The following is a 57,671-nucleotide window of genomic DNA, read 5'->3' as shown; positions in this document are numbered from 1 at the left end:
ATCAAGGACAAAGAAATCCCTAAAGCGATACAAGAAGCAATAGAAAGAGAATTTCCTGATAGAACTATACAAGAAGTAGAACATGTAATGAGCGCAACAAAAGGAGAGTTCTACGATATAGAGTTTAAACAAAAAGGAAAAAATATGGATGTAGAATATAGAAAAGACGGTACTAAAGTGTAATTCTATTTCTACTCAAATTAAAAAGACGGTATAGCTTCGAATAAAGCAATACCGTCTTTTTTATGAATCTAAGATAGTTTTAAAAGGTCTCTAGGGTTCCTTTTTTAGGTAAAATTAATTTGAATTCGGTCCATTCACCTAATTGTGAATCTACAGTAATTTTACCTTGCATATGGTCTATTAATCGGGCCACTGTTGCCAGTCCTATTCCTGTACCTTGTTTCCCGTTGCGATCTTCTTGTGTAGCGATATAGAACAGTTTAAAAATAGATTTTAAATTCTCAGGAGCAATTCCAGTACCGTTATCTCTAATGGTAATCTCGTATTCTTCATCATTCTCCTTGAGGTAGATACCTATAAGAGTTTCTTCTTTATCGTTATACTTTATCGCATTAGTTATTAAGTTCATTAAGATTTGCTTCAAAGCAACCTCATGAGTTAATAATGTGGTGTCTTGTTCTGGTATGTAATTTACCTTGATATGCTCATCTTTTACCGTCATGGCGATCACATCTTCTATAAGGTCTACATAGCTCACACTATCATATTCTTCGGTAACCAGCTCGTTACTGCTATAAAACTGTAAAATACCATCTATGTAACGGCTCATATTATTAGAACTATCCTTAAGATAGCCTAGATAATCTAACGACTGTTGTGATAGGTTTTTCTCGCTTTCTTTTAAAAGTTTGGTAATCATTATGATGTTAGATAACGGCGCTTTTAAATCATGAGATACTATTCCCGCAAAGTCTTTTAACTCTTCATTGCGCTCTTTTAGTTCTTCTTGCATAGCAAGAAGTTTAAAAGTCTTATAGCGCTCTTCAAAAAGGTGCATTACCTGCTTACCCATAGCTTTTAAAGCCTTAATCTGGTGTGCAACTAGTGTTCTAGGTTTGTTATCATAAACACATAATGTTCCTAGTTTATACCCATTAGTGTCTACCAGCGGTACACCAGCATAAAATATAGCTTTAAAATCGGTAAGTAGTGGGTTGTCTTTAAAACGCACATCTTCACGAGCATCATTAACGATCATAATTTCTTCGTCACCAGCGATAGCATGACCACAAAAAGAGATGTCTCGTGCAGACTCTGAAATATCAACACCATGACCAGATTTAATAAAGTTTCTAGCTTTATCTACCAGAGTTATTAAAGATATAGGAGCATCACAGACACTAGCGATTATAGATGTGATGTTATCATAACTATCCTCAGGCATGGTGTCCAGCAGGCGGTATTTTTCTACGGCTGCTTGTCTCTTTAATTCATTATCGAGAATAGGGGCGCTTATCATTATTTTAAAAAATATATAGCTACAAATAAAGAGTATTTATAAGGTATTACTGTTCATTTTGTTACTCTTTTAACGTTTATATCACAAGTAATTATAAACAAACGATCATTATTTAATGATACCGTTACAAATAGCAAGGTATCCTATCGAGACCATAGACATTTAAGATAAAAGAATGAATGGAACTGTAACATCGATTAAAACCACAAGTCCTTAAAAAGCTAACCTAATGAGATAATGAAAAATTACATTTCTACCATTTTACTGTTGCTTTTTACAACACTTTCTTTTGCCCAAATAAAGAAAAGTCTGCAAATAGAGAAAACAACAGCTTCCATAAAAATAGACGGAAAATTAACCGAAGACATATGGCAAAACGCACAAGAAGCCAAAGACTTCATTCAGTTTAGACCTACCATGGGTGTTCCAGATTCGGTACATAATAAAACCATTGTAAAAATGGCCTATGACGACACTGCCATTTATGTATCAGCTTATTTGTATGACGACCCTTCAAAAATCGCAAAACAATTCTCTAGCAGAGATAATTTTGCACAGTCAGACTTCTTCGGTTTTATTGTAAACCCTAATAACGATGCGCAAAATGACACCGAGTTCTTTGTATTTGCATCCGGCACACAGGCAGACGCGATTGCAAATCCCAGTATAGGAGAAGACTTCGGCTGGAATGCGGTGTGGAGTAGTGCCGTTCAAATTAATGAAGACGGTTGGTCTCTAGAAATGAAAATCCCATATCGCTGCCTGCGATTTGACAATAAAAACGTAGAAACTTGGGGCATACAGTTCCACCGCAGGTTTAGAAGAGATAACTCACAGTACACCTGGAACGAGCTGGACCCAACTAAAGGAAACATAGGACTCTACCACGGCGAGTTAAAAGGACTCAAAGACCTTAAACCACCGGTAAGATTAGCCTTTTACCCATTTGTCTCTGGAGTAAGCCGCAGTTTTGACGGCAACACACAGACCGATTTTAACGCAGGACTAGATGTTAAATACGGTATTACCGAAAACTTTACCCTAGATGCCACCCTTATTCCAGACTTCAGTCAGGCAGGATTTGATGACGTCTCTCTTAACTTAGGACCCTTTGAGCAAACCTTTTCAGAGCAACGTCAGTTCTTCACAGAAGGTGTAGACCTCTTCAGTAAAGCAAATCTCTTTTTCTCTAGACGTGTCGGTAGCGCACCATCTACATTTCCTAGCACCAGTAGTACAGAAGACGTCATAGACTATCCAGAATCTGTAAAAGTACTCAACGCATTAAAAGTATCTGGTAGGACTAAAAACGGTTTGGGCATCGGACTCTTTAATAGCATTACAGATAAGACCTATGCCACCATAGAAAACACCATCACTGGCACGCGTAGAAAAGAACTCGTAGAACCGCTTACTAATTATAACATCATAGTCGTAGACCAACAATTCAATAAAAACTCCAGCGCCGGTATCATAAATACCAACACCACACGCAACGGCGGTTTTAGAGATGCAAACGTTACCGCACTCTTTGCAGATATTGTAAATAAAACCAATACCTATAACATACAAGGTCAGGTAAAAATGAGCCATTTAAACCTAGAGACCGGCACACAGTCAGGTTACAGCACCTTTTTCAGAGCACAAACCATAAGCGGCAACTGGCGTTATAACTTCGACCACAGCTATGCAGATTCTCAGTATGACATCAACGATCTCGGACTACAGTTCAGAAACAACTTTAACGACTTTGGCATCAACGCTACCTACCGCACTTTTAAACCAAAAGGAAAATGGAACAATATCTATGTAAATACCTATGTAGATTATACCAGACTGGCTAATCCTGGCACCTTTACAGGACTAGAACTAGGCGGTCACATAGACGCTACCACAACCACACTTAATAACTACGGCTTCAGTTTAGGCTTTTCTCCAGGGAAACAATACGATTATTTTGAACCTAGAAAAGAAGGCAGTTTCTTTATCACTAAAAATGTAGCCAACTCAAATATATGGTTTAATTCTAATGATAATAAGAAACTAGCCATAAGTGCAAACGGTGGGATAGAAACCTTTATAGAAAAAGATAGAAATTACCTGAACTACTGGTTTGGTTTTGGACCACGCATGCGATTTAATGATAAATTTGTACTCAGTTATTTCTTTGATAGAGAATATTATAAAGCAAATAGAGGCTACGTCACCCAGGTAGGAGAAGACGTCATCTTTGGCGATCGCGACCGTATAGAAATAGAGCAAATTCTTAACGCCAGCTATAATTTTAATCCCTACCACACACTATCACTTACCTTGCGACACTATTGGGGTATTGTAGAATACGACGACAGCCTGTTTTCTCTTAAAGAAAACGGTCGCCTAGACCGCACCACAGGATATACCGCCAGCACATTACCTAGCGATCCTAATATCAACTTCAGTACCTGGAATTTTGACCTCGGTTATTCCTGGCAGTTTGCCCCAGGCAGCTTCATGACCGCACTGTATAGAAACCAGTTATTTAATAGAGACACACAGGCTATGGAAAATTTTAATAGCAGTTTTAATACCCTATTTGACCAGCCCATTAACCACACCATATCCTTAAAAGTGCAGTACTTCCTTGATTATAATCAGTTGCCAAGCTTGTTTAAAAGTAAAAAGAAAAAGAACAGTTTCATGTAAAATAAAAAGTAGGATAACGGTTCCGCTTTCGCGAAAGCTAAATAAAAACCAACACCACCACACCATATAAACTTCATAAAAAACCAGCCCATACGCTGGTTTTTTTTATGCCCTATAACAAACAAATAAAAACCCAATAACAACCAAAAATTACACTAGAAGTGCCACACCACAAGACAGCAGTGACCTGTGCATGGTTACCTAAGCAAAGAACAGAAAAGTATACCAAAAAAATAAACCACCATTACGGGATACCGTAAAGATCATAATCCAAGTAGTCATAGATTTACGGTTGTTATAGAAATAGAGCAGTTTTGTAATTAAGAATAACGTGCAAAATTAATGCATCGCATTGTTAATAAGAGCTTTTATATACACTCTTTGCAAAAGGTTTAGTATAAGGGGTTTTAGGATGTTGCTTTAATATTAAACTTAAGTTCAAGTGAGTATAAAATGATTGACTTACAAAATTTAGACATAAAAGAAAATGATATTCTATTCTTTGACATGGATGGAACATTGGTGTATACAGATTTCGCAAATTTTTTATCATATAGAAAAGCTATACAATTGTACACTGAAGTAGATATTAAAATGGATTTCAACACAAATAAAAGATTTAATCGTGCTTTACTAAAAATAGCATTACCTGACTTGAAAGAAGATGAATATGAAAAAATTATACTAAAGAAAAATGAAAACTATAAAGAACATTTATCGGAAACAAAATTAAACAATTCAGTATTGGACATTCTACTTAAATATTCTAGAACAAATAGAACAGTATTGGTAACAAATTGTCGTGAAGACAGAGCGATGATGACATTAAATTATCATAATCTAACCGAAAAATTTAGTGATATTTTTTTTAGAAATATTTTAAATAATGGAGTACGTATAAACAAATACAAAAATGCAATAACAAGTTTGAGACTACCAGTTCAATCTGTTATTGCTTTTGAAAATGAAATTTGTGAAATTGAAGATGCAATTCTAGCAGGAATTTTGAATAAAAACATATTAAGAATTTAAATTATGACAGAATTTACAATCGATCAAAATCAATACTTAACACAAAGTATACGAGGTTTTTATCATACAGATTTTGGTGGTGTTAATCTTCCAAACAATCCTAATTATTTATATAAATTAAAGAATGACCCTCATCATAATTGGTCTGAAGAGAGGATACGCCAATGTCAACAGCAATTATTAAAAGTATTACTTATTGAACTTCCAGAAATATATAATTTACTTAATAAAAATCCATTGACAATTTGTGTTGTGCCACGAGCGAAAGCTGAGAATTCTTATAATCCAAATCAATTACTATTTAAAGATACAGTTAAAGGTGCAGTAATTACTTTAGATAATAATTTCATTGATGGAACAAACTATATCCAGCGACATACAAATACAAAAACAACTCACCTTCGACAACCTATTAATGGATATAATAATGATGGTTTAAATCCATATGTTGGAATTACAAATGCTACCTGCAATTTATCAAATAGTGTTGTTGGTAAGGATATTTTATTAATTGACGATATTTACACAAGGACTGTAAATATTGATGAAGATGCAATTCAATCTTTAATTAGTAAAGGTGCAAATTCGGTTTCGTTCTATGCAATTGGAAAAACTGTTTACAATAATCAAAAATAAAATGAAATATACAGACAACGCAATCAATATAATAACAACAAAAACCTACAAAGGAGTTGGTAGAGCTTGGATAATTAAAAATTTGAGAGGTAATGAAAGTGTCGATAAAATTGTTTCATTATTAAATAGTAACTCAAAACAGAAAGAACTAATAACTGTTAATGATTTCGAATTTAACAAAAGTCAAACCATAAATCAAATTGAAATATTTGAAGAAAGTTGTGATGGAATTGTTGCAATCGGAGATGAAAATTTTCCAAAACATAGAGGAGTTGTAAAGGAAAGCGAAAGGCCTATATTTCTCTTTTACAAAGGAGACATAAGTTTAATTGATTTTGTAAATAACAACATTTCTGTTATCGGACTTTTGAATCCAGATGAAACAATTGAAAGTAGAGAAAAAAAAATAGTTGCTGAAATTGTTAAAAAAGGAATGACCATTGTTAGTGGTTTAGCATTTGGCTGTGACAGTATTGCTCATAAACAAGCACTTATAGGAGGGAAAACTGTAGCCTTTTTACCAAGTCCCCTGTATAAAATAATGCCTGCTAAAAACAAAAAATTAGCATTTGAAATTTTTGAAGAAGGCGGACTTTTGATATCCGAATATTTCGACGAGCATAAATCTGGAATGGATTTAAGTAGTCGATATAAAGAACGTGACAGATTACAAGCTTTATATTGTGATACTATCATTTTAGCTGCGAGTTACGCGCAAGACACAGCTGAAAAATGGAATTTATATGGTCAAAAACTCGATAGTGGTGCAAGATTAGCTATGGGATTTGCAAAAGATTATAATATTCCACGAGCTGTTATGTATGACCGAATACTTGATAAAAATAATCCAATGTTTGATTTAAATCGAAAGTTAATTAATGATGACGATTCTGTAACAATTTTAACTCAAAAAAGTTTAGAAGAAATTATAGAATATATTGATTTAAATAAAGAAAAGGCGGTTAAACAACAAAATTTTCAGACTGGTTTATTCGGATAAACATTGAATAGAAATATTCCCCAGCTGGAGCTAATATGCAGTGCCGTTAATGACAATTTGTACTCTGTAGGCTCTAGTATATAAAGCTGCTAGTGTCAGTTTGTAATTGGAACCAATAGGAGTAAACATACATAGTTAAAATTTAAAAACCTGGCTTGTGCTTAATATGAAATTCATTTTCTAATTTGCATCCTACGAGTCATACACATAAACGTTAGCAATAATATTAAAAAAACATTGAGAAAACTATTACTAATTTCTTTTGACTTTATTAGAGAAGGTGAACCTAACACTTCATTAGCGATTGGTTCAATTATGTCATATTTGTATACCAAGGAAGAATATGGTTCTGAATTTGAGGTAAAGCATCATACCATAAATATGTTCTCGCTTAATTCAAACACAACAAGTTTGGATATAGCTCAAGAAATTGCATATGTCGATTTCAACTCATTTAATTTTATTGCAATTTCTGCTTACGTTTGGAATGAAAAATACTTAAACGATTTAATGCATATTTTGCGAATCAAGTATTCGTTTTCTGGGAAATTTATTTTAGGTGGTTATCAAATTTCATACTCTAACAATCCTTCTGTCGAATATCCCAACTGTGACTTGTTTGTTGATGGATATGGAGAAGATACAGTTTATCAAATATTAATGGGGAAATACAAAGCTGGCTTAGTCAAATCATCTTTGGAGTTTAGTGATATACCATCGCCTTATACGACAGGTATTATTCCAATAAGTGAAAATCAATCAAAAGTCAGAATTGAAACTAAAAGAGGTTGTCCTTACAAATGTACATTTTGCGCTCATAGAGATTTGACTAATAACAAAGTGCTAATAAAAGCCAATGACCGTGTTTTTGAGGAGTTGATATTCTTCAAAAATATGAATGTAAATAAGATAAATATTTTAGACCCAATTTTCAATGCAGGTAAAGACTATTTAGTTATTCTTAATAAAATGGTCTCTATAGGTTTAACATCTCTGGTTAGTATTCAAACGAGATTTGAGACGATTTCAGGAGAAAAGGGTCAAGAGTTTTTAAATCTTTGTGAAAAACTAAATATTCATTTAGAGTTCGGTTTACAAACAGCTATTAGAAATGAAAGTATTTTGATTAAAAGAAAAAACCAACCTGAAAAAATAGCGTCTGTAATGGAAGAATTGAATAATCGAGGTATTAGTTATGAAGTAAGTTTGATTTACGGATTACCTTCTCAAACTTTGAATTCTTTCAATGAAAGCATAAAATTTTTGAAAAAGAATGGTTGTCATAATATAAAAGCGTTTCCTTTGATGTTACTAAAAGGAACAGAGCTATATTTAGAAAAGGAGAAATATAAAATGGAAGAAAAAACCATTAATGAATTTGACATTCCTGTTGTTGTAAAAAGTGATAGCTTTACAGAAAAAGAATGGTTACAGATGAAAGAAAGAGCTGAAGACTTAGAATATGTCAATGATAGAGTGTAAAAATACTATTGCTAACTTAAGAAGAACTGTGGTAAAAAACAAGTGAATTTCATTTAATTTCTAACAAGTACTCTTCTATATTTATCATCGTATATAGTTTACAAGTAGCTAGTTGTTTAATATAAGTTAAAGCATATTTGGGAAGTCACTAAATTTTTAGATTTGACGATTATCCAAAAACAAAATAAATAGTAAAATTTAAAAATTCGGCTTGTGTTTCATCTGAATATTATCGCTTATTTTCAGCGCTAATTTTCATATACACGACCGTTGTGGTGCATTTAGAGAAACATTCGGCTTAACAATATTATGGAGTTATTAGATTTTATATTCTGAGTAGAAAAGGAAAAAAGAAAAAGGATTTTCATAAGTTTCTCCTGCTGGCTCTAGTATACAAAGCTGCTAGTGCCAGTTTGTAACTGGTACCCACAAGAGCAAATCACAACATAAATTACTGCTCTAGACTATGATTATTTAATAAAATACACCAACTTTATTCAATTTTTCAAATTTATTCCAAGATCCAAGAATCAAGAACCTAGAACCACCAAAAAAACATGAAAAACCTTTTGTACCTTGTTATTCCATTCCTTTTGTTTTCCTGTGCTTCAAAAGAATCTATCAATAATAACTCAGAATCTTATCACCCAATTCCAAACAAAGAGGTTAGGTTCAATTATGTAAATTCAAATTCATTTATCTCACATAAATATTTGAATAAAACAGAATCAAAAATCGGTAATAATTATTTAGTTCTTCAAGTTAGTTATTCTTGGGGTAAAACTGTTGAGAATCTTTATAGATCAGATAATGGAAATATTATGTACTACGATAAGAAATCCAATAGTGATAATTTGATCATGCCAAAAGACCCTAAAGTTGGTTTTACATGGTATAATAATGATAAGTCTTGGGAATATGAGATAGTAGATTTAAATGCAAATCTAGAAACACCAACCAATAAATACAGTAAGCTGTTAGTCATGAGAGCAACTCAAATTGCAAACCGTGATAGCGTTAAACTAAAAGAATATTTAAATTATTACCAAATAGGAATTGGTCAGATAGCTAGTTTTGGTAATGGGAAATTAATGACTTACAGATTATAACGGTCAGACAATATTTGCTCTACTAGTGCCAGTTTGTAACTGGTACCGACAAGAGTAAACCACAACATTAATTACTGCTCTAGAAATATAGTGTATTTTCACAACCACCCAACCTCAAAAACCAACTAACATAAATGAAAACCTTTACTTTTTTACTATTTGTGCTATTCTTAAATTTAGGATTTGCACAATCTGAGAAGATCACTATTAAAACAGACCATCTAGAAGAGGCAAATTACCTCAGAATGGATGATTTCTATCTGACACATTACCTTTATATCGATCTGTTTTTAAGAGAAAATCTTTTTCCTGACGCAACTCCAGAAGAAGTGTCATCTATTCTTACAGCTCTTAAAACATACGTTTCTGTAGATAATAAACTAGATATAGAAATTGAAAAACCTGGTGAAAACAACTACTTAATTCGTTTTGTCATTTTAAAGAAAGAAGATGGTACAGAACTTTTAATTGCTTTTACAAATTGGACAGCTAGGGATAAGAGATTTGAAAAAGAAATCAAAACATCAAATGATTCTTATACCAGATGGTATTTTCTAAATGGTGATAAAATGACCTATAGAAAAGATATGTCGAGTGAGAATGATTATTTAAGTATGAATAAATCAGACGTAGCAAATGCATTCTTATTTGACGAGTTAGCAGATAATGATTCTGAGGTACGTAGCTCGATAGAAGAATATTTAAAGCAAGATGGTCTCAGTGCTTCTGATCAAATAATGGCCAACTTGATTCTTTTAAAATATCAATTTTTTCAAAAAGAAGATTTAGACACCCAAATAACATATTTAGAAGATTTGTTTGAAAAGAACATGGGTAATCCTAACCTTAGAGGTTTACAAGCTGCTTTTACAGCCACAAAATTCCAAATAAAGTTGAGTATATAGTTTTAAACTATAATGGTATTCTAAGCTCAAAGAGTCACAACACGATTCTTTGAGCTTTTTTTATGTTTAAATAGGAAGGTATGTCAGCAATTCAGTCCTTTTTAGGCTTGCTGTTTCGAGTATTGTTAAGATTAGAGTTCTTAAAATCAAGCTCTTTTAACTCTTTATTTAGATTTAATATAAATAATTTGGTCAGTCCGATATTGGTAGATACTTTTGCCGAAAATTAACTATCCATATTAAGTCTAAATAAAAATAATGAAAAACTTACTGACTATTTTCACCTTATTAGTTTTTACTAATATCATTTTTGCGCAAAATGCGAGTATCACAGGAACCGTAACAGATCAGACTCAAGAAGTACTTTTAGGAGTGAATGTTGCACTTAAAAATACTTCAATAGGAGTACAAACAGATGTAAATGGAGCTTTTGAAATAAACCATCTTGAAAATGGAGATTATGTACTTTCTATATCCTACATAGGTTTTAAAACTAAAGAAGTTCTTGTTTCTATTGTAAACAATCAAAACGTACAACTTAATGCTATTACCTTATATGAAGGTAACGAGATTTTAAATGCCGTTGTCATAGAAGGAGAACGACGTAATAAGTTTTCTAGAAAGAAAACAGCTTATGTTTCAAAGCTACCGTTAAAAGATATTGAAAATACACAAGTATATAGCACGATAACAAATGAGCTATTACAATCACAAGTGGTAACTAATTTTGATGATGCTTTAAAAAATGCAACAGGAGTAGAGCGTTTATGGGCATCTACAGGTCGCGGTGGTGATGGTGCAGGTTATTATGCTTTGCGTGGTTTTTCTGTACAACCACAATTAGTAAATGGATTACCAGGTTTAACTAATGGAACTATAAATCCTGCAAACATAGAGCGCATCGAGGTTTTAAAAGGACCGTCTGCAACCTTGTTCGGTAATGCAGTAAGTTCTTATGGAGGTCTTATCAATGTAGTAACTAAAAAGCCATATGTAGGTACAGGTGGAGAGCTTTCTTTTACATCCGGTAGTTATGGACTTAATCAAATAGTAGGTGATTATAACACAGCGTTAAGTAAAGAAGATGATCTATACTTTAGAATAAATACCGCTTACACGACAGAGCAAAGTTTCCAAGATGCTGGTTTTAGAAAATCATTCTTTGTAGCGCCATCTTTATCTTACAAAGTAAATAATAGATTATCATTCTCTTTCTATGGAGAAATTACTCAGGCAGAACAAACCAATCCTACCTTTTTATTCTTGAATAGAAGTGCACCATCTGCATCTTCTAATTTAGATGAGTTAGGATACAATAATAAGTTGTCCTTTACAAGCAACGATCTAACCCTAGAAAACCCTACTCAAAATTATAGAGTAGAGATGGATTACAAATTGTCTGATACATGGCAGTCACAAACTTTATTATCTAAAAGTTCTACATCGACTACTGGTTATTATTCTTATTTGTTTGATTTCGGTATTTTAGAAGGAGATACCTTTTCAAGATTTATCAGTAAACAAAATGCAAATACTCATACTACTGATATCCAACAAAACTTCATTGGAGATTTTGAAATAGCTTCTTTAAGAAATAGAATGGTAATAGGTCTGGATTACTTAAACGCTACAGAGACTAATAATAATACTGGTTTTGCTTTTTATGGAAATATAACACCAGACGGTGGTTCAAATGGTGATAATCCATTTACAGCAGCAGTAGAAGATACGGCATTCCCACTTTCTACATCGGCTGTAGATGCAGCACTAGCAACTCAAGGAGTAGGTAATCTTAAATCTAGATTTAGTATTTACAGCATTTATGTATCTGATGTTCTAGATATTACTGATAATCTTTCTGCTATGGTAGGATTACGTTTAGACAGATTTGACAACGAAGGGGACATTGCTAATGCAGATGATGATTATGATCAAACTACGTTATCTCCAAAGTTCGGTTTAGTTTTTCAGCCAATAAAAGATAAATTATCTGTTTTTGGAAATTACCAAAATGGATTTACAAATGTTGCACCTCAATTAGTAGGAGATCCAGGAACTGGCCCACAAACGTTGCAAACTTTTGATCCTGAAGAAGCAAATCAATTTGAATTCGGAATCAAGACCAATTTTTTCAATAACCGTTTAAACGCAACTGTTAGTTATTACGATATCAAAGTTAAAGACCGTGTCATTACAGATCCTTCTTCTCCATTTAATAAAATTCAAGGTGGTGAAGTGGTAAGTAAAGGTTTTGAAATAGAGATTAATGCAAACCCAATCAAAGGGTTAAACATTAGAGCAGGTTATAGTAATAATGATAGTGAAACCACAGAAACTGATAATCTTGAAATATTAAACCGTAGACCATTAGAAGCTGGACCAGAGACATTATATAACTTTTGGGCAAACTATGAATTTCAACAAGGTAGTTTAGATGGTTTTGGAATAGGTTTAGGTTTTAATGGAGCTAGTGAGCGCTTTGCAATCAACTATCTATCTACAGGAGAATTTATCTTACCTAGTTATACTATTTTTAATACATCAGTGTTTTATCAAGCAGATAAGTATCGAGTTGGTTTGAAACTTAATAATGCTCTTAATAAAGAATATTATACAGGATGGACTACCATCAACCCTCAAATGCCTAGAGCATTACTAGCAAATATTTCTTACCAATTTTAATTAATCATTTCATAAGAGCAACTCCTATAACATGGGGTTGCTCTTTATAAATTTTAGTGCATGTCATTTAAAAAATTCATTTTTCAACTGCATAAAATTTTAGGCCTTGCGACAGGTCTTGTCGTATTTTTAGTTGCTATTACTGGTTGTTGTTGGACTTTTAGAGAAGAGATAGAAAGTCTATATGATGATTATAAAAAAGTAACACCTCAAAGCAATGCGATACTAACACCTACTGAGGCAAAAACCTATGCAGAAGAAGTTTTTCCTGATAATACAGTTCATGGTACCGTTTTTAAAAAAGCAGATGATGCGATAGAAGTAATTTTTTATGATGCAGAACCAGAGTTTTATCAAAGTGTATTTTTAGATCCTTACACCGGTAAAGTGATACAAGTAGATAATCATATGACTGGTTTTTTTGCATTTATACTAGAAGGTCACATGCGTTTGTGGTTGCCTAAAGAGATAGGAGAACAAGTAGTAGGAGTATCCATCCTAATTTTTATTCTAATTATTATTTCAGGATTCTTTTTGTGGGTTCCTAAAAAGCGTAAAAACCTTAAGCAACGCGTTAAGTTTGATTGGAAAAAAACAACTCGTTGGAAAAGGAAAAACTTTGATCTTCATACGGTGGTTGGATTTTATATAAGTTCGTTTGCTTTAATTATTGCTTTTACAGGATCCATGATGTCCTATGATTGGTTAAAGTACGTGGTCTATATTTCTACTGGAGGAGAAAAAGAAGCTCGTTTTATTATTCCAGAAAATGAAGGCAATCAGTTAGTAGATAACGATGTTATTCCTATGGATAATTTAATAGTAAAATTATTAAAAGAAAATCCAGAAGCTGAAGGTTTTGAGTTGCATTATCCTAATTCTGCTCAAGAGAGTATTTATGTAGAAGTATCTAATAGTGAAGGCTTATTCTATGATTCTGATTTTCGTTTTTTTGATCAAAATACCTTAGAAGAATTAGAGACACCTAGTGTTTTTGGAAAATATGAAAATGCTGATGTAGCAGATAAAATTCAGAGAATGAATTATGATATTCACATAGGTGCCATAGGTGGTATAGTAGGTAAAATCATTGCTTTTTTAGTTAGTTTAATAGTAGCAAGTTTACCAGTTACTGGAGTATTATTATGGTATGGAAGAAATTATAAAAAGAAAAAATTAAATGTGAATTAAGCCATTCGAACAGAAATTAAAGATTCTGTTAATGGTAATTGTTCTAAAGTAGAATTTTATAATTTGCACTTCAATATTCAAAATTAATCTGAGCGATAAAATAGAATAAGAAGTTGCTTAGATTTAAAAACAAACACAATGAGCACATTAAGAGAATTAACAGACGCCAAAATAGCCATGGGTAGAAAAAACAACCCAGAATTTATGAAAGGCGTAGATGCGATTATTGAAAATGCCAAAGAGTTTGAACTGGGTAAACATGCCATAAAAATAGGGGAGAAAGCTCCTGTATTTAAATTGCCTAACGCTCAAGGAGAATATGTAGAGTTAGCTAGCTTGTTGAAAAATGGCCCAGTAGTCATCACATTCTACCGTGGTAGCTGGTGTCCATACTGTAATTTACAGTTAAGAGCATTACAAGATAAGTTAAACGATATTAACGCGTTAGGTGCACAATTAATAGCCATAAGTCCAGAAGTACCAGATGGATCATTGACAGAGAGCGAGATCAGTAAAATGGACTTTACCGTTTTATCAGATCAAGATGCGCAAGTTGCCTCACAATATGGTGTCGCTTGGGAAGTGCCAGAATTTTTAATGGAACACATGAGAGTAGATCGCGATCTGGACTTAAAAAAGATCAATAATGGTAACGCGAGTGTTTTACCCATTCCAGCGACTTTCATACTAGGAACTGACGGTACCGTAAAATGGAATTATGTAAACGCAGATTATAGAACACGCTCAGAACCAGAAGAGATCGTAGAGGCGCTTAAAAAACTTGCTTAAAACCATATTCGGTAATTATTACCCTATACCATTCCACATAACTTTGAGGATAAGAAATGCTTTTATATATGTACTTTCTTATCCTTAAAAAGTTATTGCCTATTAGAATTATTTGAAAAATAATTAAATATCTAGATTTTACAATCATCAATTCCATAAGGAAACTTAAATTTTAAGAACAATTATCTAATCTAGATTTATAAAAAATGATAATCCGTACGCCTATTTTTTCATTTATTGAGAAAGCGTACGATTCAGTTATTCATGCTGTTTTCATGCCTATTGTATAAGCTATTACTTGTAATTTTGCAGCTTTAAAAGGGAGCAGCACAGATGGATAATTTGCATAAATTAGAATTGAGTAAAGAAGAGATGAGAGCCTACGGTTATAAGGTAATCGATACTCTAGTAGATCATTTTACAACACAAAATGATAAAAGTCCAGTAGCGATAGCTAGCCGTAAGGAGATGGACGATATCTTTCAGGAAGACGTACCTAATTTACCTAGTGATCCAGACCAGGTGCTTGACTTTGTAACGCAACATGTGTTACCTAATAGTAATATAGTTTCCCACCCTAAATCCTATTCTTTTGTGCCAGGACCTAGCAATTATGTAAGCGTCATGGCAGACACACTTGCAACAGGTTTTAATATATTTTCTGGTGGTTGGGCAGCATCTCCTGCTGCGGCAGAGTTAGAGATCGTTACCATGAACTGGTTGCTTAAATTATTCAAATTCCCTGCAAAAAAAGGTGGTGGTATTTTTACCAGTGGTGGTTCTATGGCAAACCTTACCGCACTAGTTACCGCAAGAAGACAAAAGTGTGGCGACGACTTTTCTAAAGCCGTTATCTACATGTCTGACCAGGCACATTCTTCTAATGTGAAAGCGATACGAGTGATAGGTTTTAAGAAAGAGCAAATACGCATTATCCCAACAGATGGAGAGTTTAAAATGGCTCTCAATAAACTTAAAAACGCGATTTCTAAAGACCGTTTAAGTGGTTTACAACCCTTTTGCATCATCGCATCTGCTGGTACGACTAACACCGGTACGGTAGATCCGCTAGAAGAAATAGGAGCGATCTGTAAAAAAGAAAAACTGTGGTTTCATATCGATGGAGCTTATGGTGGCGCAGCGATGTTATCTCAAAAAGGCAGCAAGGCATTAAAAGGAATTGAAAAAGCAGATTCTCTTACTATAGATCCGCATAAATGGTTGTATCAACCTTATGAAATGGGTTGTTTACTAGTGCGTAAAAGCAAGTGGCTGCACGATACATTTGTAGAAAAACCAGAATATTTAAGAGATATAGAAGGTAACACGTCAGAGATTAATTTCTATGACCATGGTATACAACTTACCAGACGTTTTAGAGCGCTCAAGTTTTATATGTCTCTGAAAACATTCGGATTAGAAGCTTTTAGAAAAGCCGTAAGTTATAACATCAACATAGCCGAAGATGTAGAAACCATGCTTAGAAAAAGCAGTAAATGGGAAGTAGTTTCTCCTGCTACACTGGCCATTATCAACTTTAGATACAATCCCATAGACCTAGATTTAAACGACGCACAGATAGATGCTCTTAACCAGGAGATTTCTAAACGTATCATAGAATCTAAGGAATCTTTACTAGTGACTACGGTGCTCAATAATCAGGTCGTGTTACGAATGTGTTTGATAAACCCACGTACGACTATGGACCACATCATGGAGACCTTTACTGCATGTGAGAAATTTGCAAGCCTTATTCTAGAAGAGCAGTCTGTTAAATGATTAAAAGATAGTTAGTGTTCCGCTTTCGCGAAAGCGGAATAATTACACAATTACTTGTTAAATAAATACTTATTAAGATTATATTTTAATTTATTGTGAATTTGGTAATTATTTTTGATTAAAATAACAACCATGGAATTTATTGAAATCACAGAAATACTGATCAAATTAGTAGTCGGTTTAAGCATATTAAAGGTATGGCTCATTAATCGCGATAAAGCAACGCCATGGCGAGGTGGAAACGCTAGCAGCATGCAAGAAGAATTTGCAACATATGGTCTATCAAAAAATGCCATGATGATAGTAGGTACGCTTAAATGTCTATTTGCCGTATTGATATTAGTTTCTATCTATTACAAAGCTGTAAAATATACAGGCGCTGTAGGAATCGCACTTCTTATGTTAGGAGCGATAGTGATGCATTTTAAGATCAATGATCCTATTAAAAAATCTGTACCAGCAGCGATATTTTTACTATTATCTCTAGCGATACTATTTATCTAGAGCATGTCTATAAATTTATAGCAAATTATACCACAAAGTACCATAAAGATTAAAGCCGGCGACGATTTATAAACGCCGTCTTTGATCTTTACTCGTACTATAAAACCAGCTAGCATCAATAAACTCAACCCTGCAGATGCTGCGATACCTATGTACGTATTAAAAATTCCTACTATTAAACCTGCTGCACCTATAAGTTGAAGGACGCCAGTTATTAAGCGTTGCAACATACTTAAACCAAATCTGGTAAATTCTAATCTCATGTGCGATGAGAACAAGCAAGTAATGCCAAAAAATACAAATGACACGATGGTAAAATAGAGTAGGAGATCAAATGTTTTCATGCGTTTAAATTACAGCAATACCGCACACCATACCGTTAATTATTTGTTGAAATTAAGAATAAGAGTTTTACGCTATTTATTTTAAAAAGCTCTTCGCCTAAGATTAGACGAGGTGAGGTTTTGTAAAAACCTCGGAGTGGTTGATGCGGTGCTGGAAACTAGCACTAGATTAGGAATTTATTCTAGAAACCATTTACTTATCAAAAAAGCAGGAAAGCTCCTCGCCTAAGATTAGGCGAGGTGGGGTTTTGCAAAAACCTCGGAGTGGTTGATGCGGTGTTGGAAAGTTGCACTGGACTTAGAACTTTTTGAAGAATCTAGATAATTAAAAACACCGCGCAACCTTTCCGACCAAATCTGCGCTGCGCTGCGATTTGCCCACCTTTCCTTAACTAAGGAAAGGAGTTTTTAGTTTTGTTATTTATTTAAAAGCTTATAGTTAAACTAAAAAGCAGGAAAGCCCCTCGCCTAAGATTAGGCTAGGTGAGGTTTTGCAAAAACCTCGGAGTGGTTGATGCGGTGCTGGAAAGGTACAGTGGATTTAGAATTTATTTCAGAACCTAGATAATTAAAAACACCGCACAACCTTTCCGACCAAATCTGCGCTGCGCTGCGATTTGCCCACCTTTCCTTAACTAAGGAAAGGAGTTTTTAGTTTTGTGTGGTGATAAATAGAATTATTTAATAAACGACATCGCTTTTCATGGCAGCAATACGCTGTTGCAAACTTGGGTGAGAATAATGAAACCATACATAAGCAGGATGTGGTGTGAGATTACTCAAGCTCGTTTTAGAAAGCGTTTTTAAACCGCTTATTAATGGCTCTTTTTTGTACGTACTTTTTGCATAATAATCTGCTTGATATTCAAATCTTCTAGAAAGCAAACTCATAATAATACTTGTTACTGTCGAGATAGGAGAATACAATAATCCAAAAGCGATTAAACCTATATGAAAAGATGGTATAGCAACTCCTAGCGCTTCAGAAAGTAAGCTGCTGTCTACAAATAGGGAAAATAACCACAATGTAAAACCAGTAGTTAAAGTACCAGCGATAAGATTATAAATAATATGTTTTCTTTTATAATGACCTACTTCATGAGCTAGTACAGCTACTATTTCTTCTTCGGTTAATTGTTCTATTAGGGTATCGTACAACGTCACACGTTTCTCACTACCGAAACCGCTGAAATATGCATTGGCCTTAGTAGATCTTTTACTTCCATCTATAACAAAAATCTTGTCCAGTTGAAAACCTACCGTAGCAGCATAATCACTTATCTTATTTTTTAAATCGCCATCTTCTAATGGTGATTGCTTATTGAAAAGCGGTACAAATAATTTGGCATAAAACATATTCATAAATAGCGATATTACAAATATCAGTATCCATACATACCACCAGAAATTATCGCCAGCCCAATTATAACAAAGGATGATTAACGATAGAATAGCGCCACCCAAAATGGCGGTAAGTGCATATCCTTTTATTTTATCTAGAATAAAGGTCTTTACCGTCGTTTTATTAAAGCCAAATTTTTCTTCTATCACAAAGGTAGAGTAGATAGAAAAAGGCAGCGAAATGATCTCACTCGCTAGCATGATAATACCAAAAAATAATAAAGCTACTAAGATTTCATTTTGCGCATAAGATCGTGCGATCTCATCTACTAGAGCAAAACCTTTGAAGAATAAAAACAACAGCATACTGATAAAGGAAAAGGTGCTGGATAACAAGCCAAATTTAAAATTAGTCTTTTTGTATTCTTGAGATTTATCATACTCTGCAGCATCATAAACATCGGTAAGTTCTTGTGGTACAGGCTTTGAATACCAGGTATAGTTGAGAAAACCTAAAATGCGTTCTAATAAGAAATCAAAAACAAGAATTCCTATAATGATGTAAAATACAGTAGATGGTGTCATAAAAGTAAAGGTCGTAACTTATTTAAAATCTCTTTGTCTTTTTGCCTCAAAAATCATGATCGCAGCACTTACAGACACATTCATAGAGTCTATCTCGCCAGACATAGGTATAATGATGTTTGCCTTTGCAGCGGCTCTCATTTCTTCAGAAAGTCCTGTGGCTTCAGTACCTACAGCTATGGCGCTGGCATTTCTATAATCTATACGGTCATAACGCTCACTACTTTGTAAAGTTGCGGCATATAAATCGATGTTTTTATCGCTTAAGAAACCTATTAATTCTTCTGTGCTGCACACGGCGGTAGGAATGGTAAATAGACAGCCCACACTAGATCGTATCACATTAGGATTGTAAAGATCTGCCGTTGGGTTTGCTATGATTACAGCATCTACTTTGGCAGCATCGGCTGTTCTTAATAGAGCGCCTAGATTACCTGGTTTCTCCGTAGATTCTGCAATGAGGATTAATGGTGTGTCAGTTAGTTCTAGATCATTTAATTGTTGGGATCTCGCTTTCGCGAAAGCGATACAACCTTCTGTACCACTGCGATAAGCCATCTTTTCATAGACTTCTTGCGTTACAGATATAATTTCTGGTGACTGATGAATCTCTAATTTTGAGTACACATCTTGTGCCGTAAATGTGTTGGTGTCGAGTAGGATAGGGCCGCAAACTAAGATCTGTTCCATGATAAATTTACCTCTAGTAGCTAGCAAAATCTCGCGCTGTCCTTCTATGATAAAAAGGCCTTCTTTTTTACGAGCTTTGCTTTTACGTTGCAGTTGTTCTACGTGACGTATAACGGCATTATTAGGGCTAGAGATGTGTTTCATAGTACAAAAATAGGTTTTTAAAGCAGATGAAATGTATCTTTGAATATAAACCTATACAATATGAATTTTCATACTAGAAAATGGATAAAGCCAGAGGATTTAAATCCTAATGGGACGCTTTTCGGCGGTAGATTATTAGAATGGATTGATGAAGAAGCGGCACTTTATGCGATTATACAAATCGAGAATCAAAAAGTAGTTACTAAATACATGAGTGAAATCAACTTTGTAGCCAGTGCAAAAACTGGTGACATCGTAGAGATAGGACTAGAGGTAAATAAATTTGGTAAAAGTTCTATCGATTTAAAATGTGTGGTGCGTAATAAAATGACCTATGACACGATTATTACTATTGAGAACATAATTTTAGTAAATCTAGGTGAGGACGGTAAACCACTTGCACACGGTAAAACTGAGGTAGAATACCAGAGTGAGCGTATGAAAAAGAAAGGCTTTGAATAAATTAAGCCTTTTTAAGGTCTTCTTCTAAGTACTTTCTTTCCATCCAGAAAGTTCCAAATGGAACTACAGACATAGCAAGAACTATAAAGAGTTTTTTGAGATCCCATTTAAGGATCTGGCTTACAACTATAGCCATGACCACATAACTAAGGAAAAGGAAACCATGTGCCATTCCCATAATTTTATTAGGTAGTAAAATACCACCTAAATATTTAAGAGGCATGGTTAGAAAAAGGATGAATAAAAAGGAGTAACCTTCTACTATAGCTAGATATTTGAATGTTTTAAGCATCTTTTTTTGCACGTTTATCTTGAAGTGACAAAGGTAGTTTACAAAGCTGATTCTCTTACATTATTTAAGTTTATATTTTTTTTGTTAAGCATTAATTAAATCCTTTAGATTATCAATCTCTATACTATTTTTACATCATGAATGATAATCAACCACATATTACTATTATAGGCGCTGGAGTAAGCGGTCTTACTGCAGCTGTTACATTGCAAAACGCTGGATATAAATCAACTGTTTATGACGCAAATTCATTTGTAGGCGGTCGTGTAAGCAGTGATGTAGCTTCTGGATTGATATTAGATCACGGCTTTCAAGTAATGCTAGATGCTTATCCTGCGGTTAATGAATTTCTAGATGTTGAGGCTCTAAAATTGCGCAAATTTATACCTGGTTCCTTAATATTTAAAGATGGTAAGACTCATAAACTGGGCGACCCTACTAGAGATAGTAGTTTTTTATGGAGTACGATTACGGCTGGTGTGGGATCTTTAAAAGATAAGTGGTTGGTGTTCTCGCTTTCGCGAAAGCTGAAACAAAAATCACTACAAGATATATTTTCTACTCCAGAGACTACCACTAAGATCTATCTAGAGAATTATGGATTTTCTAACAAGATGATTGCTAGTTTCTTTACTCCTTTTTATACAGGAATATTCTTAGAGACAGAGCTAGCAACGAGTAGTCGCATGTTTGAATTTGTCTTTAAAATGTTTACAGAAGGAAATGCAACGATACCTGCAGGTGGTATCAAAGCGATACCAGAACAACTGGCTGCTCAATTACCTGAAGATTCTATACATCTTAATAACAAGATAACTGCTGTGGTAGGTAATGAGATTTCTCTAGAAAATGGTGAGAAAATAAAGTCTGATTATACTATAGTAGCTACACCAGCAGGAGATTTAGTCCCTAATCTACCTAATGAAAACATGCCGTGGCATCAAGTTACTGTGCTGTATTTTGAAACCGATCATACTGGGTTAGATCAAGCTATTATAGGACTGGTAGCAAACGATGATATATTGATTAACAACTTTCATTTTTTAAATGATGTTTTTGATAATCATAGAAATATCATCAGTGTTTCTGTTATCAAAAAGCATAATTTATCTGATCAACAACTAACAGAACGTGTGGTAAAAGAATTGAGAGAAGAGACTCAAATTAAGGCAAACGAGTTAGTGAAACTATACCATATTAAAAAGGCATTGCCACAACTAGACTCCTTAAATTATTGTATGAACGCGTCAGAAACACAGCTTACCGATAATGTTTTTCTTGCTGGAGATCAATTGAGTAATGGTTCTCTTAACGCAGCGATGTTAAATGGTAAAGCAGCGGCAAATGCTGTTATAAGTAAGATAGAAGGAAGTGTGATTTTATAATTAAAAAACGGTAAACAGATGGACGCATCTATTTACCGTTTTTTCTATTTTCATTTTATCTCTAGTTCGGTTTCAAACTTTCTTTTTAATTCTCTTTTTAATTGAAGTTTAATTCCAATTAAAGGCTTCTTTAATTTCTTGGTACACGATAGTTCCAGATATGATATTCAATCCTTTTTTAAGGCTTGGGTTAGCGTCACATGCTGTTTCCCAACCTAGACTTGCTATTTTTAAAACATAAGGTAAAGTAACATTAGTTAGTGCCATGGTAGAGGTAAAAGGTACTGCACCAGGCATGTTTGCGACAGAGTAATGAACCACGTCATCTATAATATATACAGGATCTTCATGTGTGGTAGGTCTAGTGGTTTCTACACAACCACCTTGGTCAACTGCTACATCTACGATTACGGTACCTGGTCGCATTTCTTTAAGCATATCACGTGTGATTAGGTTAGGAGCTTTTGCTCCTTTAAGTAATACACCGCCTATGATCAAATCATGCGTTTTTATATGTTTTCTAATGTTGAACTCGTTAGAGAACTCGGTTACCACATGTGGAGGCATTACGTCATTTACATAACGCAAGCGTTTCATGTTGATATCTAATATAGTGACATGTGCTCCAAGTCCTGCAGCCATTTTTGCTGATTGTATACCAACTATTCCAGCACCTAAAACCAATACTTTACCTGGTGCTACTCCAGGAACACCACCTAAAAGAACGCCGCGACCTTTGACCGGTTTTTCTAAATACTTTGCACCTTGTTGAATCGCTAGTCTACCAGCTACCTCAGACATAGGAGTTAATAGTGGTAATGTGCCGTCTGAATCTTCTACGGTTTCATAAGCAATACAAATAGCTTTTGCTTTAATCATGGCCTTAGTTAAAGGTTCGCTAGAGGCAAAATGGAAATAGGTGAAAAGTATCTGACCTTCTTGGATTAAGTCATATTCTTCAGCGATGGGTTCTTTTACTTTTACAATCATCTCACTAATTGCATACACTTCACCGATAGAATCTAGAATAACGGCACCTGCTTTTAAGTAATCAGAATTTAAAAAACCGCTGCCTTCTCCAGCATTTGATTGCACATAAACGGTATGTTTCTTTTTAACCAATTCATAAACTCCGCCAGGGGTCATACCAACCCTGCTTTCATTGTTTTTAATCTCTTTGGGAATACCGACAATCATTTTATACTGCTTTAAGTTACGAGCGTAATTTGTAACTTTTTTACATATAATAAAAGTATTACCCCTATAATTTTAGGGGTGTTTTTAATTAAAGTAGTTTTATCTTAGGACAACCCCTTTTCTTTATAGGGTAGTTATGTTTTTTTTATTTACTACTTGTTATTTTAATGAAGATTTTCTCTTTTGGTATAAGGTTAATATCTCGTTAGAATCCCAGTCGTCTCTTTCTGTCTTTCCATGTCCTAGAGACATGATAGTTTTTATACTTCCATTTTCTAAGAAGTATTCACAATTCCATTCTATAGTGTCTGGTGTGTTTATAAAACTAATTTCTTTTTCTTGAGCATAGCGCAATAGGCCATCTACTTCGTAGTAAGTTTCAATAAAAGTGGTGTTGTTCTTTTTAGATTCTATTTTAAATATTCTTTTATTATCAAACTCGTAAACACTCCATTTTTCGTTCTTTTTGACCATATCATAGTCCATAGAGTTTTCAAAAGAGGTGAGCGCTTTATTATAACTGTTTTGGAATTCAGTACTTACCTTTTCCCTGAATTGGTCTTCAGTAAGTTGTGAGCTTTGTGCGTTAGTAGTTTGCACAGCTATGATAGCTAGTAGGGTAAAGATTATTTTTTTATGGTGGTTGGGTTTGGATTATTTTCTTGGTGATTTTATTCGTTTTTTTTCTCTCTTTTCTTCTGCTTGTATTTCTCTAGCTTTTGATAGGGCAGTTGCCACTAATCCTGCAGGTATAGTTACAATACCGACACCTATCATTAATATTAAAAAAGTAAACATTTTACCACCTGTTGTAGTTGGATAGACATCGCCATAACCAACGGTTGTTAATGTTACTACTGCCCACCAAGCGCTATGGAATATTGATGTGAATACTTCTGGTTGAGCTTTATTTTCAAAATAATATATTCCTGCGGAAGCTAAAAATATGAAAATAGCCGTTACAATTAAAAATAATATAACCTCTTCTTTTACAATTTTAGCTGCTAAATGAAATCGGTGAAGTGCTTTATTATATCTTATTAATTTAAGTGCTCTAAAAATTCTAAATACTCTAAATACTCTCAGCGCTCTTAGATCAATAGAATGACTTATGAAAAACGGTAATATTGATAGTAAGTCAATAATTCCGTAAAAGCTAAAAATATATTTCCAAGGATTTTTAGAGACGTAAATTCTTAAAATGTACTCTAAAGAAAATAAAATGACACATATTAACTCGAAAAATTCTAATACTGTTATAGTCTTGTCTTTGAGATTTGGTAAAGTTTGAATCGAGAATGCAGCAAGAGAAAGTAGAATTAAAAACTGAATAAAATAATCAAAGATCTTTCCTTTTTTCGTGGTGTTATCCTCAACAATTAATCTTAATTTTTCTTTCATTTTTCACTTTTTTTAACAAAAAAAATTACCCCAGCAATTTAAATAAATTTCCTATCTCTTATTTACGGTATTCCTTAATGAGGTGAATAAATTAGGAAGCTAGGGTAGTGGTGGTGTGTGTCTATCTTTCGCGAAAGCGAAACCGACCAACATAAAAAAAGCCACTTCATGAATTGAAGCGGCTTTTAACTGTTTTGAGTAAGACCGATACTATCTGTGACCTACCATGTCTTCTGGTTTTACCCATTCGTCAAATTCGTCAGACGTTACATATTCTAGAGCTAGAGCAGCAGCCTTAAGGGTAGTTCCCTCTTCGTGTGCTTTGTTAGCTATTTCGGCAGCTTTATAGTATCCTATTTTAGTATTTAATGCAGTTACCAGCATTAATGAGTTGTCCAGTAAAGACTTGATTGTTTCTTTATTAGGCTCGATACCTACGGCACAATTCTCGTCAAAACTTCTACACGCGTCACCTATTAATTGTGCGCTTTCTAGAACCGCAGCAGCCATAACTGGTTTAAATACGTTTAATTCAAAGTGACCTTGCATACCACCTACAGTAACTGTTGTGTCGTTACCCATAACGCGAGCACATACCATAGTAATAGCCTCTGCCTGAGTAGGATTTACTTTACCTGGCATGATAGAACTACCTGGCTCGTTAGCAGGGATGATTAACTCACCGATACCACTACGTGGTCCACTAGCAAGCATTCTTATATCGTGGGCAATTTTATTAAGTGATACGGCTACTTGTTTTAAAGCACCATGAGTCTCTACTAGAGCGTCGTGTGCTGCAAGAGCTTCAAACTTATTATGTGCTGTGATAAAAGGTAATTCTGTAAACTGTGCGATGTACTCAGCTACTTTTACATCATAACCTAGTGGTGTGTTTAATCCTGTACCTACGGCAGTACCACCTAGTGCTAGCTGACTTAAATGTGCTAGTGTGTTTTCTAGTGCGATGATTCCATGGTCCAGTTGAGAAACGTAACCAGAAAATTCCTGTCCTAGTGTTAATGGTGTCGCATCCATAAGGTGTGTACGACCTATTTTTACCACATCGGTAAACTCTATAGACTTATTGTGTAACGTGTTGCGCAGTTGCTTAATACCAGGAATGGTATTTTCTACCACTTTCTTATAACAGGCGATGTGCATTCCTGTAGGGAACGTATCGTTAGAAGACTGTGATTTATTCACGTCATCATTAGGCTGTATGGTTTTTTCACCTTCACCTACTGTTTTACCAGCTAATTGATGAGCGCGGTTTGCGATCACCTCGTTCACATTCATGTTAGACTGTGTACCAGAACCTGTTTGCCAGATGACAAGTGGAAACTGGTCGTCGTGTTTACCATCTAGAATCTCGTCACAAACTTGTGCGATAAGATCACGTTTTTCTTCTGTAAGAACACCTAGGTCATAGTTAGTGTAAGCAGCGGCTTTTTTAAGGTAGGCAAAACCGTATACTATCTCTAGAGGCATGCTACCTGCAGCACCTATTTTAAAATTCATGCGAGAACGCTGTGTTTGCGCACCCCAAAGTTTATCTGCAGGGACTTCTACTTGTCCCATCGTATCTTTTTCTATTCTATATTCCATTGTGGTTGAATTTTTCACAAATATAAAACTTGAGCGTTGTTTTACCATCTGATTATAGATAATAATAACAGGTAGGATGGAGGTGCCGCTTGCGCGAAAGCGGAATTATATTCCCTGTAACCTGACTAATTCTAATAATTAATAGAATAAGAGCTGTTATAAACAGTTTTTTGTTAATAAATGCTGTGTAGTTTTTTCATAATTAAGTTCTAGTCTCTATCTTTGCAGCAAACAAGAGATACCATGTTCGATTTTGATCAATACTTAGGCTTTTTAGCATTTTTAGGAATTCTAACTTTAGGATTTTGGTTAATGATATTTTTAACAACATTTGTAATTCCGTTTTGGATTACAGGAGCATTGTTAGAAAAGAGAAAATTAAAGAAAGAAGCAAAGCTTAAAGAAGAGAAGTAATATTCTTTTATATAGCATTTGTACTATATAATATAACCGTCTAGAAAAATTCTAGACGGTTTTTTTGTGCGTTGTTTTGAGCGTTTTCGTTCCCCAACCCTAAAGTGTGCGGAAAATGACTGGTGTTTTTTTTAATGAATTAATAGAAACCTACCCTTTAGGGTTAGGGAAGGGTTTCGTAGAAGTTTCTCCCTTAGGGTTAGGGAAAGGCTTCGATAATATTTATTAAGCATAAAAAAAGCCCATTTCATGTAATTGAAATGGGCTTTTGGAATTTGATAATTAGTTCTTATTTATCCTCTGGTTTTAGGATAGCTAAGAAGTAATCTTTAGTAAGATATTTGTTTGCAGCATCTTGAATATCTTTTGCAGTAAGTGCGTTTACAGCTTTTTCATATTCTAATACTTTATTGATATCCTTTTTATCTTCGTCTGCATCTACAAGAACGCTTAACCAGTAACGGTTAGTTTTGACTGTTTCCTTATAATCTAGTAAATACCCTTCTTTTACTTTATTCAGATCTTTTTCTGAAGGTCCGTTCTTTTTAATAAGCTCGATTTCATTCATGGTTGCATCTACTAGTTTATCTACGTTATCTGGTCCACAAGGGAACGAGATACCAAAGCTAAATGCTGGATAAGGTGTCTTTCTTAAGGAACCACGTGCACCACCAGAATAGATACCACCTTCTTTTTCACGTAGCGTTTCTATAATCTTAATAGTAAGAGCTTCTCCTAGAGCATCTACAGCAAGGTTTTCTTGTGCGCTGTAAGCTGGCACTTCATAACTCCAGTTTATTCTTACACTACTCTTGTCATCAGTACCTTTTTTAACCACTTTCATGCGTGTGCCTTTTGCTTCTCTCCAATCGTTTACTTTGTAACTCTCGTTAGAATTTAAACCAGGTAAACTTGCGATGTATTTCTTAGAGAATTCTTCTACTTGTGCTTTATCTACATTTCCTACTAGGTAAAAGTGGAAATCACCAGCATCTGCAAAGCGTTCTTGATATAGTTTATAAGCTAGATCATAATCTGCTTCATCAAATCTTTCTTCTGTAGGGAAACCTGTATAACGTGGGTTAGAACCGTAACGTATTTTATTAATCTCGTTACTGAAATAAGTATTAGGGTCTGACATCATACGACCTATAAAAGATTTTTGCTTAGAGATAAAACTAGCAAACGCTTCGTCATCTTTATTTAAATCGGTAAAGTATAAATGAATCAACTGAAACATTATTTCTAGGTCTTTAGGAGTAGCACTACCTCTAAAACTTTCTGTAAGAGAACCTATACGTGGTGATACATTTACTAGTTTACCTGTCATAAACTTAGACATGTCTGTTTGAGACATACCGGCAACACCAGCTTGTGTTAAACCACCATTTGCTAGTCCAGTTTTCTTTGCGTCTTCATCGCTGTATAAACTTGTACCACCATAACTGAAGGCGCTCATAAGGATCTCGTCATTTTTAAAGTCAGTAGGTTTTACAGTAACTGTAGCGCCATTGCTTAATGTATAGGTAGTTGTACCTACTTTATCGTTAGATGTAGTCTTAGAAATACTTCCTGCAGCTGGTAGTTTTTCAATTAAACTCTCTCTTACTTCTGTATCTTCATAAGGAGCAACCTTAGTAGCTGCAACTTCACTTACTACTTTAAGCACTTGCGCCTCGGTAGGAGGAGTGTCTGTGGTAGGGCCTGTGAATACTATCGTACGGTTATCATCATGGATGTAATCGTTAATTTTTGCATTTACTTCTTCTACATTAATACCAGGTAGTAATTCCATAGTTTTATTATAATTCCACTCGATACTAGGTACCGCTTCTTTAGAAAAATAACTCTGTACATACTGTCCCACTATACGACTGCTTTCTAGTTTATCTCTGTCTTTATAATAAGACTCAAAGAAAGAACCATAGGCTTGTTTTGCACGATCAAGTTCTGCCTGGCCAAAACCGTATAACTTCACTCGTTGATTTTCTTCTAGCAATGCTTTTAATGCTGCCAGCTGCCCATCTGGCGCGCTACCTGCAAATGAAGAATAGGCATTCTTATTTCTTGCTACCGTACCTCCATAACTACTAGAACCAAAAATAAATGGCGGATTAGGCTTTTGAGTCAGTTCTTGTAACCTGTTGTTGATCATAAAAGAGAACAGTCCATTTACTAGGTCATCTCTATAATCACCTACCGTTAGCGTAGGAGTAGAGGCTACTTTATCTTTATAAGAGATATTTACACTGGCAAATGTTGCTTCTTTATCCTGTGCGATAGCCACCTTTGTATCTGGGTGATTAGGTAATTCTATCACAGGACGTTTTCTAGGATTTACAGGTTTAGGAATTTTAGCAAAATGATCTTTGATTTTTTGCTCCATAACCGCAACATCTAGATCTCCCACAGCAACTACTGCCATAAGGTCTGGACGGTACCAGTCTTTATGAAACCTTTTTAAAACCTCAGGTTTAAAGTTTTTAAGAATCTCATCTTTTCCTATAGGTAATCTATCGGCATATTTTGAATTATAGAACTGTACCGGTATAGTTACCTTATTCATTCTGTCTGACGCACCTTTACCAGTACGCGACTCTTCTAACACCACACCACGCTCGTCATTAATAGCGTCCGTTTCTAGTTTTGCGCCACCAGCCCAGTCTTCTATAATAGTAAAACCTTGTTCTAGTTTTTCTGGGTCGTCACTAGGTATAGGAAGAATGTAAACGGTCTCGTCAAAACTGGTGTAGGCATTTAAATCTGCACCAAATTTGACACCTATTCCTTGTAGGTAATCAACTAGTTCATTTTTCTCAAAATGATTCGTTCCATTAAAATTCATGTGTTCCATAAAATGCGCAAGACCTTGCTGGTCGTCATCTTCTAGAACAGATCCTGCATTAATAGCAAGTCTTAATTCTACTTTATCTTCTGGTTTACCGTTGTTTTTCACATAATAAGTAAGACCGTTAGGTAATGTCCCCATGCGCACACTAGGATCCATAGGTATGGATTCTGTCATGCCTGCAACAGCAGGAACTTGTAAGGCCGGCGGTGCAGGCGGTGGTGGTGGGGTGTTTGTTTTGTTGTCGGTTACTTTAGGTCCACATGCGGCGATAGTAAGCGCAAGTGCTCCTAAGTAAGGAATCCATACTTTTTTCATTTAAATTGGTTTTTTGGGTTAGTTTTGATTATTGGTTTTTGGTGTTCTCGCTTTCGCGAAAGCGAAACTATTATCTAACAGAGCAACGTCGGTATAGAAATTGCTAGATTAAAATCAGATCGCATCTTTAAAGAACGGAATTATATTTCTAAAATTATAATTTATACTATTAATTACTGTTAATACAATTCATGAAATTACCTACAAAATCTATTTTTAAATTAAGCTACCTTTTTGTATTGCTGTGTTTTATGACAAATGAGGCAAGAGCTCAAAATTACAACGATGCAAAATCTTACCTTACCTTTATAGATGGTCAAAATGAAAAAGTAGTCACTAATGTATGGGAGTATATGCGACTGTATACGTTTTCTAAGGATGATACCGCTATTAAAGGAAAACGTAAAAAATTAGAAAACACCATACGTAACAGTATTATAAAAGTGAACAAGGTAAAGGCTTTTGATTCAGATTTAAAACTAGCGATGATCAATTACTTAGAAGGTAATCAGGCTATAGTAAAAGAAGATTTACTGACACTTTTAAAGAATAAAGATGCTAATAAGGTTACAACAAATCAATTACAAATTATCCAAAATATAAGAAAGGCGGTTTATAATCTAAGAGCAGACTATAATAATGCGATTGCTGTTTATGGAAGTAAACACGATTTAATTATTAAAGAAAACACCAGTGAGCTAGCTCTTAATATGAAACAGACTATTAAGGTCTATGATTATTATAATGAACTGCAACTGGCCTTTTCTAGTTTGCAACAAGTGGAGAGAAACTTCTGGCAGGGATTAAATGAAAAAGATATTGCTAGCTATCGAAATGATGTAGATACTTTAAAATCAAAATTATACGACACTATGCAACTAGAAAAATTTAATTCTTTTAGTGCAGATGGTAGTTTATATAATGCACTAGCTAAGTATAATGAAAAATTGAGAACACAAGTAAAAGTAGATCTAAAGCCTATAGAGGTGATTAAAGAAGATGCTCAGGCTGGTTCTAGAGAGAATATAATGGCAAAAACTGATGCCTATAACACCGCTATACATGAGGCTAATGTATGGAGAAAATCTTTTTACAAAGAGTGGAGGGAACTAAGTACTGCTTTTTTACAGACTCATGTGCCTCATAACGCAGAATAATAATTAGAGTTATTATTAAAATGACTGTCCTTATTATATATAAGAATTAATTACAGGACTATTAGATGACGAAAATATTAAAAAGCAGCAGTTTTATTGCTGCTTTTTGATATTTATGGTTGTAAACATAGCTGCAAGATTTTATATTTACAACTTATTAAAAATTAAAGAGAAATGGGTAGAGCATTTGAATTTCGCAAGGCGCGTAAAATGAAAAGATGGAGTGCAATGTCTAAAGCATTTACTAGAATAGGTAAAGACATAGTTATTGCTGTAAAAGAAGGTGGACCAGATCCAGATTCTAACTCTCGCCTGCGTGCTGTTATACAAAATGCCAAGGCGGTAAACATGCCTAAAGTAAATGTAGAGCGTGCGATAAAAAAAGCAACTGATAAGGATACCGCAAATTTTGAAACGGTACTTTTTGAAGGTTATGCACCACATGGTATTGCTGTACTGGTAGAAACGTCTACAGATAATAACAATAGAACAGTCGCAAATGTGCGCAGCCATTTTACTAAAAGTGATGGTAATTTAGGTACATCTGGATCTGTAGAATTTATGTTTGATCATAAATGCCATTTTAGAATCCCTGCCGAAGGTCAAGATCTAGAAGAGTTAGAACTGGAGTTAATAGACTTCGGTGCTGAGGAATTATTTTTTGACGAGAAAGACGAGGAAGATAACAACTCTGTAGACGGTATTATGATTTATGGAGAATTTCAAAACTACGGTACGTTACAAAAAGGATTGGAAGAACTGAATATAGAAATCTTAAGTTCAGATTTTGAATACATTTCTACCATAGAAAAAGAAGTGACGGAAGAGCAACGTGCAGACATTGATAAACTTCTAGATAAACTAGATGAGGATGATGACGTGAATAACGTTTATACTACCATGAAGGAGTAAGAGTAGGAGAGGTGTTCGTTTAGTTTCGCTTTCGCGAAAGCGTAATAATTACATTTAGTAGGTTATTTAAGTATTTTACCGATATAAATCTATTTATTGAAGCAAATTTAGAAATAACGATTAATATCCTTAACTTTAACATTATTAACTAAAACAAAAATATACAATGGTAAAAGCAAAATATCAAAGCGTGCTAGACTTAGGAGAAAAACTAAGTATTCAAGATGGTGATGTACAAGTGAATGGTGATAAAATTGAGATAAGAGGTACAGCAGCAACTCCATATGATAAGAACTTATTATGGGACGAGATCAAAAAGGTAGGTGGAGATAACCCAACAGACCTTATGGCTGATATTAAAGTTGCCGATGATTCTATTTATACCAAGCATACTGTAAAGAGTGGTGAGTCATTAAGTCTTATTGCAAAGCATTACTTTAAAGACCCAATGAAGTACAAGCAAATCTTTGAAGCAAACACTGGTTTACTAGATAACCCAGATGTAATTCATCCAGGTCAGGAACTAGTTATTCCTAACTTATAATACAGCATAAAGTCTTAAAAAAGTCTTTATAAAAAGTTAAGCCTCGCATGTTGCGAGGCTTTTTTTGTTAAAACATTACATAATTGTAGGAAAATTTATATATAAAAGTGAAAAAAATCGATCAATTACATTGTTACAGTCTTAATAACCGATGAAGTGTAACCCTGTTAGACCTATAAACTTGTTTTTAAACTGTTAATCAGGTCGTTAGTCGATATTGTGTAGGGATAGTTAAAATTTAAAAAAATAACAAAGTATAGGTGTTAAATTTGCTTTATTATAAATCGTTAACAAAACGTATTATGAAAACCCTCTATCCTCAAAGTATCGTTAATAGTAATAGAAGTATAAACTTAAAGAGTATTTTTCTCTTTTTTAGTTTATTGCTTTCAGGTTATTTGTCTGTTGGGCAATCTTATTGTGTGCCCACGAGCACAAATCCTCAAGATTATTTTATTAATGATTTTAGTTTGGGGTCTGTAACTAATAACGGAAGCTCATTTAATAACATTATTACTCCTGGGTATTCTGATTTCAGTTCTGTCTCTATAGATTTGGCTTTGGGGAGTACAAATAATTTATACATAGGAATAGGTGTAGGAGCCGGTCAAAACCACAGAATAAATAATTCACAATACAATATCTTTATTGATTTTAATGATGATGGAGATTTTGATGATGCTGGAGAACTAATTTATCATTCTAACGCAAATGAAACTTCAACTTTTACTTATTCTCTTTATATTGATCCAAGTACGGTTGTAGGGCCTCACCGTTTACGTATTGAGTCACGCAGTTATTATGTCAATACAAATCCTTGTTCATCTGATGATCAATCAGAGGTAGAAGATTATACCATTAATATTTTAGGACCTGCGTTACCACAAGCTAACGATGATTACCTAGACGTTGCATACAACAGCGTGTCCTCTCCAGCAAATACAGTGGATGTGAGTCCTAATGATTTTATAGGTACTACAAATGGAGGTGATTTAGATAATTATTCACTGGCTGCTGTACCTTTAACTACTGCAAGCGGTGGTACAGTTGTAGAAAGTACAGATGGTAATTTTGTTTATGTACCAGTAACCGGTTTTATTGGGACAGATAGTTTTGATTATCAAATTTGTGATATATTAAATAATTGCGATACAGGTACGGTCAATGTGACTGTAAGTCCTAATGTTTGTATACCTACGTCAGATTCAGATGCTCGTGAATCTTGGGAAATGCATCATATAACAAGAGTACAAGTTTCAGGAGAATCTCAAAACATTGATAACGCAACAGGTGATGATGGTGGTTATGGTAATTACATAAATTTACCACCTGCTGATATGATCCCTGGTAATAATTACACAATTGACTTAGATGTTTTTAATGGAAACGGACAGTCTGGTTGGGCAGCTTTTATAGATTTTAATGGTAATGGTGATTTTAATGATGCAGGGGACAATGTTTATGCCACAAATGGTACCGGTGGTACAGAGGCAAGTCCTTATGCGGTAAGAACTATTACTATACCGACGTCAGCTACTACAGGTAGAAAGTTGCTAAGGATAGGAAGTAGGAGGTATTGGGCAAGTGTTGAATCATGTGGTACAACTTCTGGTAATTCTGAAGAATTTGAAGATTATATAATCGATATATTACCTGTCGCGGGAGCAAATATATCATTGTCAGGTAATGCTGTCGCTATTACACATAATAGTACCACAACAACTCTAGCAGATGGTACTAACTATGGAGTTGTAGATAGTAACATAGGTGATGATGTGCATACATTTGTAATTACTAATAATGGTTCTGGTGATTTGACTTTAGGATTAGTGGGGCCCATTACTTTTGGTACAGGATCTCATAGTTCTTTTACTTTAGAAAATACTCCGGTACCAGGTACGGTTTTAACACCAGGGGCTACAGAAACGTTTCAAGTTAGATATACACCTAGAACTATAGGACAACATAACGGTACTATAGAAATAAGTAGTGATGATTCTAATGAAAACCCATTCATCTTTGCGATTCAAGGTGAAGGAGCACAAATCTATCCAGATACGGATGGAGATGGTGTGCCGGATAATGTAGATGTAGATGATGATAATGACGGTATAAGAGATGTAGATGAGCAAGATGCATGTTTATTGAGTCCATTAAGTACAACAGCAGATGTTATTTTCTTAAACGAAACTTTTGGAGCAGCGACCAATAGAGTTACTATAGATGGTTCTACACCTGGTGTTACTACGACATACTGTTATGAAGATGGTACTATAGTTCAAGGACCTAATGAATGTGATACCGAGGTAAATTTAGGAGATGGGAACTATACCGTTCACTATTCTATAAGTGATAATAATGGATCAACAAATATTGGTCCTTCTGATCCAGATGTTTCTTCGTGGTCAGAAGACGTTTGGTATTATGGAGAAGATCATACGGTAGGTGATGTAAATGGTAGAATGGCAATATTTAATGCAGATGTAGATCCAGGTGTTTTCTATGAAACAGAGATAGTAGGTACAGTACCAGGAGCTCCTATATTCTATGAGTTTTGGGCGTTGAACATAGATAGACAAGATTCTGACTTTCCTGGAACTGAACTACCTAGAATCCTACCTAACGTAACAGTTAATTTCTTCAATTCTGATAAAACAGTATTATTAGATTCTTACAATGCAGGGGATGTTGAGCGTTGTACAGATGGTTCTCACAACGGTTGTGGTTCTTTGTCACAATGGATACAGTTTAACACAACGGTTACCCTAACAGATAGCGATTTTATCATACAAATGGTGAATAACTCGCCAGGTGGGTTAGGGAATGATTTAGCCTTAGATGATATTAAAATAACACAAACTCTTTGCGATCTAGATGGTGATGGTGTTGCTGATGTTGTAGATCTAGATAATGATAATGATGGTATACCTAATGTTTATGAGATAGGTCAGCCTGCAGGATTAGCCATATTGGATAACGATGAAGATGGAACAACTCTAGAGGCTGTTTGGGTAGATACTAACGGTGACGGTTTACATGACGCTTATGAGACTTATACGCCTAGAGACAGCGATGGAGATGGTGTGCCGGATTATCTAGATTTAGATAGTGATAATGATGGAATATTTGATGTTCTAGAATATGATGGTTTAGGAGATTTAGATGTTAACGGTGATGGAATAGGTGAAGGTACAGATGCAATTTCAGGTATTGATACTGATGAATTTGATGGTGATGGATTACTAGGTAGTATAGATAATAATGATGATGATGCAGACGATGAGGATCATGGTACTATAGGTTTTGTTCTTCCATTAGATACAGATGGTGATGGTTTACCAGATTATATAGATGTAGATAGTAATGATAATTTGAATGACTTATCTAATGGTAGTGATATTGATAATTCTTACTATGTGGGTCAGGATGGCGATGGTGATGGTAGAGTAGATGGTACTACAGATGCTGATAGAGACGGTGTTTATGATGGTAATAATGACTTTGATACAGGTATTTACGGTGCTCCTATAGATTTAGATGATGATTTATCAATATTCTTTGATGGTAGAAATGATTATTTACAAACTCCTGCACCGGTAACAGCTGGTCTAAGCAGTTCTACTATTATGGCATGGGTTCTTGCAGAAAATACAGGAACAAATGTTACGGTAATGGGAGAAGAGAATTTTAATATTTCTCTAGATAGCGCGAGTAGGGCGTTGGTGACAGCAATCGATGCAGGTGGTAACACCTACACAGTGTCCTCTGCTGGTACTATTTCAAATTCAAAATGGGTAAATATTTCGGCAACATATACAGCAACTGATCTTAAACTATTTATTAATGGTGTAGAAGAAGCTACTATCGCAACAGGTGGCGCTGCCTTATCAAGCACATCTGGTAGTCCTTTTACAGTAGGTAATTCAGCTACTGCTGGATCTTCCAACTATTATAGAGGTTTCTTAGATGAAATTAGAGTATTCAACAAAGGTATAGACATTGCTGATGTAAGAAGAATTATGTACCAAGAAATAGAAGCCAATGGGACACTGGTAACAGGTAAGATTTTACCTAAGAATATAAGTGTTTTATGGAATGATATTGCTGTTTATTATGACTTTGCCAGTATAGAAGGTGATATCGTATTTGATGCTGCTAACAATACAGATATAAGAATGTATAATGTGAAGAAGATAGTGCCACAAACAGCACCTATTCCTTATGTTACCGCTCAAGATGGATTGTTATCTGATAACGCAACTTTTGTACAGACAGTAGTGTGGGATCCAGCAGATATAGAAAACTACAATTACACAATAATTAAAGTAGGACATGAAACGACACTAGATGCTAGCATATCTACAGTAGGTGTTGTAGTAGATGCTGCAGCTTCTGTTATGGTAGAAGATGGTAATTATCTAGAGAATGAATGGTATGTTGTTCTTAACGGTTTAATAGATCTAGAAGCAGATGCGCAATTAGTACAAACCATTGATAGTGATTTAGATGTGTCAAGTGCTGGTCGTTTAAAAAGATGGCAAGAAGGTAAAAGTGATGTCTACAGTTATAATTACTGGAGCTCTCCTGTAGGAGTTCAGAATGCCACTAGTAATAACAATACGTTTAACTTAGGTATGTTACAAGATGCGGCTGGCTTTATTAACATAACTGGAATAGGAGTAAGAACACCACCTATTACATCACCTACAACAATAAGTGGTAGATGGTTACATACCTTTAATAATGGAGTTACCTATGCAGACTGGTTAAGAATAGATGGTACTAGTCCTATAGATGCAGGTCATGGATGGAGTCAGAAAGGTGCTGGTGCAGTAGGTGACCAAGAATATTTATTTGAAGGTAAACCTAATAATGGTTCCATAAATATTACAGCAATCGATACCGATGGTGACCCTACGGCAGATTTAACAACTTCATTATTAGGTAATCCTTATCCTAGTGCTATAGATGCACGTACATTTATAGATGATAATGCTAGTGTTATAGATGGTGCGGTTTACTTATGGGATCAGTTTGGAAGTACTGACCATATTCTTGCAAATTATGAAGGTGGATATGCTACTATTACTAAGCTAGCAACAGTAAATGCGACACAAATTGCAGGTAGTGGTGCTTTGGGTGGTCCAACAACTGGTACTGTGGTGCCTACATTCTTCTTACCAGTGTCCCAAGGATTCTTTGTAACTCTAACGGATAATGGTACATTGAACTTTAACAATGGCCAACGTGTATTTAAACAAGAAAGTTTAGGAGAAAGTATTTTTGTAAGTGCACCAGGTTCACCACAACCTACTGCAGATAGATCTGATTATCAAGATGAGACTATTGAAATACTAAGATTAGAGTTAGAAGCTGATAATGGAGCATCTAAAGAGATCGTTTTAGGTTTTGCAGATTTTCTTACCGATGGAGTAGATTATGGATATGATGGTGCAATGTTTGAAGCTTTAAGAGATACAGATATGTACACCTCTTATAATGGTAAAAACTTTGTAATAAGATCTTTTGATCAAATTACTCCTTCAAAAGTAGTACCGTTAACGGTTCATGGAATCTCTACAGTTAATTACAAGATAAGTGCAAAGGAGATTGCTAATATTTCTACATCTCAAGAATTATATTTAAGAGATAATGAGACTAATACATATCACGACTTAAGAAATGGAGAATATTATTTTACACTTTCTGCAGATGGTAAAAATAGTTCTAGATTTGAAATCGTTTTTGAACAAAGAACTTTAGGGCTAGATGAAGAGACTTTAGAACAAATAGATATTTATTATTTAAATAATGATGGTAAGATTTATGTAGATCATTTACAAGAATCTGTAAGTTCAATGAATGTATATGACCTTTCAGGTAAATTATTATTCAGCTTCCGCGAAAGCGAACTTACCAACATACAAAACGGTATTTACATCCCTCAAGTTTCTTCAGGCATTTACCTTGTTGAGATAGATGTAAAAGGAACTAAAAAATCTGTAAAGATTATAGTAAACTAAACAGTATTAATTTAACAACTGCTTTTGTAACAGATTACGAAAGCAGTTTTTTTCAATTGCCCTAATCAATTAAAATAAAATCATGAATAAAACTTTACTCGTATTGGTATTTTGTTGGAGTATTTTTTCTCTAGCACAAAATCCTGAAACTAACAGTAGAAACTGGACAGTTACAAAGTTGGCTAACATGAATCAGTTAGTTTCTTATCCTAATGAAATTACTTATGGACCTGATGGCTTTTTGTGGATTACAGAAAGAGCAGCGATAGATAATACATCAGATGCTACTAATGGAGAACGCGTGGTGCGTATAGATCCTAACACTGGTGCAAAAACCGTGATGTTAGATCTTCATAATGAGGTGTACAGCGCAGCTGGTCAAGATGGTCTTATGGGAATGGCTATACATCCAGATCTTTATACAGACATAACGACAACGATTAATAATTATGTTTACCTAGCTTATACGTATTCTAATACTTCATCTCCATACGGTAAAGATCGCAGTTTAAGAATAGAGCGATTTGAATATGATAATTCAACGAATACATTAGTACCTAACACATCTACTGCTGGAACTATTAGTGATGGTACTTCTAATGTACTCATTCAAGGAATGGATGCCAGTAATGATCATAATTCTGGTAGAATGAAAATAGGGCCAGACCTTAAAATTTATTACACTTCTGGTGATTTAGGAGCAAATCAATTTCAAAATGTATGTCAGTTAGTACAGTCACAAGCATTACCTACACAAGCTGCGGTTAATGCAACTGATTGGTCCACTTATAAAGGGAAATCATTACGTATCAACTTAGATGGAACGATTCCAGTAGATAATCCTAAATTTTATCCATTTGCTGTTCCTGATGGTAGTGCTGGTAATCCATTTTCTAATTCGCCAGTACCAGATAATGCTGATACTAATAGACCAGATTCGGATAAGGTACAATCTCATATTTTCACCTATGGACATCGAAATGCGCAGGGAATTGTATTTGATAGTAATGGAACACTTTTCCAGTCAGAACATGGTGATAGAGTAGATGACGAGGTTCATATTTTAGAAGGAGGTAAAAATTATGGGTGGCCACTTATCGTAGGTGAACGAGATGACCTAGGTTATGAGCAATGTATTAAAGGATCTGGAGCATGTGCAAGTAATGATAACAACTGTCCACCTAACGCCGTAACTCATAAAGAAACAGATTTTCCTTTACCAGTAGATTTTCAAGGACCTATAGCAACTTATGGTAGTACAGTTACTGCTGTGCCACAAGGAGATTTTTTAACATGGCCTACTGTAGCACCTTCAAGTATTGATGTGTATGAAGGAAATGGTAACTTACCTTTTTCCAAAAACATAATCATTCCTACACTTAAAAAAGGAGCTCTTTACCGTTATGGTGTCGATGCATCTAATAATATAACAACAGATCTTATTGAGTTTCACTCATCCATAGATAGATATAGAGATATTGCTATTTCTGCAGATGGTAATACTATTTATGCGGTAACTGATAGTGGAGGTTCTACTTCAGGGCCTTCAGGGACATCTTCTTTAGGTGTTGCAAATCCTGGTGCTGTATTTAAATTTGAATATCAAGTTTTTCCAGAACCATCTTCACAAGTTACTAATTTTACAGCAGTTAATAGCGGTAATGATATTAATCTGGCATGGAATGATGTTGCTGGTCCTAACCTAGCAGACGGTTATGCTATAGCGATAAGTACTACTGCTGGTAATTTCCCAACTTTTACTGATGGTATATTGCCAGTTATAGACATGGATGTTACAGATGGTAATGGTTTAGTAATTGTAAATAATGGTGAAGAAGCTTATACATGGAATGACCTAGATGAGACAGTAACTTATTATTTTCAAATTACAGCTTATTCTAATGTTGCTGATGATATAGATTATCTAACTACACCTAATGGACCTCTAGCAGATGCAACTACTACCATTTCTTTAGATCCTACTATTATAATTACAGAAGTAGTAAGTACAGATATTAACGAGGCATATGTAGAAATTTTTAATTATGGAACAGCAGCAGTTGATCTAGGAGCTGAAGGTTTCTACTTAGCAATTGCTTTTGACGGAAGTAGTAATGCAGTGAATCCTTCTAATCTTACAGCTACTTTACAGCCAGGAGATTATTATACAGTAGGTAGACCAGGAGGTTCTTTTACCCCAGACATTACAGATTATAACTTCCTTAATGGTGATGGAGACGATATTTATGTTTTATATAATGGCGATGATGTGATAGTTGATATTTATGGAGTATTAGGTCAGAGTGGTTTCGGTGAGCCTTGGGATTATTCCAATTCTCGTGCCTTTAGAAAAATCACAGTTTCAGAGGCAAACGATACTTGGACAGCTTCAGAATGGATTATAGAAACGATATCAAGTTTTAATGATGTAACTGCTAATGCTGGCGAAGACATTAACTTTATATACAATAACTCTTGGTCACCTTATGACCCAAGCGGTTCTGAGTACCAAGCAGAAGATGTTACAGTAATGAATGGAACTGCAAGTTTAACTGCAATGTCTTTATTTAATAATGTCACTGTTCAAACTGGTGCAACATTAGATTTAGGTACTACAGAAATCGATTTGAGAGAAGACTTACAGGTAGATGGAACTTTAATTGGTTCTCAAGGGACTTTATCTGTTTCAGGAACTTCTAGTCAGTCAATTAGTGGTAATAGCTTTGGTCTTAATAATTTAATAGTAGATAATGTGCTTGCGATTAATACAGATGTATCCATAAATAATTTACTTACTGTTAATAATGATTTAACTGTAAACCCTGCAAATATGATGTTGCTTACTAGTAATGCTACAGGCACAGCTTATGTAGGACCAGTAAATGGATCTATAACTGGTAATTTTGCTGTAGAGCATTATGTGCCTGCGAAAAGATCTTTTAGATTCCTAAGCCCATCCTTAACTACAGCAAACAGTATAGCAGATAACTGGCAAAACGATTCTGGTCTTACAAGTGGTGCAGGAACACATATTACTGGTTCTACAACCGGAGCAAATGGTTTTGATATGACTAGTTCTGGTGCGCCATCATTATTTACGTACAACAATACGGGCCAGCAATGGGAGGCTATTGCAAATACATCTACGTTAGGACTAGTTGCTGGTAAGGCATACCGCATGCTAGTAAGAGGTGATAGAACTGTTGATTTAACAGATAATGCGGCAACACCTTCTAATACCACGCTTACTGCAACAGGTAGTCTAGTTACAGGAAATGTAACTGACGCTAGTTTAAGTGCTGTAGCAGGAGAGTTTAACTTTGTAGGTAATCCATACCAGGCACCAGTAGATTTAAGTACTGTACTAGCTGGATCTAATAATGTAAGTAGCTCATTTGTATATTTATGGGATCCTGCTATTAATGTGAGAGGAGCATATGTAACCATAGATGTGAGTGCAAATAGCTCAAATAATGTTAGTTCTCTTATGAATAAGTACTTACAGCCTAATACGTCATTCTTTATTTCTACACTAGCAAATGGTGCAGCAAGTGTTTCTTTTACAGAATCAGATAAAGATGTAACGGCTGGTTTTTCTAATAGTGCAAGAAACAGTGCCACTACAAGTTCTATTTCTGTACAGCTATATGAGCAAACAGAGTTACAAAACGGTATGTCTGCTCGTGATGGAGTAGTGGTAAGATTTGATCCAGCTAGCTCTAATGGAGTAGATGGTAATGATGCCATAAAATTCAGCAATCTAGATGAAACTCTTAGTTTTATGAATGGAACTGATAAATTAAGTATTGAAAATCGTTTTACACCTCAAGATAATGAAACACTTTTTCTAGATATAGTAACTTATAGAGCAGTAGACTATGCATTATCTTTAGATGTAACTACAGTAGGTTTACCAGTGTACTTAAAAGATAATTTCTTAGGGTCGTACACGTTACTTAACGATGGTAATAATATCTATAATTATTCTATACAGTCTACCGATGCTGCTTCTAGTGCTGCAAATAGATTTGAAATTAAATTCTCAAATGCAATCCTTTCTTTAGAAGAGCTAGATATGGTAGAATTTACTATATATCCTAACCCTACTTCTGCTAATAAGACCATTCACATATCAGGTACTGGTGTAGAGACTATAAAATCTGCTTCATTATATAATATGTTAGGGCAGCAAATCATTAACTGGAATGATATCGATAAGTCTAACAATGAGGCTCAATTAGATTTAGGTAATAATTTAAAAGTAGGTAATTACATCTTGCAAATTAAAAATGCATCAGGTATTACCACAAGTAAACAATTGATCATTAATTAATCAATTCATACTTCACATAAAAAGGGCTGTTCTTATTAAGAGAACAGCCCTTTTTTTATGCTATAAAATTCAGAAAATTATTTAAACATGTCCATTCCAGGTATGTTAGGCATTCCATCTTTGGCAACTGCAGCTACTTCAGTTTCATAAATTTCTTCAGCTTTGGCAAGCGCTTTATTAGTTACCATAACTAGATAATCTTCTAGCTGCTCTTTATCTTCCAGAAGTTCTGGATCGACAGTTACATTTTTAATTTGACGACTAGCAGTTACCGTTACTTTTAATAAGCCATCACTTGATTGCTCGTCTATAAGAACAGTCTCCATTCTCTTTTTTGTTTCTTCCACTTTTGCTTGGGTCTCCTTCAGTTTTCCCATCATTCCCATCATATCTCCGAACATAATTTTTCTTTTTTAATTAAATGTGTAAAATGTTTGTTGTAATTCCGCTTTCGCGAAAGCGAGAACAAAAATAACTCTCTACTAACTATAGTAGCAAATGGAAAGCTATTTTATATCTTGCAATGCTTTTTAATTTTAAGATTTATATGGCTCCTAAAGCTCCGATTGCAAAGAAAATATCTCACGTTCATGACATGCATGGACATCAAAGAATAGATAACTACCACTGGATGACAGAGCGTGACGCTCCAGAAGTGATCGATTATTTAAAAAGAGAAAATGATTATTATGATGCCAGTACTGCACATACAAATCAATTAAAGGACGATCTTTTTAATGAAATCAAAGGACGCATAAAAGAAGACGACGAGTCTGTTCCTTATTTATTAAACGGATACTGGTATATCAGTAAGATGGAAACAGGAGAAAGTTACCCATATTATTACAGGCGTAAGGATGGCAGTGAAGAGCAAGAATTGCTTTTTAATGTAAATGAAATGGCAGTAGGGAATGAGTATTATAAACTTACCTCTATGAATATTTCTCCCGATAATAAATTAGTAGCCTATGGAGTAGATACTAAAGGACGTCGTGAGTATACCATCTATATTAAAAACCTGGAGACTGGTGAGGTTTTTGAAAATTTTCTGGAATTAACAACAGGTGGTTCTGTATGGGCAAATGATAATAAAACCTTATTCTTTACTCGTAAAGACCAGCAAACACTGCGTGCCGATAAGATTTATAAATATGAATTAGGTGAGCCAGCTGCGTCTAACCAATTGATATTTGAAGAAAAGGACGAGATTTTTAATTGTTTTGTCTACAAAACGATGTCAGAGCGCTTTATCATGATCAAATCTTCTGCAACATTATCTGACGAGGTTCGATTTATCGATGCAGACCAGCCAGATAGTGAGTTTAAGTTAGTCCAAGAACGCCTGCCAGACATGGAATATAGTGTGTCGCATTATAAAGATAGTTTCTATATCATGACTAATAAAGATGAGGCGACTAACTTTAAAATCATGAAAACCGCTATCGAGACCCCACAAATGGAGAATTGGGAGGATTTTATTGCTCATGATCCAGAGGTGCTTCTAGAAGATTTTGACCTTTTTGAGAATTACTTTGTCATATCAGACCGTTTTAACGGTTTAAATCGCATAAGAATTAAAGCATGGGATAATACAGTAGATTATTTCTTGCCTTTTAGTAATGAGACCTATACAGCTTTTACTAGTGCAAACTTTCAGTTTAAGACTAATAAATTGCGTTACAATTATAATTCTATGACCACACCACCGTCGGTTATAGAGTTTGATATGGAAACTAGAGAAGAAATAGTACTTAAAACACAACCTATAGAAGACCCTAGCTTTAACCCAGATAACTATGTGTCTGAGCGTGTATGGGCTACTGCGGTAGATGGTGTAAAAGTGCCTATCAGTTTAGTGTACAGAAAAGATAAGAAAAAACCAGACGGTAATCCTTTATTACAGTATGGGTACGGTAGTTATGGAAGTACGATAGACCCTTATTTTTCTATATCCAGATTAAGTTTATTAGACCGTGGTTTTGTATTTGCTATTGCACACATACGTGGTGGAGAATACCTAGGACGTGAATGGTATGAGACAGGTAAGATGTTTCAAAAACGCAATACATTTACTGATTTTATAGCCTGTAGTAAATTTTTAATAGAAGAAAAATATACAACTTCAAAACACTTATACGCCTCAGGCGGTAGTGCAGGAGGACTTCTTATGGGAGCTATAATTAATATGGCACCAGAACTTTATAACGGTATTTTAAGTGCCGTACCATTTGTAGATGTAGTAACTACCATGCTAGATGATAGTATACCACTTACTACAGGTGAGTACGACGAGTGGGGAAATCCTAATAATAAAGATAGTTATGAGTATATGTTAAGTTACTCTCCATATGATCAGGTGGTTGCGCAGTCGTATCCCAATATGTTAGTAACAACAGGTTACCACGACTCACAGGTACAGTACTGGGAACCTGCAAAATGGGTAGCAAAGCTAAGAGAGCTTAAAAAGGATGATCATTTATTGTTATTTAAAACAGATCTTTCTAGTGGTCACAGTGGAGCATCAGGAAGGTATGATGCTTTAAAAGAGGTTGCTATAGATTTTGCTTTTTTATTAGATTTAGAAAATATTAACAACTAGTTTTTTTTTGTGTAAATTTGCAAAGTTTTTGTGCTAAAATTTAAAGTGCAAAAGAACAGGTTCTGTAAAGTTAGGATGCAACCTTTTCCTAAAATGGTAGTCTAACGCAGTACAGGTTCTTAACAAAACCCTATATATGAGCGACAATATCAAAGCGTACAATAATGTATTGGAATTAATAGGAGAGACACCTCTTATAAAACTTTCTAAAACAGTAGAAAATTTTCCAGGTAATTATTACGCCAAAGTAGAGGCTTTTAACCCAGGACATTCTTCAAAAGATCGTATCGCTCTTCATATTATTGAAGAGGCAGAGCGCAAGGGAATTCTTAAACCTGGAGATACTATAATAGAAACAACATCTGGTAACACAGGTTTTAGTATCGCAATGGTAAGCCGCATAAAAGGATACGACTGTATTCTAGCAGTAAGTTCAAAATCTAGTGCAGATAAAATAGATATGTTAAAGTCTATGGGTGCCAAAGTTTATGTGTGTCCAGCAAATGTAAGTGCAGACGACCCACGTAGTTATTATCAAGTAGCAAAGCGCTTGCATGATGAAATTAAGAACAGCATCTATATCAATCAGTATTTTAATGAGTTGAATATGGAGGCTCATTACTTATCTACTGGTCCAGAAATATGGAACCAGACTGCTGGAGAGATTACACATTTAGTAGCCTGTAGTGGTACAGGTGGTACCATATCAGGTACGGCACGTTTCTTAAAAGAACAAAATCCTAATATTCAAATCTTAGGAGTTGATGCTTACGGTAGTGTTCTTAAAAAATATCATGAAACTCAAGAATTTGATAAGGATGAAATTTATCCTTACCGTATAGAAGGATTAGGTAAAAACTTAATCCCAACTGCGACAGATTTTGATGCTATCGATAGTTTTACAAAGGTGAAGGACGAAGAGGCTGCTCATACAGCACGTTATATATCTCAAACAGAAGGTCTATTTGTAGGATATACAAGTGGTGCTGCATTACAAGCGACTAAGCAACTAGCTGCTGAAGGTGTTTTTGATGAGAATTCTAATGTGGTAATTATTTTTCCAGATCACGGATCTCGTTACATGAGTAAAATTTATAATGATGAGTGGATGCAGGATCAAGGCTTTTTTGATTCAAAATCAACTGCAGATCAACAACATATTGAATACATTAAGTAATATTCTTTAACGTATTTTTAATATAAAACCCTAATCCATAAAAGATTAGGGTTTTGTTTTTTATTACGCTTTCGCGAAAGCGATATCTGTTTCTAACTATATATTCTTCAACACATTATTAACAAATTACAAAATACTATGCACGCATAATCTATAGATGAATTGCTGCGAAAGTCGTATATTTGTCAGCTTAATTAGTGATATGAAAGATTTATTTGATAAAATATACAAGGACAAGGGACCACTAGGGAAATGGGCGAGTGTAGCTGAAGGATATTTTGTGTTTCCTAAGTTAGAAGGACCTATTTCTAACCGTATGCAATTTAACGGTAGAGAAGTGATTACTTGGAGTGTTAACGATTATTTAGGATTAGCAAATCATCCAGAGGTAAGAAAGGTAGATGCAGAGGCTGGTGCTGAGTATGGAAGTGCTTATCCTATGGGTGCACGTATGATGAGTGGTCATACTGATCTTCATGAACAACTACAAAATGAGCTTGCAGAATTTGTAGATAAAGAAGCTGCTTATTTATTGAATTTTGGTTATCAAGGAATGGTGTCTACTGTAGATGCTTTAGTTTCTAAAGATGACGTTATTGTTTACGATGTAGATGCACATGCGTGTATCATTGACGGTGTACGTTTACATCACGGTAAGCGTTTTACTTATAAGCATAATGATTTAGAAAGCATAGAGAAGAACCTTCAACGTGCTACTAAAATAGCTGAACAAACTGGTGGAGGAATTCTTGTGATTTCTGAAGGTGTTTTTGGAATGCGTGGAGAGCAAGGAAAATTAAAAGAAATAGTTGCTCTTAAAGAAAAGTATAACTTCAGGCTATTTGTAGATGATGCACATGGTTTTGGTACTCTAGGTAAAACTGGTGCTGGAGCAGGTGAGGAGCAAGGTGTACAGGATCAAATAGATGTGTACTTTGCAACATTTGCAAAATCTCTAGCGAGTACAGGTGCTTTTATTGCAGCTGATAAAGAAATAATCGATTACTTAAAATATAACTTGCGTTCTCAAATGTTTGCAAAGTCTTTACAATCACAACTTGTAGTGGGAGCTTTAAAACGTCTAGATATGTTACGTACTATGCCAGAGCTTAAAGATAAGCTATGGGAAAATGTAAATGCATTACAGAGCGGACTTAAGGACCGTGGTTTTGATATAGGTACTACTCAATCGTGTGTAACACCAGTTTATCTTAAAGGTAGTATCCCTGAAGCTATGGCTCTAGTTAAAGATTTACGTGAAAACTTTGGTGTCTTTTGTTCTATAGTTGTATATCCAGTTATACCTAAAGGGCTAATCTTATTGAGATTAATTCCTACTGCATCTCACACTATGGCAGACATAGAGGAGACCTTAACTGCCTTTGAAGGTATACGTGAACGTCTAGATAGTGGTGTTTATAAAAGATTAAGTGCTAGTGTCGCTGCTGCGTTTGCATAAGTGATAACTAGATTATATGTATAAAAAAAGTCCTGTGTAAACAGGACTTTTTTTTATGTTTAGTATTTAATGCGATTTACTACTCATTAATTTTATAAAGCGTAGCCTGCTGCATAACTAAAATAGGATAACTGTTTACTTTGTAACCAGCAGATTCTCCTGTTTCTTCTTTGTTTTCTAGACTAGACATGGTTATCATAAAGTCCATACGGTCTTCATAAAATACCTCACTGTTGTTTATTAAATTACCTGCGACCTCGTAGGTGCTGAACAATGTATTTTTAGATTGAGCTATAGGTAGTATGATACCGTTATTTTCATCCAGTTCATAAATATTCTTATTTCCTGTCTGTATAAGATTATAGGCTCTTTCTTCTCGTTCTGCACCGTAAAATATTTTATAATCATATCTTAAACTATCAGCAGTAGCAAGTAAATGAAATTCCATAGGAATATCTTCTAATCCATTACTGGTTGTGTTTACTAGATTCCCCTTATAAATACCTAAAAAGTCATCAGGAAAAATGAGTTCTTTTTTTACCTCTTCTGTTAATACTTCTTTTACTACAACAGTTTTTTCTGAATCTGTTTTACAACTTATGATTAATAGGAGTAAGGCTATGCTGATTATTTGTTTCATGTATCAAAAGTAGTTATTATTTAAATAGTTATCGGAATAGATTTATTTTCGGCATTAAGTGCAAATTGTCTTAAAATGAAGAATCCCGAGCTATCAAGATGATAACTCAGGAATTCTTACTAACCAACCAAAAAACTTTTGAAAATTACTCTTGTTAACCTTCATAACCTTTAAAGCAATACGCGTGCCAAAGTATTATGCGCGCATAATATATTTTGATACATATTGTCATATTCTAAAAATTAGTGGTCTTCTGTTATCAATAATGATTTATTTCTTTAACCTTTAGTGTCTATTATCACATTGTATATAAATAACATGTTCTTTATCGTCTAAAAATGCGATAAATGGACAACCAAAACTATTATAGTAAAGTCCAAAAATAACTGGTGGTTTATCTTTAAATAATCTGCCAGCATAATGATTCGGCTCTTTTGGCAGTTCCATGTCCTCTTGAAGGTATAAGGAAGGGCTTTGACTTTCGCTGTCAGTTACTTCTGTCATGTATAATACCTTTTTAGCTGGAGATAATGCAAATATGTAGTCTGCCGTGTAGGTTCCATTTTCAAAGCTGTTACGTGTGTAATAGTAATCGTTGTTATCTATTACATAGTGATAGGCTACTTGTATATCGTATTGAGTAGATTTAAAAAACTCTCCATAAGCCAATTCAATTTTAGGCACCTTACTTGTATCTAGAGTTTTCCAATTGATGCTACTTATTGAATTAGTCAGGAAAGGATTTTCTTTACCGACATGTGCAAAAGAATTATAATAGGAGTAGTTAGTAGTTTCTATTAATCCTTCTAGGTCAAAACCGGTAAGATAATCACCACCACCATAAATACTTTGATGAGTAAAAAGAGGTACATCTTTTACGTTAAATTGTTTTAATTGATCTGTTTGATAGTTATAAATGAATAAAAAATCGGATTCTTTGATCTCTCTATTGTTTAAAAAAGTGACTCTTTCTTTACCTTTTAAATGGTAATAGATTTCGTTTTGCTTTTCGTCATCGTCTGTTCTGGATTCATTTTGAAATTCTTCTAGAACTTTAGGAAAACGATTAGCCCAATAACCATCTGTTAAGGATATAAATGGAATAGTCACATCGTTTTTCTTTTCATAACTGTCCATGGTAAGAATAGAGAGATCGTTAATGTTGTTTTCATATGTTATCTCTTTATAGTTATCTGATAAAAAACCATCAAATACATAGCCTATTACGCGACCAGTGGTAACCTTTACCCATGAGCCAGAGATTTCTTTATTCCCATCTTTAACAATGCTAGTAATATTTGTTACTTCAAGAATTTCTAACCTATAATTATCTGGAAATTTGCCAAGTACTTTACCTTTAGGCGCATCTCTAAAATTTAAACCAGAAGGTGCATCGACATATTTATAGATTTTGTCTTGTATAGGTGTTATTTGGGAACTTCTAGTTGGTTCATTATCGAATCCTAATGTAAGTGTATTTCCGTTTAAAGAAATATCTTTTAGAGCAATCTCCATTTCCTGTGATTGATTTTTACAACTTAAAATCACAAGTAGGATGAAGGTCGTAAAAACAATTTTTACAGGTATAGAAAATCCTAGAGCCATTTTTTCCACTTAAAAAAACCTAATAATGAAAAGAATATGACACCACAGGCAATCCAGAAATAACTATAAGAATTTTCCCATCCCATTTCTGGCATGTTGGGTAAATTCATTCCGTAGATACCTGCTAGAAAAGTAAGAGGTATAAATATGGAAGACATGATAGTAAGAACCTGCATGATTTGATTCATCTTATGACTTACACTAGATAAATACATATCACGCAATCCTGCATTAATTTCTCTATAGGATTCTACCGTTTCTATAATTTGAATACAGTGATCATAAGCATCTTGAAAATAGGCATGTGTTCTAGAATCTATAAGTGTACTATCTTCTTTAAGTAATCTAGAAATAGATTCTCTTAAAGGGAAAATAGCGCGACGCAGTTGAAGCAACATCCTTTTATTTTTCTGTGCTTTATTTAGAGAATCCTTTTGTGGATTTTCAAAAATTTCATCTTCTAGATGATCGAGGTAATCTCCTATTTGTTCTATAGCTATAAAGTAGTGGTCTATAATACTATCTATAAGAGCATAGAATAAATAATCACTTTTAACAGATCTAATGCGACCACGACTGTTCTCGATACGATCTCTAATGTTTTCAAAAACATCTCCTGTCTTTTCTTGGAAAGTTATAACAGCATCTTCAGTAAGTATTAAGCTTACTTGTTCTTCATTAAGTTCATGACTATTTGCGTCATAAGAAATCATTTTAATACATTGATAAATATATTTTCCGTAAAATTCAGTTTTAGGACGTTGCGTAGTATTTGCTATGTCTTCTAATAATAAATGGTGTAACTGAAATTTACTACCTATTTTCTCTAGTATATCAATGTCATGGACACCATCGATATTAAACCAGTTAACGCGATCTTCCTTTAATTGATCTAAGAATATACCATCTTGCTTAGAAAAATGGTTCTCATCGTATAAAATAGTTTCTGCTGTGACCTTACCAGATCTATCATCTCCTACATAAGAAATAGTACCAGGTGGCTGGAATACGCTAGTTCGTGACTTAGGTGTCGCTTTACGGCGCAATCTTATATGAGGCTTTTTCATGAATATGCTGTTAGAATGCAGACTTAATCAAATGTAATAAGTTTAAGCTGAATAAATCGCACTCGTTTATAATGAACGAGAGTCTGTTATATTATAATTTTTCTGCCAGGTAAGGAGCGGTATAGCTGTCTTTAATCTTAGCGACTTCTTCTGGAGTTCCTGCAGCCACTAGTTTACCACCTAGTTTACCACCTTCTGGGCCTAGATCTATTACATAATCAGCACATTTTACTAGATCCATGTTGTGTTCTATCACAATTACAGAGTGCCCTTTTTCTATTAATGCATTAAAACTATCTAATAATTTATTGATATCATGGAAATGAAGTCCTGTAGTAGGCTCATCAAATATGAAAAGTGTTTTATCTGACGTAGTTCCTTTTACTAAGAAACTAGCCAATTTAATACGCTGCGCTTCTCCACCAGATAGAGTAGAAGAGCTTTGTCCTAAGGTTACATATCCTAACCCTACATCTTGTAACGGTTGCAGTTTTCTTGTGATCTTAGCTTCTTTATTCGTATTAAAAAATGCTATTGCATCGTTAATAGTTAAGTTGAGAACATCGTCTATATTCTTATCATGAAACTTCACTTCTAGAATCTCTTTCTTAAAACGTTTACCATTACAGGTTTCACATTTAAGAGTAACGTCTGCCATGAATTGCATCTCGATGGTTACCTCACCATCTCCTTTACAAGTCTCACATCTACCACCATCTACGTTAAAAGAAAAATGTTTAGGTTTGTAGTTTCTTATCTTTGCAACTTTCTCATTTGCAAATAGATTACGTATGTCATCATAAGCTTTGATATAGGTTACAGGATTAGATCTAGAGCTGCGACCTATAGGGTTTTGATCAATAAATTCTACCGTTTTTACATTTTCAAACTTTCCAGATATTCCTGTAAACTGTCCAGCTTTTTTACCATAACCACCTAGCTTTTTTAAGATAGCTGGATATAAAATTTGCTTTACAAGAGTAGATTTCCCACTACCAGAAACGCCGGTTACCATGGTTAAAACACCTAGTGGAAAACGCACATCTATATTCTGTAGGTTATTCTGTCTGGCACCTTTTATATCTATATAATACTTGTTAGGTCTTCGCTTTCGCGGAAGCGGAATCTCCATAGATCCATTCAAATACTTTGCAGTAAGACTGTCAGATTTTAAGATCTCATCTAATGTCCCTGCAGCAACAACTTCACCACCATGAGTACCAGCCTCTGGACCTATGTCTATGATCTGGTCTGCTGCTTGCATGATTTCTTCATCATGCTCCACGACGATGACTGTATTTCCTAAATCACGTAAATTCTTGAGAACTTTGATTAACCTTTTTGTATCTCGTGGATGGAGACCTATACTAGGCTCATCTAAAATATACATACTACCTACCAGACTACTACCTAATGATGTCGCTAGATTAATACGTTGAGACTCACCACCAGATAGACTGTTAGATTTACGATTAAGGGTTAAGTAATCTAGCCCTACATCAGATAAAAAAGCAAGTCTATTATTGATCTCGATGAGTAAACGTTTTGCGATTTGTTGATCGTGATCGTTTAATTCTAGATCTTTAAAAAACTGCACTAATTCCTTAATAGGCAGCGTCACAAGGTCTGTAATGGTCGTGTCGGCTATTTTTACATAGTCTGCTTCTTTTCTTAATCTAGCGCCATTACAGTTGCTACATTTAGTTTTACCACGGTATCGAGATAACATGACACGATTCTGGATCTTGTAGGCTTTTGCTTCTAGTTCTTCAAAAAAGGAATGAATACCTTCAAAGTATTTGTTTCCATCCCAAACCAGTCGTTTTTGCTTTTCAGTAAGCTCAAACCATGGTCGGTGAATAGGAAAGTCAAATTTACTAGCACTCTTAATAAGCTGGTTGTTATAAAAGGACATACTCTCACCACGCCATGGAAAAACGGCTTGCTCGTAAATAGACAGTGCTGTGTTAGGAATAACGAGGTCTGCATCTATACCTATCACATCTCCATAACCTTCACATCTAGGACAAGCACCATAAGGATTATTAAAACTAAACAAATGCGGATTAGGCTCTAAAAATTCTATGCCGTCTAGTTCAAATTTATTAGTGAACTCGCGCACTTTACTGCCGTCCATATGTTCTATAAACGCGACACCTTTTCCTTCAAAAAAAGCAGTATCAATAGCATCTGCTAGTCGATTATAGAAATCTTCATTATCTCGTACGATGATACGGTCTATGACTATTTTTACTTCGTCTTTTTTAGAATAAGTCAAATCTTCTTCGTCTATTCTATGTACGCTGTCGTTTATTTTTATACGTGTAAAACCTTGTTGTAAGAGTACCTGCAGTTGTGCAGCAATATCACGTTTACCTTTAACTATAAGTCTGGTAGTTAATAGCAGCTTAGATCCTTCGTCCTGTTGTTTTACATAATTTACAACGTCGGTTACAGTGTCTTTTTTAACCTCGTCACCAGAGATAGGTGAGTAGGTGCGACCTATACGAGCAAATAATAATTTTAAATAATCATAAATCTCTGTAGTAGTTCCTACGGTAGATCTAGGGTTAGTAGAATTTACTTTTTGCTCAATGGCTATGGCAGGAGCAATACCTTTTATATATTCTACTTTAGGCTTATTTAAACGTCCTAAAAACTGTCTTGCATAAGAAGAAAGACTTTCTACATAACGACGTTGACCTTCTGCATAAAGCGTGTCAAAAGCTAGCGAAGACTTACCACTACCAGATAAACCGGTTATAACGACGAGTTTATTTCTAGGGATAACGGCATCTAGATCTTTAAGGTTGTGAAGTTGTGCACCTTTAATAAGAATATTCTCCTTAGGGCTTAACTGGTCTATATCGGCAAACAATTTTGTTTCTGGCATAACTACAAAGATAAGAGGGACTTTGTCCTTCAAAAAATCGTTTATTGCAATAAAAATGTTAAAAAATGTTGTCACTTTTTGTATTTGTGGAATAAATGTTGGTATATTTAGCCCGATAACAATTTCTAAACACACTGCTTATACTATAACATTACTTTAAAAAATCTGATCAAAGGCTCTATCTGAGGTCACTTAAGTTGTTATAATATGAAATTAGAAAATGTACAAGATGCTGCGCTAGTAAGGCAGTATATGGAAGGTAATGAAAAGGGATTAGAAACTCTTATCGTACGTCACAAGCAAAGAATCTACAGTTTTATTTTTTCTAAAGTAATGGATCGCGACATTACGGAAGATATATTTCAAGATACGTTTATAAAAGTTATACGCACCCTTAAAAAGGGAAAGTACAATGAAGAAGGTAAATTTCTTCCTTGGGTAATGCGTATTGCACACAATCTAGTTATTGACCATTTCCGTCGTAATAAACGCATGCCTAAATTTCAATCTCGTAATGACTTTGATATTTTTGATGTAATAAGTGATGGAGAAGAGAGTATGGAATTTGACATGATTACCAGTCAGGTGCATGAAGATGTAAGGCGTCTAGTAGAAGAGCTGCCAGAAGATCAAAAAGAAGTACTTACTATGCGCATCTTTAAAGAGATGTCATTTAAAGAAATAGCCGAGTCTACAGACGTTAGTATCAACACAGCGTTAGGGAGAATGCGATATGCATTAATTAACTTGCGTAAAGTAATTGATAAGCATAATATCGTATTAACAAGATAAATAACTTTTTCTGGTCATTCCTTATAATATAGTTTTGAAAAGTGCGTTTAATTGAAAAATAAACTTACTAGCACATGGCAAAACTTTACAATGAATCATTCCCTGAACCAGTGAAACCTACAGGACCCAAACAAGAAACTATCAATTTTTTACTTAGTTACTCAAAAGCATTAAATGTTACTCAGTATAAAAACATGACTTTTGAGACATTTAACAATTAGCATTATGAGCCTAGTGCTAGCTGTTGTTTTAAAACAGAAAAATTCATTTTCAATTTTTTGAAAGTGGATTTTTTTATTTGTTGTGTTTTCGCTTTCGCGAAAGAGAGGTAGATACCAGATCATAACCCATTTAATAACCTGATATGTCGCACTCGATGCGCGATTTGTTACTGTCATTCCGTTGCATAGGGGAATCGCTTTAAATCTTTTCCTTACTTTTTTGATAACCCAACCGTAAAACCCTTTTGGTTGCTAGCTTTGCTCATCGTCCAGCTCTTTACCTTGAGGGAAATGCCGATAGGCAAAGGGTGTATTCACAATAACATGTTTTGTTGTAGTTCTATTATTCTTTTTAATGAATTGTTTTATAATTATAACTCTTTACCATATTTATCTATTTCAATACCGCAATTTTTACAATTCCAACCACCGAACATCGCTTGATCCTTATTCTTGGGTTTTCTTACTATAGGTAACTTAGTGGCGCATTTTGGACCTACTTTATTACCTAAACTCATTCCTAGTTTTGAGATCCAGCTATTAGGCTTAGCATATTTAGAGGCATAGATAGTAATTGCGAGCCATATGATAACAATAGTTATAAAGGGGTAATGAAACGATGTTAGGTTTTCTAAGTAGTTATTCATTTCATATTTTTATTTATTTCAAATAAACGATCGTAAATTAAACGAAGTTCTCTTGTTCCTTGTAAACCATAATCTCTAATTTCTTTGATACTACCATCTAAGTAGTTGATTTTTAAATTACCAGTCTGATAATGTGTCCAGTTTATAGAATAATCATTTTCTAATTTGTAAATAAGTGAATATTCAATAATTCCAAACAGTTCAATTAATTCTTGGCTGTCAATTGTACTATTTAATTTACCTAAGAACTCTGTGTGTTCAATACCGGTGTAACTAATGTTACCATCCTTTTGAATTTCTAATTTAAAAACGGGACAAAGTCCATAGCAATTATCTGTTTGAAAAATAATATTTTCAATTTTTTTAAAATTATGGGAAGTGTTCTCATAACTTAATAATTCATCAAATTTTATAATTAGAGTATCAGTCTTTATCAAAGTGTCTGTATTTGATTCTTTAGAATTAAAATTAATATTCATTAAGCTAGTTAAGAATACAGTTTGTTTATTTATAGTAGTTATACTGTCTATCCTGGTATACTGATCTTGTGAATCAGGTGTGTTAGAATTTAAATCTATACTTATTTCTTTATAGAGGCCATCAGGTTTTGCTAAAACAATTATAGGGTCACCATAAAAGCTATCAACTAATAGATCTATTGTTCCATCATTGTTTAAGTCTGCTTTTTTTACAAAGTCTTTAAAATCTTCCAGATCAAGTTCTTTTTCTCGGTTAAATACTTCCTTAAATGTATAACACCTGTCTACATTTTTTTTTAAGAACCTAGTAACTTCTCTATTTGTATTTAAGGCTTGAATACTTTTCTCTTGGGAAGAACAGCTACTTATAAGAACAAGTATTAAAATTGCTATGAATGGCTTCATTACTTCTTCAACTTCTTATAATACTCATCAAGAACCGTTTTTCTACCTACAGTTTTTGTGATGATATCTTTTTCTAGATCCCAACCGCGTGCAGGACTGTATTCACGACCGTACCAAATGATCTGAAGATGTAGGTCGTTCCATACTTCTTCTGGGAAGAGGCGTTTTGCATCTTTTTCTGTTTGCACAACGTTTTTACCATTTGTAAGATTCCAGCGATACATTAATCGGTGTATGTGCGTGTCCACAGGAAATGTAGGTATGCCGAAGGATTGTGCCATAACAACAGCAGCAGTTTTATGTCCTACTGCAGGGAACTCTTCTAGCTCTTCATAGGTTCTAGGTACAATACCGTTGTGTTTATCAATTAAAATTTGTGATAGGCCGTGTATACCTTTTGCTTTCATGGGTGACA

At 34.5% G+C, this 57,671-nt stretch carries 44 protein-coding genes (2 of these 44 only partly in view); 26 read left to right on the top strand and 18 right to left on the bottom strand.

What is annotated here, in order from left to right; translation table 11 throughout:
* Positions 1–183 carry the final stretch of a PepSY-like domain-containing protein gene (locus tag ABJF08_RS09080; RefSeq protein ID WP_348115833.1) on the top strand. Its footprint begins 246 nt before the window's first position, so only the last 183 of its 429 coding nucleotides appear in the window; the start codon falls outside the window, past its left edge; its stop codon occupies positions 181–183.
* A 79-nt stretch (positions 184–262) separates the two neighbouring features.
* On the opposite strand, the gene ABJF08_RS09075 is transcribed toward ABJF08_RS09080, so the two are convergent.
* Positions 263–1,483, bottom strand: coding sequence for a GAF domain-containing sensor histidine kinase (locus tag ABJF08_RS09075; RefSeq protein ID WP_348115832.1), 1,221 nt, complete (start codon positions 1,481–1,483; stop codon positions 263–265).
* A 237-nt stretch (positions 1,484–1,720) separates the two neighbouring features.
* Between ABJF08_RS09075 and ABJF08_RS09070 the strand changes: the two genes are divergently transcribed.
* The 12 genes from ABJF08_RS09070 (at position 1,721) to ABJF08_RS09015 (ending at position 17,277) form a co-directional block, all read left to right on the top strand.
* Positions 1,721–4,168, top strand: a complete 2,448-nt coding sequence (locus ABJF08_RS09070) for a DUF5916 domain-containing protein (protein WP_348115831.1) — start codon at positions 1,721–1,723, stop codon at positions 4,166–4,168.
* Between the two features lie 453 nt (positions 4,169–4,621).
* Positions 4,622–5,200: an HAD hydrolase-like protein gene (locus ABJF08_RS09065; RefSeq protein ID WP_348115830.1), complete on the top strand. Its 579-nt coding sequence runs from the start codon at positions 4,622–4,624 to the stop codon at positions 5,198–5,200.
* A gap of 3 nt (positions 5,201–5,203) precedes the next feature.
* Positions 5,204–5,836, top strand: a complete 633-nt coding sequence (locus ABJF08_RS09060) for a hypothetical protein (RefSeq protein WP_348115829.1) — start codon at positions 5,204–5,206, stop codon at positions 5,834–5,836.
* Between the two features lies 1 nt (position 5,837).
* Entirely contained in the window at positions 5,838–6,836 is a 999-nt protein-coding gene (locus ABJF08_RS09055) for a DNA-processing protein DprA (RefSeq protein ID WP_348115828.1), read from the top strand.
* A 237-nt stretch (positions 6,837–7,073) separates the two neighbouring features.
* Positions 7,074–8,318 carry a radical SAM protein gene (locus ABJF08_RS09050; protein WP_348115827.1) on the top strand — a complete coding sequence of 415 codons (1,245 nt, stop codon included), beginning with the start codon at positions 7,074–7,076 and terminating at the stop codon, positions 8,316–8,318.
* Positions 8,319–8,875: 557 nt separating this feature from the next.
* Positions 8,876–9,427, top strand: coding sequence for a hypothetical protein (locus ABJF08_RS09045; protein WP_348115826.1), 552 nt, complete (start codon positions 8,876–8,878; stop codon positions 9,425–9,427).
* A gap of 134 nt (positions 9,428–9,561) precedes the next feature.
* Positions 9,562–10,332, top strand: coding sequence for a hypothetical protein (locus tag ABJF08_RS09040; protein ID WP_348115825.1), 771 nt, complete (start codon positions 9,562–9,564; stop codon positions 10,330–10,332).
* Between the two features lie 258 nt (positions 10,333–10,590).
* Positions 10,591–13,014, top strand: a complete 2,424-nt coding sequence (locus tag ABJF08_RS09035; RefSeq protein WP_348115824.1) for a TonB-dependent receptor — start codon at positions 10,591–10,593, stop codon at positions 13,012–13,014.
* 60 nt (positions 13,015–13,074) lie between these two features.
* Positions 13,075–14,205, top strand: a complete 1,131-nt coding sequence (locus ABJF08_RS09030) for a PepSY-associated TM helix domain-containing protein (RefSeq protein WP_348115823.1) — start codon at positions 13,075–13,077, stop codon at positions 14,203–14,205.
* A 138-nt stretch (positions 14,206–14,343) separates the two neighbouring features.
* Positions 14,344–14,994, top strand: a complete 651-nt coding sequence (locus tag ABJF08_RS09025; RefSeq protein WP_348115822.1) for a peroxiredoxin-like family protein — start codon at positions 14,344–14,346, stop codon at positions 14,992–14,994.
* Between the two features lie 333 nt (positions 14,995–15,327).
* Complete coding sequence (locus tag ABJF08_RS09020) at positions 15,328–16,773, top strand: aspartate aminotransferase family protein (protein ID WP_348115821.1); 1,446 nt, start codon at positions 15,328–15,330, stop codon at positions 16,771–16,773.
* 132 nt (positions 16,774–16,905) lie between these two features.
* Positions 16,906–17,277 (top strand): DoxX family protein, encoded by a 372-nt coding sequence (locus tag ABJF08_RS09015; RefSeq protein WP_348115820.1) that lies wholly within the window; start codon positions 16,906–16,908, stop codon positions 17,275–17,277.
* Here ABJF08_RS09015 and ABJF08_RS09010 read toward each other — a convergent pair.
* The 3 genes from ABJF08_RS09010 to ABJF08_RS09000 form a co-directional block, all read right to left on the bottom strand.
* Positions 17,274–17,621: a DoxX family protein gene (locus ABJF08_RS09010; RefSeq protein ID WP_348115819.1), complete on the bottom strand. Its 348-nt coding sequence runs from the start codon at positions 17,619–17,621 to the stop codon at positions 17,274–17,276. The genes ABJF08_RS09015 and ABJF08_RS09010 overlap by 4 nt on opposite strands.
* A 681-nt stretch (positions 17,622–18,302) precedes the next feature.
* A complete protein-coding gene (locus ABJF08_RS09005) occupies positions 18,303–19,547 on the bottom strand; it encodes a M48 family metallopeptidase (protein WP_348115818.1) in 1,245 nt (414 codons plus the stop codon).
* A gap of 18 nt (positions 19,548–19,565) precedes the next feature.
* Positions 19,566–20,381 (bottom strand): TrmH family RNA methyltransferase, encoded by an 816-nt coding sequence (locus tag ABJF08_RS09000; protein ID WP_348115816.1) that lies wholly within the window; start codon positions 20,379–20,381, stop codon positions 19,566–19,568.
* 60 nt (positions 20,382–20,441) lie between these two features.
* Here ABJF08_RS09000 and ABJF08_RS08995 point away from each other — a divergent pair, with 60 nt between their 5' ends.
* On the top strand, positions 20,442–20,843 hold the full coding sequence (locus ABJF08_RS08995; RefSeq protein WP_348115815.1) for a hotdog domain-containing protein: 402 nt from the start codon (positions 20,442–20,444) through the stop codon (positions 20,841–20,843).
* A gap of 1 nt (position 20,844) precedes the next feature.
* On the opposite strand, the gene ABJF08_RS08990 is transcribed toward ABJF08_RS08995, so the two are convergent.
* Entirely contained in the window at positions 20,845–21,135 is a 291-nt protein-coding gene (locus ABJF08_RS08990) for a DUF3817 domain-containing protein (RefSeq protein WP_104515009.1), read from the bottom strand.
* Between the two features lie 137 nt (positions 21,136–21,272).
* Between ABJF08_RS08990 and ABJF08_RS08985 the strand changes: the two genes are divergently transcribed.
* Positions 21,273–22,520 (top strand): NAD(P)/FAD-dependent oxidoreductase, encoded by a 1,248-nt coding sequence (locus tag ABJF08_RS08985; protein ID WP_348115814.1) that lies wholly within the window; start codon positions 21,273–21,275, stop codon positions 22,518–22,520.
* Positions 22,521–22,628: 108 nt separating this feature from the next.
* Here the strand turns inward: ABJF08_RS08985 and ald are convergent, their stop codons facing one another.
* The 4 genes from ald to fumC all read right to left on the bottom strand — a co-directional run bounded on the left by ald (position 22,629) and on the right by fumC (position 26,723).
* On the bottom strand, positions 22,629–23,717 hold the full coding sequence (ald, locus tag ABJF08_RS08980) for an alanine dehydrogenase (RefSeq protein WP_348115813.1): 1,089 nt from the start codon (positions 23,715–23,717) through the stop codon (positions 22,629–22,631).
* Positions 23,718–23,876: 159 nt separating this feature from the next.
* Positions 23,877–24,317: a hypothetical protein gene (locus ABJF08_RS08975; protein ID WP_348115812.1), complete on the bottom strand. Its 441-nt coding sequence runs from the start codon at positions 24,315–24,317 to the stop codon at positions 23,877–23,879.
* A gap of 54 nt (positions 24,318–24,371) precedes the next feature.
* Positions 24,372–25,118: an ion transporter gene (locus ABJF08_RS08970; RefSeq protein ID WP_348115811.1), complete on the bottom strand. Its 747-nt coding sequence runs from the start codon at positions 25,116–25,118 to the stop codon at positions 24,372–24,374.
* Between the two features lie 210 nt (positions 25,119–25,328).
* Complete coding sequence (gene fumC, locus ABJF08_RS08965; RefSeq protein WP_348115810.1) at positions 25,329–26,723, bottom strand: class II fumarate hydratase; 1,395 nt, start codon at positions 26,721–26,723, stop codon at positions 25,329–25,331.
* A 243-nt stretch (positions 26,724–26,966) separates the two neighbouring features.
* On the opposite strand from fumC, the gene ABJF08_RS08960 reads away from it, so the two are divergent.
* Positions 26,967–27,137: a hypothetical protein gene (locus ABJF08_RS08960; RefSeq protein WP_170034537.1), complete on the top strand. Its 171-nt coding sequence runs from the start codon at positions 26,967–26,969 to the stop codon at positions 27,135–27,137.
* Positions 27,138–27,426: 289 nt separating this feature from the next.
* Here the strand turns inward: ABJF08_RS08960 and ABJF08_RS08955 are convergent, their stop codons facing one another.
* The gene (locus tag ABJF08_RS08955) at positions 27,427–30,303 is read right to left on the bottom strand and encodes an insulinase family protein (RefSeq protein ID WP_348115809.1); all 2,877 of its coding nucleotides are present in this window, start codon (positions 30,301–30,303) and stop codon (positions 27,427–27,429) included.
* Positions 30,304–30,494: 191 nt separating this feature from the next.
* On the opposite strand from ABJF08_RS08955, the gene ABJF08_RS08950 reads away from it, so the two are divergent.
* The 5 genes from ABJF08_RS08950 to ABJF08_RS08930 all read left to right on the top strand — a co-directional run bounded on the left by ABJF08_RS08950 (position 30,495) and on the right by ABJF08_RS08930 (position 43,272).
* Positions 30,495–31,460, top strand: coding sequence for a hypothetical protein (locus ABJF08_RS08950; protein ID WP_348115808.1), 966 nt, complete (start codon positions 30,495–30,497; stop codon positions 31,458–31,460).
* Positions 31,461–31,634: 174 nt separating this feature from the next.
* Positions 31,635–32,372, top strand: coding sequence for a YebC/PmpR family DNA-binding transcriptional regulator (locus ABJF08_RS08945; protein WP_348115807.1), 738 nt, complete (start codon positions 31,635–31,637; stop codon positions 32,370–32,372).
* A gap of 166 nt (positions 32,373–32,538) precedes the next feature.
* Positions 32,539–32,916, top strand: coding sequence for a LysM peptidoglycan-binding domain-containing protein (locus ABJF08_RS08940; RefSeq protein WP_348115806.1), 378 nt, complete (start codon positions 32,539–32,541; stop codon positions 32,914–32,916).
* Positions 32,917–33,218: 302 nt separating this feature from the next.
* Positions 33,219–38,939, top strand: coding sequence for a GEVED domain-containing protein (locus ABJF08_RS08935; protein WP_348115805.1), 5,721 nt, complete (start codon positions 33,219–33,221; stop codon positions 38,937–38,939).
* A gap of 82 nt (positions 38,940–39,021) precedes the next feature.
* On the top strand, positions 39,022–43,272 hold the full coding sequence (locus tag ABJF08_RS08930; RefSeq protein WP_348115804.1) for a PQQ-dependent sugar dehydrogenase: 4,251 nt from the start codon (positions 39,022–39,024) through the stop codon (positions 43,270–43,272).
* A gap of 77 nt (positions 43,273–43,349) precedes the next feature.
* Here ABJF08_RS08930 and ABJF08_RS08925 read toward each other — a convergent pair whose 3' ends face one another.
* Positions 43,350–43,673, bottom strand: a complete 324-nt coding sequence (locus tag ABJF08_RS08925; RefSeq protein ID WP_348115803.1) for a YbaB/EbfC family nucleoid-associated protein — start codon at positions 43,671–43,673, stop codon at positions 43,350–43,352.
* Positions 43,674–43,819: 146 nt separating this feature from the next.
* Here ABJF08_RS08925 and ABJF08_RS08920 point away from each other — a divergent pair, with 146 nt between their 5' ends.
* From ABJF08_RS08920 to ABJF08_RS08910, 3 genes are all read left to right on the top strand, one after another.
* Positions 43,820–45,871: a S9 family peptidase gene (locus ABJF08_RS08920; RefSeq protein ID WP_348115802.1), complete on the top strand. Its 2,052-nt coding sequence runs from the start codon at positions 43,820–43,822 to the stop codon at positions 45,869–45,871.
* Between the two features lie 136 nt (positions 45,872–46,007).
* Entirely contained in the window at positions 46,008–47,048 is a 1,041-nt protein-coding gene (locus ABJF08_RS08915) for a cysteine synthase family protein (protein WP_348115801.1), read from the top strand.
* A 202-nt stretch (positions 47,049–47,250) separates the two neighbouring features.
* A complete protein-coding gene (locus ABJF08_RS08910; protein WP_348115800.1) occupies positions 47,251–48,507 on the top strand; it encodes an aminotransferase class I/II-fold pyridoxal phosphate-dependent enzyme in 1,257 nt (418 codons plus the stop codon).
* A gap of 79 nt (positions 48,508–48,586) precedes the next feature.
* Here ABJF08_RS08910 and ABJF08_RS08905 read toward each other — a convergent pair whose 3' ends face one another.
* From ABJF08_RS08905 to uvrA, 4 genes are all read right to left on the bottom strand, one after another.
* A complete protein-coding gene (locus ABJF08_RS08905) occupies positions 48,587–49,147 on the bottom strand; it encodes a hypothetical protein (protein ID WP_348115799.1) in 561 nt (186 codons plus the stop codon).
* A 285-nt stretch (positions 49,148–49,432) separates the two neighbouring features.
* Complete coding sequence (locus ABJF08_RS08900) at positions 49,433–50,752, bottom strand: SH3 domain-containing protein (protein ID WP_348115798.1); 1,320 nt, start codon at positions 50,750–50,752, stop codon at positions 49,433–49,435.
* Positions 50,743–51,819, bottom strand: coding sequence for a magnesium/cobalt transporter CorA (corA, locus tag ABJF08_RS08895; protein WP_348115797.1), 1,077 nt, complete (start codon positions 51,817–51,819; stop codon positions 50,743–50,745). Before corA ends, ABJF08_RS08900 begins: the two co-directional genes overlap by 10 nt.
* Before the next feature lie 91 nt (positions 51,820–51,910).
* On the bottom strand, positions 51,911–54,712 hold the full coding sequence (gene uvrA, locus ABJF08_RS08890; RefSeq protein ID WP_348115796.1) for an excinuclease ABC subunit UvrA: 2,802 nt from the start codon (positions 54,710–54,712) through the stop codon (positions 51,911–51,913).
* Between the two features lie 207 nt (positions 54,713–54,919).
* On the opposite strand from uvrA, the gene ABJF08_RS08885 reads away from it, so the two are divergent.
* Both ABJF08_RS08885 and ABJF08_RS08880 read left to right on the top strand, forming a co-directional pair.
* Complete coding sequence (locus tag ABJF08_RS08885; RefSeq protein WP_348115794.1) at positions 54,920–55,504, top strand: sigma-70 family RNA polymerase sigma factor; 585 nt, start codon at positions 54,920–54,922, stop codon at positions 55,502–55,504.
* Positions 55,505–55,578: 74 nt separating this feature from the next.
* Positions 55,579–55,725, top strand: a complete 147-nt coding sequence (locus tag ABJF08_RS08880) for a hypothetical protein (RefSeq protein ID WP_348115793.1) — start codon at positions 55,579–55,581, stop codon at positions 55,723–55,725.
* Positions 55,726–56,096: 371 nt separating this feature from the next.
* Here the strand turns inward: ABJF08_RS08880 and ABJF08_RS08875 are convergent, their stop codons facing one another.
* The 3 genes in view from ABJF08_RS08875 to nth are tightly spaced (each overlapping or abutting the next) and all read right to left on the bottom strand, a layout consistent with a single transcriptional unit that may run on beyond the window.
* Positions 56,097–56,372: a hypothetical protein gene (locus tag ABJF08_RS08875; RefSeq protein ID WP_348115792.1), complete on the bottom strand. Its 276-nt coding sequence runs from the start codon at positions 56,370–56,372 to the stop codon at positions 56,097–56,099.
* Positions 56,369–57,256 (bottom strand): DUF6438 domain-containing protein, encoded by an 888-nt coding sequence (locus ABJF08_RS08870; RefSeq protein WP_348115790.1) that lies wholly within the window; start codon positions 57,254–57,256, stop codon positions 56,369–56,371. Before ABJF08_RS08870 ends, ABJF08_RS08875 begins: the two co-directional genes overlap by 4 nt.
* Positions 57,256–57,671: the 3' portion of an endonuclease III gene (nth, locus tag ABJF08_RS08865; protein ID WP_348115789.1), read on the bottom strand. 244 nt of this gene lie beyond the right edge of the window; only the last 416 of its 660 coding nucleotides appear in the window; its start codon lies beyond the right edge, outside the window; it ends in the stop codon at positions 57,256–57,258. The genes ABJF08_RS08870 and nth overlap by 1 nt, the downstream gene beginning before the upstream one ends.

Source organism: Nonlabens sp. (assembly GCF_039941875.1).
In the GTDB taxonomy this organism is placed as follows: Bacteria; Bacteroidota; Bacteroidia; order Flavobacteriales; family Flavobacteriaceae; genus Nonlabens.
The sequence above is the reverse complement of the archived record's forward strand: the minus strand, read 5'-3'. Positions and strand labels throughout refer to the sequence as shown.

Coding starts and splice junctions, on each gene's coding strand:
- ABJF08_RS09075 (WP_348115832.1), bottom strand. CDS start 1,483: ATGATAAGCGCCCCTATTCTCGATAATGAATTAAAGAGACAAGCAGCC.
- ABJF08_RS09070 (WP_348115831.1), top strand. CDS start 1,721: ATGAAAAATTACATTTCTACCATTTTACTGTTGCTTTTTACAACACTT.
- ABJF08_RS09065 (WP_348115830.1), top strand. CDS start 4,622: ATGATTGACTTACAAAATTTAGACATAAAAGAAAATGATATTCTATTC.
- ABJF08_RS09060 (WP_348115829.1), top strand. CDS start 5,204: ATGACAGAATTTACAATCGATCAAAATCAATACTTAACACAAAGTATA.
- ABJF08_RS09055 (WP_348115828.1), top strand. CDS start 5,838: ATGAAATATACAGACAACGCAATCAATATAATAACAACAAAAACCTAC.
- ABJF08_RS09045 (WP_348115826.1), top strand. CDS start 8,876: ATGAAAAACCTTTTGTACCTTGTTATTCCATTCCTTTTGTTTTCCTGT.
- ABJF08_RS09040 (WP_348115825.1), top strand. CDS start 9,562: ATGAAAACCTTTACTTTTTTACTATTTGTGCTATTCTTAAATTTAGGA.
- ABJF08_RS09035 (WP_348115824.1), top strand. CDS start 10,591: ATGAAAAACTTACTGACTATTTTCACCTTATTAGTTTTTACTAATATC.
- ABJF08_RS09030 (WP_348115823.1), top strand. CDS start 13,075: ATGTCATTTAAAAAATTCATTTTTCAACTGCATAAAATTTTAGGCCTT.
- ABJF08_RS09025 (WP_348115822.1), top strand. CDS start 14,344: ATGAGCACATTAAGAGAATTAACAGACGCCAAAATAGCCATGGGTAGA.
- ABJF08_RS09020 (WP_348115821.1), top strand. CDS start 15,328: ATGGATAATTTGCATAAATTAGAATTGAGTAAAGAAGAGATGAGAGCC.
- ABJF08_RS09015 (WP_348115820.1), top strand. CDS start 16,906: ATGGAATTTATTGAAATCACAGAAATACTGATCAAATTAGTAGTCGGT.
- ABJF08_RS09010 (WP_348115819.1), bottom strand. CDS start 17,621: ATGAAAACATTTGATCTCCTACTCTATTTTACCATCGTGTCATTTGTA.
- ABJF08_RS09005 (WP_348115818.1), bottom strand. CDS start 19,547: ATGACACCATCTACTGTATTTTACATCATTATAGGAATTCTTGTTTTT.
- ABJF08_RS09000 (WP_348115816.1), bottom strand. CDS start 20,381: ATGAAACACATCTCTAGCCCTAATAATGCCGTTATACGTCACGTAGAA.
- ABJF08_RS08995 (WP_348115815.1), top strand. CDS start 20,442: ATGAATTTTCATACTAGAAAATGGATAAAGCCAGAGGATTTAAATCCT.
- ABJF08_RS08990 (WP_104515009.1), bottom strand. CDS start 21,135: ATGCTTAAAACATTCAAATATCTAGCTATAGTAGAAGGTTACTCCTTT.
- ABJF08_RS08985 (WP_348115814.1), top strand. CDS start 21,273: ATGAATGATAATCAACCACATATTACTATTATAGGCGCTGGAGTAAGC.
- ald (WP_348115813.1), bottom strand. CDS start 23,717: ATGATTGTCGGTATTCCCAAAGAGATTAAAAACAATGAAAGCAGGGTT.
- ABJF08_RS08970 (WP_348115811.1), bottom strand. CDS start 25,118: ATGAAAGAAAAATTAAGATTAATTGTTGAGGATAACACCACGAAAAAA.
- fumC (WP_348115810.1), bottom strand. CDS start 26,723: ATGGAATATAGAATAGAAAAAGATACGATGGGACAAGTAGAAGTCCCT.
- ABJF08_RS08960 (WP_170034537.1), top strand. CDS start 26,967: ATGTTCGATTTTGATCAATACTTAGGCTTTTTAGCATTTTTAGGAATT.
- ABJF08_RS08955 (WP_348115809.1), bottom strand. CDS start 30,303: ATGAAAAAAGTATGGATTCCTTACTTAGGAGCACTTGCGCTTACTATC.
- ABJF08_RS08950 (WP_348115808.1), top strand. CDS start 30,495: ATGAAATTACCTACAAAATCTATTTTTAAATTAAGCTACCTTTTTGTA.
- ABJF08_RS08945 (WP_348115807.1), top strand. CDS start 31,635: ATGGGTAGAGCATTTGAATTTCGCAAGGCGCGTAAAATGAAAAGATGG.
- ABJF08_RS08940 (WP_348115806.1), top strand. CDS start 32,539: ATGGTAAAAGCAAAATATCAAAGCGTGCTAGACTTAGGAGAAAAACTA.
- ABJF08_RS08935 (WP_348115805.1), top strand. CDS start 33,219: ATGAAAACCCTCTATCCTCAAAGTATCGTTAATAGTAATAGAAGTATA.
- ABJF08_RS08930 (WP_348115804.1), top strand. CDS start 39,022: ATGAATAAAACTTTACTCGTATTGGTATTTTGTTGGAGTATTTTTTCT.
- ABJF08_RS08925 (WP_348115803.1), bottom strand. CDS start 43,673: ATGTTCGGAGATATGATGGGAATGATGGGAAAACTGAAGGAGACCCAA.
- ABJF08_RS08920 (WP_348115802.1), top strand. CDS start 43,820: ATGGCTCCTAAAGCTCCGATTGCAAAGAAAATATCTCACGTTCATGAC.
- ABJF08_RS08915 (WP_348115801.1), top strand. CDS start 46,008: ATGAGCGACAATATCAAAGCGTACAATAATGTATTGGAATTAATAGGA.
- ABJF08_RS08910 (WP_348115800.1), top strand. CDS start 47,251: ATGAAAGATTTATTTGATAAAATATACAAGGACAAGGGACCACTAGGG.
- ABJF08_RS08905 (WP_348115799.1), bottom strand. CDS start 49,147: ATGAAACAAATAATCAGCATAGCCTTACTCCTATTAATCATAAGTTGT.
- ABJF08_RS08900 (WP_348115798.1), bottom strand. CDS start 50,752: ATGGCTCTAGGATTTTCTATACCTGTAAAAATTGTTTTTACGACCTTC.
- corA (WP_348115797.1), bottom strand. CDS start 51,819: ATGAAAAAGCCTCATATAAGATTGCGCCGTAAAGCGACACCTAAGTCA.
- uvrA (WP_348115796.1), bottom strand. CDS start 54,712: ATGCCAGAAACAAAATTGTTTGCCGATATAGACCAGTTAAGCCCTAAG.
- ABJF08_RS08885 (WP_348115794.1), top strand. CDS start 54,920: ATGAAATTAGAAAATGTACAAGATGCTGCGCTAGTAAGGCAGTATATG.
- ABJF08_RS08880 (WP_348115793.1), top strand. CDS start 55,579: ATGGCAAAACTTTACAATGAATCATTCCCTGAACCAGTGAAACCTACA.
- ABJF08_RS08875 (WP_348115792.1), bottom strand. CDS start 56,372: ATGAATAACTACTTAGAAAACCTAACATCGTTTCATTACCCCTTTATA.
- ABJF08_RS08870 (WP_348115790.1), bottom strand. CDS start 57,256: ATGAAGCCATTCATAGCAATTTTAATACTTGTTCTTATAAGTAGCTGT.